This is a genomic window from Nocardioides eburneiflavus, assembly GCF_004785795.1.
Classification (GTDB): Bacteria; Actinomycetota; Actinomycetes; order Propionibacteriales; family Nocardioidaceae; genus Nocardioides; species Nocardioides eburneiflavus.
Window position 1 is genome coordinate 2036828 of record NZ_SRRO01000001.1, and the last position, 56673, is coordinate 2093500.

Here is a 56673-nt window from a genome sequence, read left to right on the forward strand (position 1 = left end):
CGTCGCCGACTTCCGACGCGCCGGGGCCTCGTTGGCCCGCGCGACGAAGGACCGGGCCAGCGTCGCCACGTCGCTGGCGGCGATCGCTCCCGACGACGGCCTCGCGGCCCTCGTCGTGGGTGCGATGCTCGGCTCGTTCGCCTTCCACTGGCGTTCCACCGGTCCCAAGGAGCAGCCGGTCGCGCGGATCGTGCTGGGCGGAGTCAGCACGGACGGCGCCGACGACGAGCTCGCCCGCGCCCTCGCGCTCGGTGGCGCCGGCTGGCGCTCGCGCGCCCTCGCCACCGTCCCGGCCAACCTCAAGACGCCGAGCTGGCTGGCCGAGCAGGCCGTCGAGGTCGGCGAGGCCGCCGGCCTGGAGGTGAAGGTCTGGGACGCCGCGCAGCTCGCGGCCGAGGGCTTCGGCGGGATCCTCGCCGTGGGCGGCGGCTCGGTCAACGAGCCGCGCCTCATCCGGATGGACTACACCCCGCGCGGTGCCACGAGGTCGTCGTCCAGGAAGCTGCCGACCGTCGTGCTCGTCGGCAAGGGCATCACCTTCGACAGCGGCGGACTCGACATCAAGCCCAGCGAGGGCATGCTGACGATGAAGCGCGACATGAGCGGAGGCGGCGCGGTCATCGCGGCCATGGCCGCACTCCGCGACGTCGACTGCCCGGTCCGCGTGGTCGGGCTGGTCCCGGCCGCGGAGAACTCGGTGAGCGGCTCGGCGATGCGTCCGGGCGACGTGATCACCCACTTCGGCGGCCGCACGTCCGAGGTCAACAACACCGACGCCGAGGGGCGTCTGGTGCTCGCCGACGCGATGGCCTACGCCGTCAGCGAGGTGGAGCCCGCCGCGCTGCTCGACATCGCCACCCTCACCGGCGCCATGAAGGTGGCGCTCGGCCAGTGGACCGGCGGCTACTTCGCCAACCACGAGGGCATGGCCGAGCAGGTCGAGGCCGCTGCGGCCGCGTCCGGCGAGAGCGCCTGGCGGATGCCGCTGGTCACCGACTACGAGGAGAAGGTCGCCTCCAAGATCGCCGACGGCGACAACGCCGCGGGCGGCGCGGGCGCGATCACCGCCGCGCTCTTCCTCCAGCACTTCGCCGGCGACGTGCCGTGGGCCCACGTCGACTTCGCCTCGGCCGCCGAGTCCCCGGCCGACCGCTTCGAGTGGACCGCCGGCCCCAGCGGCTGGGGTCCGCGCCTGCTGCTGTCCTGGCTCGGCTCCGACGACCCGCTGGCCGGGATCGCCTGATGCTCGGCCTCACCGTCCGCTGGTCCCTCGCCGACGCCCCGGACGGCGTCGAGCAGCGGCTCGCGGCGTACGTCGCCGAGACGTCCCACGCCCGGTTCACCGGCATGTCCGGCCTGCGGTTCAAGACGTGGCGACAGGTGCCGGGCGAGTGGTTCGAGGGCTGCTACGTCTTCGCCACCAGCGCGGCGCGCGAGGAGTTCCAGCGGACCTTCACCGAGGGTGCAGCCGAGTCGCCCGGGTCGCAGATCATCGGCAGCCCGCCGATCCTCGTCGAGGCGTGCGACGTCGTGGCGATCGCCGAGGGCTGGGACGGCTTCGTGGCCGCCTCCCACTTCTGATCCGTGACGGGCACGACGTGCCCGTTCGCGGTCAGGTCTCGGGGGCCCACTCCTTCTTGGCGGCCAGCAGGCCGTCGCCGACGGGGAGCAGCACCGGCACGAGCGCCTCGTGCTCGAGGATCGTGCGACCGAGGTCGCGGATCGTGACGGTCTCCTCGTCGCGCTGCGCGGGGTCGGCCACCCGGTCGTGCCACAGTGCGTTGTCGAAGGCCACGATCCCGCCCGGGCGCAGGAGCCGCAGCGCCTCCTTGAGGTAGGCGGCGTACTCGCGCTTGTCGCCGTCGCAGAACACGAGGTCGTAGTGACCGTCGGTGAGGCGCGGCAGGACGTCGAGCCCGGCGCCGGCGATCGTCCGGGCGCGGTTGCCGGGGATGCCCGCCTCGGTGAAGGTCTCCTTGGCCAGCCGCTGGTGCTCGGCCTCGATGTCGACGGTGGTGAGCACCCCGTCCGCGCGCATGCCGCGGAGCAACCAGAGCCCGGACACGCCGGTGCCGGTGCCGATCTCGACGACCGCTCGGGCGTCGAGGACCGAGGCGAGGAAGCGCAGGGCCGCTCCGACACCGGACCCCACCGGGGCCACGCCGACCTCGTCGGCGCGACTGCGGGCGGCGGCCAGGATGTCGTCCTCGGCCACGAACGACTCGGCGTAGGACCAGCTCGCGGGCTTGATCGGCGGGGTGTGGTTCGGCACGCGGCGACTCTATCGCGCGGCGCACCCTGCACGTGGCCGGGAACACACCGGCCCCCTCGCTCGTTGGGTGGTGTGATCCGGTCGGGCCTTTCTTGGCCGGAGCGCATGTGGTTCACAGGGAACTCTCAGGCGTGATGCCTAGCGTCAGGAAGGACAGCGAACCGTTGCAGCTGCGGTCGAGGAAGACGAGCCAGGGAGCTCTCGTGGGCGAGCAGGTCGGGACCACCCCCAGTCCGGGAGCGGGGTCCGACGCGGACTCGGCCGTCGTGCCGACGTGGGACGAGGTGGTCGAGCAGCACTCCGACCGCGTCTTCCGCCTGGCCTACCGCCTCACCGGCAACCGTCCCGACGCCGAGGACCTCACCCAGGAGGTCTTCGTCCGCGTCTTCCGTTCGCTCGACAGCTACACCCCCGGCACCTTCGAGGGGTGGCTGCACCGCATCACCACGAACCTGTTCCTCGACGGTGCCCGCCGCAAGCAGCGCATCCGGTTCGACCCGCTCTCCGACGAGCGCGCGTCCAGGCTCACCAGCACCTCGCCGGCGCCCGAGCTCGCCCTCGCCGACCAGACATTCGACGACGACATCGAGACCGCGCTCGCGACGCTGCCGCCCGACTTCCGCGCGGCGGTCGTCCTGTGCGACGTCGAGGGGCTGAGCTACGAGGAGATCGCGGAGATCATGGGCGCCAAGCTCGGCACCGTCCGCTCACGCATCCATCGCGGCCGCACCATGCTCCGCAAGGCCCTCGCCCACCGTGAGCCCGCTGCCGGCCGCTCGCGCTACTCCGGTCCGATCGCCCCCCAGCCGCGCGGACAGGTGTCGTGATGTCGCACCTGGGACCCCGCGTCAGCGCACTGCTCGACGGCCGGCTCGCGCCGGACGAGGAGGAGCGCTGCTGGAACCACGTCCACTCCTGCCACGCCTGCCGTGACCTCGTCGAGCAGGAGGGCTGGGTCAAGACCCAGCTCGCGCAGCTGTCCTTCGGGACCGGGCAGCCGTCGCACGACTTCAAGTCCGCCCTCCTCGGACGCTGCTCCGCGCTCCAGCCGGCCTCCGCCCCGTCGCTCGCTGCCGCCCCCTTCGCGACCTCGTCCACGCGCTCACGGCGCGGACTGGTCGCCATCGGCGGCGGCGCGGCGAGCGCGTGCGTCGTCGGCGTGCTGGCCCTCGGGGTCGCCGGGACGCCGCGCGTCGAGCCCCGTCCCCCGGTGACCGACCTGAGCCGGCCGACGACACCGGCGAGCCCGGTCGTCAACGTCGACGACCGCTCCGCGCGAGGACCGGTCTCACCCTCCCGGACGCCCCTGGCCGAGCGCCTCGTGGCGATCCGGGAGAAGATCGTCCCGTGAGCGACGAGCACCAGCCCGACGACCAGGCCCAGGACCACCACCCCGCAGACGCGCCGGACGCGCCCGCGGACGAGGCCCGTGACGAGCCTGCGCCCGAGGAGCCGACCCAGCCGCTCGCCGGCTGGCGCCTCCCGGAGTCCGCGGAGGAGCCCGCCGTCCAGCCCGAGGGGCGTGCGTACGGCGTCGGCGCCGACGAGGCGACGAGCGACCTGCTCGCCGGCCCACCGCCACCGCCGCACCGCGCCCCCTACGGCGAGCCCCAGCACCACCCGTACGGCGGCCAGGCACCCGAACAGGCTGCTCCCACGGTCCCGATGCAGCACCAGCACCCGAACCCCGGCTGGTTCGGCCCCGGCCCCTACCCGCCGCGCCCGATGTACGCCGCCCCGCCCGCCCCGTCGCGCAAGGTGGCGCTCTGGGTGTGGCCGGCCGTCGCCTGCCTCGCGCTGGTCGTCGGCATCCTCGGCGGACTCGCGGGCGGTGCGCTCCAGGACGAGCTCGCGTCCCAGCGCGGCACCAACGACAACGGCCTCGACGGCGTACGCACCCGGGCTGCCGCCCCGCTCGACGCGGAGAACGGATCGGTCGCGGCCGTGGCGCAGGCGCTGCTGCCCAGCACGGTCCAGATCGTCGCCGAGCTCGACGGGCAGGCCGGCGGGGCCACCGGGTCGGGCTTCGTGCTCGACAGCGAGGGCCACGTCGTCACCAACAACCACGTGGTGGCCTCCGCTGCCGAGGGCGAGGGGCCGATCCTGGTCATCGGCCAGTCCGGGGAGCGCCTCGAGGCCACCGTGGTCGGGCGCAGCCCGGTCTACGACCTCGCGGTGCTGCACGTCGACCGTGCCGACGGCCTCGAGCCGGCGGCCCTGGGCGCCTCGCAGGCGCTCAACGTGGGGGAGTCGGTCGTCGCCTTCGGCGCGCCCCTCGGCCTCAGCCAGACCGTGACGTCCGGCATCGTCAGCGCCCTCAACCGGCCCGTCACCACCTCCGGCGAGTCCGACGACGAGTCGTCCTACATCAACGCGGTCCAGACCGACGCCGCGATCAACCCCGGCAACTCCGGCGGCCCGCTGGTCAACCTCGCCGGCGAGGTGGTCGGCGTGAACTCCGCGATCGCCACGACCGGGGGAGCGACCCGCGAGTCGGGCAACATCGGCGTGGGCTTCGCGATCCCGATCGAGCAGGTCCGCACCACCGTCGACCAGATCCTGCGCACGGGCAAGGCGGAGTACCCCGTGATCGGCGCGCAGGTCCGCACCGGCGGCGAGCCCGACGCGGCGGGAGCGACCATCACGGAGGTCATGCCCGACACCCCGGCCTCCCGCGCCGGCCTGGAGGCCGACGACGTGATCGTGGCGGTCGACGACCAGCCGGTCAGCGACGGCATCGCGCTCATCGTGGCCATCCGTACGCACCTGCCGGGCGACACGGTGGAGATGTCGGTGGTCCGCGGTGGCGAGGAGCGGGTCGTGGAGGTCGAGCTCGACGGCAAGGTCGGATAGTCGCCCGACGACGACTCGGTGTCGGGCGGCTAGACCGTCGTGTCGCCCGGGTCGGGGCCGGCCTCGGCCTCGACGAACGGGTGCTCGTCGACGAAGGCACGGGTGTCGGCGTACATCCGCTGGATGAACTCCTCGAGCTGCACCCGCTCGACGCGCCACTGGCCGCGCCCGCCGATCTTGATCGCCGGCAGCTCGCCCCGGCGCACCAGCGCGTAGACCTGCGCGCCGGAGGTGTTGAGCACCTCGGCGACGTCGGCGAGCGTCAGGAAGCGGGGGTCGTCTGCCATGTCCCACATCGTGCCACCGACCCCCTGCTCCGTCGCCGACCGGCCGGTGCCTGTGGAGAGACAGGTGTGAAGTCCCGCGCGAGTGGCAATGATGGCGCCGTGCCTCGGAACACGTCTCGGACCCCAGCTCGCGCCTCCACCCACTCGTCCTCCCGCTCGTCCACCCGCCTCGGCGACGTCCCGCCGGCGACCCGGGCGAGCACGCCCGGCTGGCGCGACCCGAGGCTCTGGATCGGCGTCGTGCTCGTCACCGGGTCGGTCGTGGCGGGGGCGAGGATCCTGTCCGGGGCCGACGACATGACGCCGGTCTGGTCGGCGTCCGGCGACCTGGTCGCCGGGCAGACGCTGACGGCCGGGGACCTGCGGGCCACGCGGGTGCGCTTCGACGAGGACGCGGACCGCGACCGCTACCTCGAGGTCGACGACGACCTCCCGGCCACGCTCACCCTGACCCGCCCGCTGACCGCGGGTGAGCTGGTGCCGGCGGCCGCACTGGGCGAGGAACCCACCGACGACACGGTCGCTGTCTCGATCGCCGTGTCGGCCGAGCACGTGCCCACCGACCTGGTCCGCGGCTCCCGGGTGGACGTGTGGGTCCTCGCCGACCGGACCCTCGCCCAACGTCGCTCGCGCGGTGCCGAGCCCGTGCTGTCCGACATCGTGGTGCTGGACGCGCCCGTGGTGACCGACGCGTTCGCCTCGGCGACGAGCCGACAGCTCGTCCTCGCCGTGCCGGGCGCCGACGAGGAGTCCCTGGGCGCGCTCCTCGCGGCCAGCGGTGACGACCGTGTCCGTGTGGTCGGCAGGGGCTGACGCCGTGATCTGCGTGCTCCTGCTGGCGGCGGGGGAGCCCTGGGAGTCCCCGGCGTTCGCCGACCTCGAGGCGCATCCGGGCGTCGTCGTGCTCAAGCGCTGCGTCGACGTCGACGACCTGCTGGCGGCCGTCACCAGCGGGCAGGCCGACGTCGCCGTTGTCTCCCTCGACGGCCCCCGGTCTCGACGCGGCCAGCGTGGCCCACCTGCGGCGCCACGCCGTACGCCCCGTCGCCGTGACCTCCGCCCGCTCCGACGACCTCGACGTGCGCGAGCACGCCCAGCGGCTCGGCATCGCAGCCATGGTGGGGGCGGGCGAGCTGTCGTCGCTGCCGGAGGCCGTCACCACGGTCGACGACGTCGCCGACACCCGGGCACGCGACGACCAGCTCCCCGACCTGCTGGGAGGCGCCGACGCCTCCGACGCGACGCACGACGGTCGCGTGGTGGTGGTCTGGGGCCCCGCCGGTGCACCGGGGCGGACCACGGTCGCCACCAACCTCGCCTGGGAGGTCGCCCGGCGCGAGGAGGCCGTCGTACTGGCCGACCTCGACCCCTACGGTGGGGCCGTCGCCCAGCAGCTCGGGGTCCTCGACGAGGTGTCCGGGCTGCTCTCCGCGGCGCGGCTCGCCGCGGCCGGGCAGCTCGACGAACGGTTCGCCTCGGTCTGCCGGGGCGTGGGGGAGCACCTCGCCGTCGTCACCGGGCTGCCGCGCCCCGACCGGTGGCGGGAGGTCCGCGCCGCCCAGGTGGACCAGCTGCTCGAGGCAGCACGCGCCCGCGGGCACGTGCTGGTCGACACCGGTTTCAGCCTCGAGGACGACCCCGGGACCGACTTCGGCGCACGTCCCGGTCGCAACGCCCTCACCCTCGCGGCGATCGAGCAGGCCGACGAGCTGCTCGTGGTCGGGTCCGCAGACCCGGTCGGTCTCGCCCGGCTGGCCCGGGGGCTCGTGGACCTGCGCGAGCACACGGCAGGCGTCCCGGTGCGGGTCGTCGTCAACCGGATGCGGTCCTCGATCGGGTGGTCGGAGAAGGAGATCGCCGGCATGGTGGAGGGGTTCAGCCGCGTCGCCGGCCTGCACTTCCTGCCCGAGGACCGGGCCGGGCTCGACCGGGCGCTGGTCTCCGGACGGGCCCTCGCCGACCTCGGCGACTCCTCCCTCGTGCAGAGCCTCTCCGCGCTCGCCGACGCGGTGTTCCCCGCCAGCGTCAGGCCGGTGCCCCCGCGGGCGGGGTGGCGCCGCAGATCCTGAAAGTTCTGGTTTTAGTCAAGATTTCGTTAAGGTTGGGGTCCCATTTCTAGGAGACTCCCATGGTGGATCCCATGCGTCCGGCCAGCTCCGCCCTCGTGGCCCTCGTGCTGACGCTCTCGACGACCGTGTCCATGACCGCGATGACGCTGGGCCCCGCCCACGCGATGCGCCAGGGCACGACCGGTGACGACGTCATCTCCGGCACCGCGCGATCCAACCGCATCATGTCGCTGGGGGGACGCGACCGGGTCACCGGCAAGGGCGGCAACGACACGATCTACGCCGGCAAGGGCAACGACCAGGTCACCGGGGACAACGGCGACGACTGGATCACCATGCAGCCCGGCAACGACTGGGTCGCGGGCGGTGCCGGCAACGACCGGATCGACGGCGGGAAGGGCGACGACGAGATGTACGGCGGGGAGGGCAACGACAAGCTCGCCTCCAGCGCCGGGGACGACGTCGTCCACGGCGAGGCGGGGGACGACCTGCTCGGCGGCAACGACGGCGACGACCGGCTCTTCGGCGGCGAGGGCTCCGACAAGCACATCGGAGGTGCCGGCAACGACTACATCGACGGCGGGCCCGGCGACGACGGCGCCATCCAGGGCGGCCCCGGCAACGACGTCCTGATCGACGGCGCGGGCAACGACGTGGCGATCAAGGGCGACGAGGGCGACGACACCGTCTTCCTCGGACCCGGCGCCGACAAGGTCTTCACCGAGCAGGGCAACGACGTCATCTACGTGCTGCCCGACGGCTTCGAGGACAGGATCCACTGCGACGACCCGACCCAGCGCGACAACGGCAACGCCGACCGCGTGATCTTCGTGGGTTGGCGCGACCCCGCCGACGTCATCGACTACCGCGGGTCGTGCGAGATCGTCGAGGTCACGTCCGTCGCCCCCGCAGGGTGGCCGTACGGCCCCGTGACCACGCAGCGCACGCTCACGCCGCGAACAGCAGGTACAGACCTCCCACGGTGAACCCCACCATCGCGACCAGCAGCGGGAGCTGACCGGTCAGCTGGTGCCGCCTCGGCAGCAGCTTGATCGCGCGGTCGTGTGCGGCGACCACGCCGACGACGTGGCCGAGCGCCACCGCGACGACCTTGCTGACGGCGAGGAAGGTGGGGTGCATCGACAGCCAGTAGTTGACCTGCAGGTCGGCGGTGCCGAGGTAGTCGTCCCCGCGGGTGAACGGGTCGCTCAGCTGGATGATCGTCTGCTGGCCGTACTCGACGAAGTAGGTCAGGTAGTGGGCCACGATGTAGCCCACGATGATCGGCACCACCGAGTGCGCGAACAGGTCGGGCAGCGCCCGTCGCGGCGTGCCGCTGGAGACACCGGTGGCCATCGTCGCCGCCGTCAGCACGAGCGCGACGCCGCCCGAGAACGCCACGAGTGCGAGCGTGTCGGGGAGGACCCGGGGCAACGACATCTCCTGCACCACGCCCAGCCACGCGGTCGACTCGCGGAACGAGTCGAAGGCGGTGCTGCCGAAGAGCACGGCGACGACCGCCACCAGTCCAGGGCGGGCCACGAGGGTGTCGAGGTTGGCCAGCGGGCTCCGGAGCACGAGCCGCCCCTGGCGCCGCCCCCAGATCGACAGCTTCGCCACGAGCGAGGAGTAGACCTCGAACGGGTCTGCGCGGGCGAGGAACGTGGTGCCGAACAGCGCGGAGCCGACGAACATCGTGCCGAGGTAGGCCGCGCACCACAGGCGTACGGGCCCGAGGTCGGTGGAGCTGGGGTAGACGAGCTCCAGCCACACGAAGGAGAACAGCCCGGCCGCCGCCGGCCAGTAGCCCAGGCGCGCGGGGTAGGCGTACAGGCCCTCGCCCTCGGGGACACCGGAGACCTTGGCGAACAGCATGCTGATCGTGCGCGCCGGGCTGATCGCCCGGAACACCGGTCCCAGCAGCAGGGACGCGGGCACCAGGCCGACCCAGAGCAGCACGTAGAACGTGCCGAGGAACGGATTGATCAGGGTGTCCTGGCCGAAGACCGCGGCGGCGCCCACGTAGAGGAAGAACGCCATGCCCAGCACGCGCGCGGCCACGGCCAGCGCGGTCGAGGAGACCAACCGGTCCAGCCACTGCGGCGCCGGGCGCCCGCTGGTGGCGGGGTCGTAGCGCGGCTCGCGCCAGGCGACGGCCAGCACGGTGAAGGAGATGACCAGCGCGGCGACCGCGCCGGCGATGGCGAGCTCGGAGGGGATCGGCAGGTCCTTGGCGCCGCCGAGGCCGTGCGCCGAGATCGAGCCCACGCTCAGCGGACCTCGAGCTGGAGGAGGACGAGGTCGGGGTCGTGGCTCTCGACCTCGACGACGCCGGGCCGGTCGATCGTGATCTCGTGCTTGGAGGTGCCCTCGCCATAGGCGATGTCCTGCTCGGGTGTGCTGTGGACGTGGAGCTCGCCGGCCTCGTCCGCGTCGATGGTCAGCACGAGAGTCTGGTCGACCGCGAGCTCGACGCGCTCGCCGTTGGGGGTGAAGCTGTCGCCCTCGCGGGTCACCGTGATCGTCGCGAGCTCGTCCGTGGGCTCCTCCGTGGGCTCCTCAGTGGGCTCCTCGGTGGAGTCGGCCGAGGAGTCGTCGGGAGTGGCCGCGGAGGTGCTCTCCGCCGGTTCGGGGTCGTCACTGCCCCCGCACGCGGCGAGCCCCGCGGAGAGCACGAGGACCACGGAGGCCAAGGGGGCAAGACGCGCGGGACCGCGACCGGACACAGACTTTCTCCTTCAACCGCTCGATGAGTGACGGTGGCCACCGCGTGGTGTGCCACAGGCTCTGTCAGAATCCCATGCGGACCTAGTGCGAGCGACGAAGGGGCAACCAGATGAGCGAGCGGCTGCGGCCGCGGGACCTGGCCATCCTGGCCGCCGAGTCCCCCACGACGCCCATGCACAACGCCACGGTGGAGATCTTCGACCCCGGCACGTCCGGCTTCGACCACGACCGGCTCGTGCAGCTGATCGCCGACCGGATCGCCTTCGTCCCGCGCTACCGCCAGCGCCTCCAGCTCGTCCCGGGGCGGCTGGCCAACCCGGCCTGGGTGGACGACGAGAACTTCGACCTCGGCTACCACGTACGCCGCTCGGCGCTGCCGCGTCCCGGCTCGATGGACCAGCTGCGCGAGCTCGTCGCCCGCATCGCGTCCCGCCCGCTCGACCGCAGCCGTCCGCTGTGGGAGTGCTACTTCGTCGAGGGCCTCGAGCACGGCCACGTCGCCCTGCTCGCCAAGAGCCACCAGATCCTCGTCGACGGCCGCGAGACCGTCGACATCGGCCAGGTGCTGCTCGACACCTCCGCCGACCGGTCCACGCTGGGCCACGACGACGACTGGCGGCCCCGGCGCACGGCCGGCCCGGTCGCGGCCGCGCTGAACGCGGTCACCGACAGCCTCGAGCGCCCGAGCACGGTCTGGATGACCACCCGCGCCAACGCCGAGGCGCTGGGCCGGCGCGCAACCGCCTCGAGCGCCCGGGTCGCCGAGGTCGCCCACGCGCTCTCGGGTCGAGGTCCGGTGCACTCCACGCCCGTGCACCGCAAGCTCTCGCAGCAGCGCCGCTTCGTCACCGTGCACACCGAGTTGGCCGACTACCGCGCGATCCGCGAGGTCCACGGCGGCACCGTCAACGACGTCATCCTCGCCACGCTCGCCGGCGGCCTTCGGGGCTGGCTGATGACGCGGGCGGAGTCGATGGCCGGGCTGAAGGCCATCAAGGCGTTCGTGCCGATGTCGGTCATCGACGACGAGCTCGAGGCGACCTCGCTCGGCAGCCAGGTCACCGGCCACCTGGTCAACCTGCCGATCAGCGAGCCCAGCCCGGTCGTACGCCTGCACCAGGTCAGCTACGACCTCAAGGCGCACCGCGACAACGGTCGCAACGTGTCGGCCCGGCGGCTCGCCGGCATCGCGGGCTTCGCGCCGACCACGTTCCACGCCCTGGGCTCCCGGCTCGCCGCAGCCGAGCTGCGCCACGGCTTCCATCTCTCGATCACCAACGTGCCGGGACCGCAGTTCCCGCTGTACGCCGACGGCGCGCGGATGCTGGAGTCCTACCCGGTCCACCCGCTGCTGCCCGACCACCCGCTCGCCATCGGGGTGACGTCCTACGACGGCGGCGTGTTCTACGGCATCACCGCCGACCGCGACGCCGTGCCCGACGCCGACACCATCGGCCAGTGCGTCCTGGAGTCGCTCGAGGAGCTGAAGGACTCCGCGTCCGACACCCGGCCGCGCGCCCCGCGCGGTCGCAAGGGCGCAGGGACCCGGGCCAGGACCCAGAAGGCAGGCCGCAGGTGACCCGGCGCTACGTCCCGTCCACACTGCCCCGTCTGGCCGACGACTGGGAGGCCGACGGCCCGCGGCTGGTGGACGTCGACGTCGTCGTCGCTGCCGACGACGGCGAGGAGAGCGAGTACGACGCGCTGATGACAGCCGCGGACGCCTCCGCCGCGCTCGTGGCCGGGCTCCCGGACGGCCGGCGGCGCCGGGTCGTCGTGGTCGTCGAGACGGCCGACGTCGCCGTGCCCGCGACGTGGCGCGACGTGGTCGCGGTGCACGTGGACAGCGACGACGACACGGACCCCGACGAGGACCTCGCGTGGTGGGCGACGCAGGAGGTCGCCGACCTCCTCGCCTCCCCCTGACCGCTGCTTTGAGGCCCGCGGCCGTCTCTGACACGATCAGTCGCATGGACGCGATCACCTTTCCTCCGGCTCCCACCAACGAGCCGAACCTGACCTACGCCCCCGGCAGCCCGGAGCGGGAGACCCTCGTCGCCGAGCTGGCCCGGCTGGAGAAGAAGCAGCAGTCGTTCCGGGCCGTGATCGGCGGCAAGCGACGCAACGGCGGTGGCGCGGAGATCAAGGTCGTCCAGCCCCACGACCACGCGCACGTGCTCGGCACGCTGAAGAACTCGACGACCAAGGACGCCGAGGCCGCGGTCAAGGCCGCCAACGACGCCGCGCCTGCGTGGCGGGCGATGCCGTTCGACGAGCGCTGCGCGATCCTCCTCAAGGCCGCCGACCTGCTGGCCGGTCCGTGGCGCCAGACCCTCAACGCCGCGACGATGCTCGGGCAGTCCAAGACGGCGTTCCAGGCCGAGATCGACGCGGCGTGCGAGCTGATCGACTTCTGGCGGTTCAACGTCCACTACGCCAAGCAGATCCTCACCGACCAGCCGATCGCCAACAGCCCCGGCATCTGGAACCGCACCGACCACCGCCCGCTCGAGGGCTTCGTCTACGCGATCACGCCGTTCAACTTCACCGCGATCGCCGGCAACCTGCCCACCGCGCCCGCGCTGATGGGCAACACCGTGATCTGGAAGCCGTCCCCGACCCAGCAGCTGGCAGCGTCGCTGACGATGGAGCTGCTCGAGGAGGCCGGGATGCCGCCCGGCGTCATCAACATGCTGCCCGGCGACGGACTCGACGTCTCGAAGGTCGCCCTGGCGCACCGCGACCTCGCCGGCATCCACTTCACCGGGTCGACCCCGACCTTCCAGCGCCTGTGGCGCACGGTCGGGGAGAACATCTCCGGCTACCGCTCCTACCCGCGCATCGTGGGCGAGACCGGCGGCAAGGACTTCATCGTCGCCCACCCGAGCGCCGACCCCGACGTGCTGCGCGTGGCGATGATCCGCGGTGCCTTCGAGTTCCAGGGCCAGAAGTGCTCGGCCGCCTCCCGGGCCTACGTCCCGCGCTCGGTGTGGAACAAGATCAAGGACCAGCTGATCGCCGACACCGAGGCACTCGCCATGGGCGACGTGACCGACCTGACCAACTTCATGGGCGCCGTCATCGACGACCGCGCGTTCGCCAAGCACAAGGCCGCGATCGCCCGGGCCAAGCGCCAGAAGCACCTCACGGTCCTCGCCGGCGGGCAGGTCGACGACTCGGTCGGCTATTTCGTCCGTCCCACCATCGTGGAGTCGACCGACCCGACCGACCAGATGTTCTCCGACGAGTACTTCGGCCCGATCCTCGCGGTCCACGTCTACGACGACGACCGCTTCGAGAGGGTCGTCGAGCAGATGGAGTCGTTCGCCCCGTACGCCCTGACCGGCGCGATCATCGCCCAGGACCGTGCTGCCATCGCGTGGGCCCGCAAGGCCCTGCGCTTCGCGGCCGGCAACTTCTACATCAACGACAAGCCCACCGGCGCCGTCGTCGGCCAGCAGCCCTTCGGCGGTGGCCGCGCGTCGGGCACCAACGACAAGGCGGGCGCCGCGGTCAACCTGCTGCGCTGGACGTCGCCGCGCTCGATCAAGGAGACGTTCGTCCCGCCCACGGACCACCGCTACCCGCACCAGGGCTGACGGACCGCCCCGGCAGCACGTGGGGGAGGATGTGGGGTGTGAGCGCCCCCGTCCTCCCCCTCGTCACGTCGTGGCACCTGGGCGCGCTGCACCCCTTCGAGCAGGCGCTGACCCTGCTGCTCGCCTTCGGGCCGTTCGTCGTGCTCGGGCTCGTGGTGCGGCGGCGCAGGCGCGAGGACGATCGTGAGGCCCGCGAGGACGAGCGCGTCCCTCAGGGCGACTGAGCGACACGCTGGGCCTCGAGCCCGTCGAGCAGCAGGTCCAGGGTGAACTCGAACTCCGCCCGGCTGTCGCACCACCCGAGGACGTCGCCGTCGGCGGCGTGGAGCTCCGCCGCGACCATGGCCGTGACGTGGGGGAGTGCGTGCGCCATCGCTGCGAGCTCGTCGGCCGAGGCGTCCTCGTCCCCCTCGGCGCCCGGCGCGAACAGCTCCTGCACGAAGCCGAGCACCATGCTGCCCAGCGCGTGCAGCGCGCGGTGCCCCAGGTGGTAGGAGAACCCGGCCTCGATCATCGCCGCCAGCACTGCCTCGAAGTGGGCGAACACCGACGGCGGGACGGACGTCCGGGTCAGCAGCACCGCCGGACCCCACGGGTGTCGCTCCATCACCTCGCGTGCCGCCAGGCACCGCCGTCGTACGCCGTCGCGCCACTCCTCTCCGGCGGGGAGGTCCGAGGTGGCCTCCGCGACCTCGGCCATCAGACGCTCCACGAGCCCGTCGAGCAGCGCCTCCTTGCCGCGCAGGTGGTGGTAGAGCGACATCGCCTCGACCCCGAGGTCGTCGGCGAGTGCCCGCATCGTGAGGCCGTCGAGGCCGGAGGCGTCGGCCCGGGCGACAGCGGCGAGGAGCACGCGCTCGCGGCTGAGGGTCGGGGGTCTGCCGCGAGCTGCCACGTGGTCTCCGGTCTCGTCGTCGGGGCGGGTCCGACCCGGCCCAGGGTGTTGCGCCCGGCGGGCGTACGTGCTTTTCTTACCACGTAAGAAATTCTTACTGCGTAAGAAAATGGAGCGCCATGTCCACCGCCCACGCCACCGCCCAGCCTTCGAGCCGCCCGAAGGCTCCGTCCGCCCTCGACCACGCCTCGGCGCGTACGACGGGCGCGTTCTACCTGGCGCTCGCCGTGGCCGGCGGCCTCGGCTTCCTCGTCGTACGCCCGATGCTGGCCGACGCGGACCCGCTGACGACCCTCACCCAGCTGCGTGAGCGGGAGATACTGGCGCGGACCCTGATCGGGCTCGAGATGGCCCTCGTGGCCTTCCAGGTCCTTGCCGCCCTGTGGTTCTTCCGGCTGTTCCGCGCAGTGGACGCCTTCGCGGCGGGCGCGATCGCCGTCCTCGGCGTGCTCAACGCAGTGGCGATCATGGGCAGCGCGGCCGCGACCGCGACGTCGCTCGAGGCAGCACTCGGCACCGCCGGCGGGGACGCCGGGTCGCCGCAGCTGCTGCTCGCGCTCAGCGAGCACTTCTGGGGCGTGGGCAACCTGTTCTTCGGCCTGTGGCTGGTGCCGATGGGCGTGTGCGTCCTGCGCTCGGGGACGATGCCGCGCCTGCTGGGGCGGTTGCTCGTGGTCGGCGGCGCGGGCTACGTGCTCAGCGGCTTCGTCACCTACCTGTGGCCCGACGCCTCCGTCGTGCCGGAGCTCCTCGTCGTGCCCGCAACCGTCGGCGAGGTGTGGATCCTCGGCTACCTGCTCGTCCGGGGCGCCGGACGCGTCAGCGGCTGAGCCACTCCACGCCGACGCGGTGCTCGATGTCGAGCGCCTCGGAGAACAGCCCGGCGATGAGGCCCTCGATCTTCCCGCCGACGAGCGGGATGCGGACAGTGAGGTCGAGGTCGACGACCTCGGTGGTCGTCCCCCCGGACTCCACGAGCCGCATCGTGCCGACCGCCTCGCCGGGCTTGCCGGGGATGGCGAGCTCGACGTCGCAGGAGGTGGGGGAGGTCCACGTCTCGCGCTGCACGATGGTGATCTCGTCGCCGACGAACTTCCTGGCGAAGGACGGCAGGTCGTCGCCGGAGCGCACCTGCTCGATGGTCACCAGGTCGCCGTCGATGCTGGCGGAGCCCCGCAGCACCTTCTGACGCTCGAGCACCTCCTCGCGGAACGCGACGTCGTCGAGCATGGCGGCCACGGCCTCTGCCGGGGCGTCGTACGTCATCTGCTTCGCGAGCTTCGTGCTCATGGTGACCACCGCATCCTGTGTCGTCGTCGTGCATCGGCGAGGACCCGGACGGCGGTCCGGACCAGGGGCCCATCATCGCCCAGGACCGGGCCTGGCGCGCCAGCAGGACCCCGTGTCGCGGTGGTCACACATGGGTCTAGGGTCGGAGCGTGGCGACGCCTGACGACACCAAGGACCGACAGCTCGACGCAGCGACGGAGGCCCGTCCCGAGTGGGGAGACCTGCTGCGCGCCTACTACCGGCACGTGGCACCGGAGGACATGGCCGAGCGGTCCCCGGAGGACCTGCTCGGCGCCGTGGCATCGCATCGCGAGCTCGCGTCGTCGCGCCCGCAGGGCACGGCCGTCGTACGGGTCGTGACGCCCACGATCGCCGACGCCGGCTGGTCGGCATCGGGACGCTCCGTGGTCGAGGTCGTCACCGACGACATGCCCTTCCTCGTCGACTCGGTGACCATGGAGCTCAACCGCCTCGGCCACACTGTGCACGCCGTGATCCACCCGCAGTTCCACGTCGAGCGCGACATCACCGGCGAGCTCCAGCACGTCCACGCCCAGGAGCCGCAGGCCGGCTCCCGCGACGGTGCCGAGTCGTGGATGCACGTCGAGGTCGACCGCACCGACGACGACGAGGACGCCGAGATCACCGAGGGCCTGCAGCGGGTGCTGCGGGACGTGCGCGAGTCCGTCGAGGACTGGCAGAAGATGCACGCCCAGGCGCTCGCGGTGGTCGCCGAGCTCGACCAGGACCCGCCGCCGCTGCCGGCCGAGGAGCTGCGGCAGGGCCGCGACTTCCTCACCTGGCTCGCCGACGACCACTTCACGTTCCTCGGCTACCGCGAGTACCTGCTCGAGGCGGAGGTGGGCGCCCCGGAGGAGTGCGGGCTGCGTGCGGTCCCCGGCTCCGGCCTCGGCATCCTGCGCCACGACCAGGACCTGTCGGCCTCGTTCGCCAAGCTGCCGCCGCTCGTCAAGACCAAGGCCCGTGAGAAGAAGCTCCTCGTGCTGGCCAAGGCCAACTCGCGCGCCACGGTGCACCGCCCGGCCTACCTCGACTACGTCGGGGTGAAGACATTCGGGCCCGACGGCGAGGTCGTCGGCGAGCGCCGGTTCCTCGGCCTGTTCTCCAGCGCCGCCTACACCGAGTCCGTGACCCGCATCCCGGTGCTGCGGGAGAAGGTCACCGAGGTGATGCGCCACGCCGGGTTCGACCCGCGCAGCCACGCCGGCAAGGCCCTCATGGACACGCTGGAGAACTATCCCCGCGACGAGCTGTTCCACACCTCGCCCGACGAGCTCGCCCCGGTCGCGCAGGACGTGATGAGCGCCCGCGAGCGGCGCCAGCTTCGCGCGTTCGTGCGCCGCGACACCTACGGCCGCTACGTCTCGGTCCTCGTCTACCTGCCCCGCGATCGCTACAGCACCGCCGTGCGCGAGCGGTTCTCCGACATCCTGCGCGACCGGCTCGGTGGCGAGCACGTCGAGTTCACCGCCCGGGTCAACGAGTCCACGACCGCCAGCGTGCACTTCGTGGTGCACCCGCCCAAGGGCGAGCAGGTCCCCGACATCGACGTCCCCGACCTCGAGCGCCGCCTGATGGAGGCGTCCCGCTCCTGGCGCGACGACTTCATGGCCGCGGTCGTCAGCGAGTACGGCGTGGACCGCGGCTCGCAGCTGGCGCGCGCGTGGGCCGACGCCTTCCCGGAGGCCTACAAGGAGGACTTCGACCCCTCGCGCGGATCGGCCGACCTCGGCCGGATCGAGGCGATCGAGGGCGACGAGGGCATCGACCTCGCTCTCTTCGACCAGGACGAGCAGACCTACCGCCGGGGCGAGTCGCGGCTCAAGGTGTTCCGGGTCGGGGAGCCGCTGTCGTTGAGCGCGGTGCTCCCGATGCTCACGTCGATGGGTGTCGAGGTCGTCGACGAGCGCCCCTACGAGCTCGCCGGCCTGGGCCGGCCGACCTACATCTACGAGTTCGGCCTGCGGCACGGCCGGGCGCTGTCGTCCCGGGAGCGGACCCTGTTCGCCGAGGCGCTGCGGGCGGTGTGGGACGGCTACAACGAGATCGACGGCTTCAACCAGCTCGTGCTCGCCGCGGGCCTCACCTGGCGGCAGGCGACGGTGCTGCGGGCGTACGCCAAGTACGCCCGCCAGGGCGGCTCGCCGTTCGCGCTCGACTACATCGAGGAGGCGCTGCGCAGCAACGTCGACATCACCCGGCTGCTCGTCGAGCTGTTCGAGTCGCGCTTCGACCCCGGTCGCGGCGACCGCACGCTCGAGCACGATGCGGAGGCCCGCGTGGCCAAGGTCGAGGCCATCGAGGAGCGGCTCGCACGCGCCCTCGACGAGGTGGTCAGCCTCGACCACGACCGCATCCTGCGCTCCTACCGCACGCTGGTCCGGGCGACGCTGCGCACCAACTTCTTCCAGAAACGCACCTCTGACGACGAGCTGCACCCCGCGGAGCCGTATCACAACTACATCTCCTTCAAGCTCGAGCCGTCGGCGATCCCCGACCTGCCCGAGCCGCGCCCGCGCTTCGAGATCTTCGTCTACAGCCCGCGCGTCGAGGGCTCGCACCTCCGCTTCGGCGCCGTCGCGCGTGGCGGCCTGCGCTGGTCGGACCGGCGCGACGACTTCCGCACCGAGGTGCTCGGCCTGGTCAAGGCACAGATGGTCAAGAACACCGTCATCGTGCCGGTCGGCGCGAAGGGCGCCTTCTTCTGCAAGCAGCTGCCCGACCCCTCCGACCGTGACGCGTGGCTGGCCGAGGGCGTGGCCTGCTACAAGACCTTCATCTCCGGCCTGCTCGACATCACCGACAACCTCGTCGGCGGCGAGAACGTGCCTCCGCGCGACGTCGTGCGCCACGACGGCGACGACTCCTACCTCGTGGTGGCGGCCGACAAGGGCACGGCGACCTTCAGCGACATCGCCAACGGCGTGGCGAAGGACTACGGCTTCTGGCTCGGCGACGCCTTCGCCTCCGGCGGCTCGGTGGGCTACGACCACAAGGCGATGGGCATCACCGCCAAGGGCGCCTGGGTCTCGGTGCAGCGGCACTTCCGCGAGATGGGCGTCGACTGCCAGACCGAGGACTTCACCGCGGTCGGCATCGGAGACATGTCCGGCGACGTCTTCGGCAACGGCATGCTCTGCTCGGAGCACACCCGGCTGGTGGCGGCCTTCGACCACCGCGACATCTTCATCGACCCCGACCCCGACGCGGCCTCCTCGTACGCCGAGCGGCGCCGGCTCTTCGACCTGCCGAGGTCGAGCTGGAAGGACTACGACTCCTCGCTGATCTCCGAGGGCGGCGGCGTCTGGTCGCGTGCGGCCAAGTCGATCCCGGTGTCGGCGCAGGCCCGCGAGGCGCTCGGGCTGCCCGCCGACGTCACCGCGATGACGCCTGCCGAGCTGATGAAGGCGATCCTGCTCGCCCCGGTCGACCTGCTCTGGAACGGTGGCATCGGCACCTACGTGAAGTCGTCGGAGGAGACCAACGCCGACGCCGGTGACAAGGCCAACGACGCGATCCGGGTCAACGGCCAGGACCTGCGCGCCCGGTGCATCGGCGAGGGCGGCAACCTCGGCTTCACCCAGCTCGGTCGCGTGGAGTACGCCCGCCTCGGCGTCAACGGCGACGGCGGCCGGATGAACACCGACTTCATCGACAACTCCGCCGGCGTCGACACCTCGGACCACGAGGTCAACATCAAGATCCTCCTCGACCGGGTCGTCCGCTCTGGGGAGATGGACGAGGGCGCCCGCAACGAGCTGCTCGCCGAGATGACCGACGAGGTGGGCCAGCTGGTGCTGCGCGACAACTACGAACAGAACCTCGCGCTCGCCAACGCCGAGGCGCACGCCCCGTCACTGCTTCACGTCCACGAGGACTGGATGCGCGCGCTCGAGCGCCGCGGGGTGCTCAACCGCGAGCTCGAGGGCCTGCCGTCGACACGCCAGGTCAAGCGCCGCCTCGAGCGCAAGCAGGCCCTGTCGGCGCCCGAGCTGTCGGTGCTGATGGCGTGGACCAAGATCGTCCTCGCCGACGAGCTCATCGACTCCGACCTGCCCGACGACCCCTACCTGCGCGATGACCTGCTGGCCTACTTCCCCAGCCGCATGAAGCCCGACCTCGAGGCGGCCATCGAGGACCACCCGCTGCGCCGCGAGATCATCGTGACCCAGGTCGTCAACGACCTCGTCAACGGCGCCGGCATGACGTTCTGGCCGCGGCTGCAGGGTGAGACCGGGGCCAGCCCCGCCGAGCTGACCCGAGCCAACTTCGTCGCCCGCGAGATCTTCGGGTCGCTGCCGATGCGCCAGGAGATCGCGGCGCTGGACAACCAGGTGCCCGCCGAGCGCCAGACGCGGATGCGGATCGAGATGCGTACGCTCGTCGAGCGCGCGTCGCGGTGGCTGGTCACCAACCGCCGCCCTCCGCTCGACTCCCGCGCGACGGTCGACTTCTTCCGCGGTCCCGTGCAGGCCGTGATGGCCGAGCTGCCGAGCATCATGAGCGGCCGGGAGCTCGAGGACTTCAAGGCCCGCGAGAAGCGCCTGACCGACCAGGGGGTTCCCGACGACCTCGCCTCGCGGGTCGCCGTGCTGGCGTCGGCCTACGCGCTGCTCGGCATCGTCGAGACCGCCGACCGGCTCGGGCTCGACCCGGTCGAGGTGGCACGCGTCCACTTCGCGCTGGGGGAGCGGCTCGGGCTGCCGGCGCTGGTCGAGCGGATCTTCGCGCTGCCGCGCGACGACCGCTGGCAGACGATGGCCCGGGCAGCGGTGCGCGACGACCTCTACGCCGTGCACCAGCAGCTGACCGCCCAGGTGCTGGAGTCCACCAGCGCGGACGACACGGCGCCCGCCCGGGTGGCCGAGTGGGAGAACGCCGACGAGGAGCTCATCGGCCGCGCGGCCGCGACGCTGGAGGAGATCTGCCGCGAGGACACCGCGGAGCTGGCGCGCCTCTCGGTCGGCCTGCGTGTCGTCCGCGGCCTGCTGTCCTGACCTGCGCAGGTCAGAACAGCAGGACCGCGGCGACCACGCCGGCCGCGACGACGGCCCAGCGGAACACCGCGTCAGGGAGCTTGCGACCGATCCGCGCGCCGACGTAGCCGCCGACCAGCGAGCCTGCGGCGAGCAGTGCGGCGACCTCCCAGCGCGGGTCGGCGACGACCACGAAGACGAGGCCGGCGACGATGTTGCCGACCATCAGGGACAGCGTCTTGAGGCCGTTGACGACGCGCAGCTCGAGGTCGGTCCCGATGCCGAGGACGGCGACCATCATGACCCCGGCGCCGGCCCCGAAGTAGCCGCCGTACACGCCCGTGAGGGTGGCGAAGAGCGTGGTCGCGGGCGACATGTGCCGCCGCTCGGCGAGCTGCTCGCCGTGCATCTGCTCGTGGCGGGCGCGCAGCCAGCGCGCGATGCGCGGCTGGACGCCGACGAGCAGGCAGGTGAACAGGATGAGGAACGGGACGATCGCCTCGAAGACGCCCGGCGGCAGGCCGAGCAGCAGCGCTGCGCCGATGAGCCCGCCCAGCGCGCAGACCGCGACGATCACCAGCGCGATCCGGCCCGCCTCCCGCACCTCCCGGCGGTAGCCGACCACGCCGCCGAGGCCGCCGGGGATCAGGCCGAGCGTGTTCGACACGTTGGCCACGACGGGCGGCAGGCCCAGTGCGACCAGCACGGGGAAGCTGAGCAGCGAGGCCACGCCGACGGTCGAGGACAGCACGCCGGCGCCGAGCCCGGTGGCCAGCACCAGGACGGCCTCCGGCCCGCTCACACCACCTCGTCGGGGAGCATGGTGGAGGTGTGCATGGCCAAGGTTCTCATTCGCCCAGGCGTCGGTGTCAGGTGGTCCGACCCGCCGATCTCGACAATGAAATTGACGCCTTCGGGTGAACCTCTGCCATGGCCCGTACGCCCGCCTCCACGCAGGGTGTTCGCATGAGCAACGGACCTCTCTCCGACCTCCTCGTCGTCGACCTGACCCGTGCCCTCGCCGGGCCGCACGCCACCCAGATGCTGGGCGACCTCGGTGCCCGCGTGATCAAGGTGGAGGCGCCCGGCAGCGGCGACGACACCCGTGGCTGGGGCCCGCCGTTCGTCGGTGAGCCCGACGAGCGGCAGTCGACCTACTTCCTCTGCACCAACCGCAACAAGGAGTCGATCGCCCTCGACCTCAAGGACGCGTCGGACAAGGACGTGCTGGTCGGCCTCGTCGAGCGCGCCGACGTGCTGGTGGAGAACTTCCGCACCGGCGTCCTCGAGCGCCTCGGCCTCGGGATCGAGGAGCTGATGCGCCGCAACCCGCGCCTCGTCGTCCTCTCGATCACCGGCTTCGGCCACGACGGCCCCGAGGGTGGTCGCGCCGGCTACGACCAGATCGCGCAGGGCGAGGCGGGCCTGATGTCCCTCACCGGCTCCGGCCCCGACGACCCGCAGCGCGTCGGCGTACCGATCGCGGACCTGCTGTCCGGGATGTACGGCGCCTACGGCGTGCTCGCCGCGCTGCACGAGCGCGAGCGGACTGGCAGGGGCACCGTCGTGCGTACGTCGTTGCTGGCGTCGGTCGTCGGCGTGCACGCCTTCCAGGGCACCCGGTGGACCGTGGCCGGCGAGGTCGGCCGCGCCCAGGGCAACCACCACCCCTCGATCGCGCCCTACGGGCTGTTCCACTGCCGCGACGGCGCCGTGCAGATCGCGCTCGGCAGCGAGGGGCTGTGGAAGAAGTTCTGCGCGGGCTTCGGTCTCGACCCCGACGCCGAGGGCCTGGCCACCAACGGCGAGCGCGTCGGTCGGCGCGAGCAGGTGATCGAGGTCGTCGAGCAGGCCTTCGCCGACTGGGATGCCGAGCCGCTGCTGGCCCGCCTCGCCGAGATCGGGATCCCGGCCGGCAAGGTCCGGACCCTCGACGAGGTCTACGAGTGGGACCAGGTCGCCAGCCAGGGCCTGCTCGTCGACGTGGAGCACCCGACGCTGGGCGGCATCACGCTTCCCGGCCCGCCGCTGCGGTTCTTCGACGCCGAGGGCGCGGAGGTCACCCGGCGCGACCACGTCGCGCCGCCGCTGCTCGACCAGCACGCCGACGAGATCCGGGCCTGGATCGGGGGCGGGGGCGCGTGAGGCAGGGGACGGCTGCGCGGCGCTGGACCGCCCACGAGCTGCTCGACCTGGTCCTCGACGAGGGCACCTTCACCTCGTGGGACGAGCCCGTCGACCTGTCCTGGGCCGACGCGGGCTACCGCGCCGAGCTCGCGGCTGCCGCAGCGAAGGCGGGCACCGACGAGTCCGTGCTGACCGGCCGCGGCGAGGTCCGCGGCCGGCCCGTGGCGGTCGTGGTCAACGAGTTCCAGTTCCTCGCCGGCTCGATCGGTCGTGCCGCCGCCGACCGCATCACCGCCGCCGTGCGCCGCGCCACCGAGGAGGGCCTGCCCCTGCTCGCCAGCACCGCGTCGGGCGGCACGCGGATGCAGGAGGGCACGCCCGCCTTCGTGCGGATGGTCGACATCTCCCGCGCGCTCATGGACCACCGCGCCGCCGGGCTGCCCTACCTCGTGCACCTGCGCCACCCCACCACCGGCGGCGTGTACGCCTCCTGGGGCTCGCTCGGCCACGTCACCGTCGCCGAGCCGGGCGCCCTCGTCGGGTTCCTCGGGCCGAAGGTCTACGAGGGGCTCAACGGCCGGCCCTTCCGGCCCGGAGTCCAGGTCGCGGAGAACCTCGCTGCAGCCGGCGTCATCGACGGCGTCGTCGCCGCGGAGGACCTGCCGGAGATGGTCGACCAGGCCCTCGCCGTGCTGGTGGACGCGCCCGGTCCGGGCCGCCTGTCCGTCCGCGCGAAGCGCCTGCTCGGCGACCACGCCGCCTGGGACAGCGTCGAGCGCACCCGGCGTACGGATCGCGCCGGGGTGCGCGACCTGCTCGCCCACGGCGCCTCCGGCACGCTCCAGCTGCGCGGCACCGAGAAGGGCGAGCGCGACTCCACCGTCCTGGTCGCCCTGACCCGCCTCGACGACCAGCCGTGCGTGGTCATCGGCCAGGACCGGTCCCGGCAGGTGCCCGGCCATGCGATGGGCCCCGGCGCCCTGCGCGAGGCCCGCCGCGGGATGAAGATCGCCCAGGAGCTCGGGCTGCCGCTCGTCAGCGTCATCGACACCCCCGGCGCGGAGCTCTCGCCCGACGCCGAGGAGCGCGCGCTCGCCGGCGAGATCGCCCGCTGCATCGCGGCGCTCACCACGATGACGGTGCCGACGATCTCGGTGATCCTCGGCCAGGGCTGCGGGGGAGGGGCGCTGGCGTTCCTGCCCGCTCGGACCGTGATCGCCACCGAGCACGCCTGGCTCTCACCGCTCCCGCCCGAGGGGGCCAGCCTCATCGTGCACGGCGACGTCGCCCACGCTGCCGAGATGGCCTCGCGCCAGCGCGTGCGCGCGGTCGACCTGCTCGCCGACGGCGTGGTGCAGCACGTCGTGCCGGAGGTGGACGGCGAGTCGCCCCGCGACCTGGCCGTCGCGGTCGCCGCGGAGATCGGTGCCCGGCTGCGCGAGCTGACGGGGCGTACGCCAGTGGCCCACGCCTCCTGAGGATCCGGGGCAGCGGTGCCCCAGCCACATTCCGGGGGCCCGGAATGTGGGTCTGGCACCGCTCTGGGGCGTGTTGCGGGAGGGCGCGCCGAAAGCGGTGCGGCAGCCACATTCCGTACGCGTGGAAGGTGGCTCAGGCACCGCCGGGCGCCCGGGGCTCAGCTGGCCTTCTTCGCCTGCTTCTTCGCCTGCTTCTTCTCCGCGGTCTTCTTGGCAGCGGTCTTCTTGGCAGCGGTCTTCTTGGCCGGGGCCTTCTTGGCGGCGGTCTTCTTCGCGGGCTCGACCTCGCCGGCGTCCTCGCCGCGGGCTGTCTTCGCCGCGGCGACGGACTTCTGGAGCGCGGCGAGCAGGTCGACGACCTCGCCGGAGGTCTTGGTGGAGGTCTCGGTGCGCTTGATCTCGCCGCCCTCGATCTTGGACTTCACCAGGGCCTCGACGGCACCGGCGTAGTCGTCCTCGAACTCGGTCGCGTCGAAGTCGCCCGCGAGGGTCTCGACGAGCATGTGGGCCATCTTGACCTCTTGCGGCTTGGCGTCGTCGACCTCGACCTTGAAGTCGGGGGTGCGGACCTCGTCGGGCCACATCATCGTCTGGAGCACGATGACCTCACCGGCCTCGGTCTCGCGCACGCGCAGCACCGCGATGGTGGTGCGCTGGCGCAGCGCGACGGTCACCACCGCCATCCGGTCGGCGTCCTTGAGGGCCTGGCGGAGCAGGGCGTACGGCTTGGCACCCGCGCCCTCGGGCTCGAGGTAGTAGGACTTCTCGAAGAGCAGCGGGTCGATCTGCTCGCGCGGCACGAACTTCTCCACCGCGATCTCGCGCGACGACGTCGACGGCAGCTCGGCCATGTCGTCGTCGGTGAGGATGACCATCTCGCCGTCCTCGGTCTCGTAGCCCTTTGCGATGTCGGCGTAGGCCACCTCCTCGCCGTCGAGGGAGCAGACCCGCTGGTACTTGATCCGCCCGCCGTCCTTGGCGTGCACCTGCCGGAAGGACACGTCGTGGCTCTCGGTGGCCGCGTAGAGCTTCACCGGGACACTGACCAGGCCGAAGGAGACGGCACCCTTCCAGATCGCGCGCATGCTCCGACGATAGCCGTCACGTCGGACACGCGTCTCCTGCAAAGGGATGACCTGGCCACGGGTGGTGGATGCCAGACTGCTCGCGTGCGTCCGATGCTCGCTAGCAAGACCGACCGCGTGCCCACCGGCGCGCAGTGGCTGCACGAGGTGAAGTGGGACGGCGTCCGCGTCCTGGTCGATGTGCGCGACGGCGTCGTACGCATGACGAGCCGCAACGACAACGACGTGACGCCCGCCTGGCCCGAGCTCAGCGACCCGCCGCTGGGGACGCGCGACCTGCTCGTCGACGGCGAGGTCATCGCGCTCAACGACCACGGGGTCCCCGACTTCCGCGTCCTCCAGCACCGCATGCACGTGCGCAACGCGCGCGAGGTCGCGCGCCTGGTGAAGTCGGTCCCCGCGACGCTGATGGTCTTCGACCTGCTCCGCCTCGACGGCGAGGACCTCACCGGCCGCCCGCTCGAGGAGCGTCGCGCGCTGCTGGAGGAGCTCCCGCTCGGCGACTCGACGTGGCAGGTGCCGGCGGCCTACGACGACGGCGACATGCTCTTCGCCGCCACCCTCCAACAGGGCCTCGAAGGGGTGGTCAGCAAGCGGCGCACGTCGCGCTACCGGTTCGACCAGCGCAGCGAGGACTGGCGCAAGCTCGCCCACCGCCACCGCGGGTCGTTCGTGGTCGGTGGCTGGCGCCCCCAGATCGGTACGCCCGACCGGCTGGCCGCGCTGCTCGTCGGCGAGATGACGCCCGACGGCCTGCTCTACCGCGGGCGGGTCGGGAGCGGCATCGCCGGCGCCACGAGCAGCCGGCTCGCCGCCCTGCTCACACCGCTGGCGACCGACGCGTCACCCTTCGCCGACGAGGTGCCGCGCGTCGACGCAGCCGGCACGTTCTGGGTCGAGCCCCGCGTCGTCGTCGACGTCGACACCCACGGCCTCGGCTACGAGCGGCTGCGCCAACCGTCCTTCCAGGGCGTGCGCGACGACCTCTCCCCGGAAGACCTGACATGACTCCCACCAACGAGGTGCACGTCGACGTCGAGGGCCGCACGCTCTCCATCAGCAACCTCGACAAGGTCCTCTACCCGCGCACCGGCACCACCAAGGGCGAGGTGCTCAACTACTACGCCCAGGTCTCGCCGGTGCTCCTGCCGCACCTCGCGGACCGTGCGGTGACCCGGATCCGCTGGCCGCACGGGGTGGAGCGGTCGAGCTTCTTCGAGAAGAACGTGCCCGCCGGCACGCCGTCCTGGGTGCGTACGGCCGAGGTCTCCACCACCGGCTCGCGCACCGGCAAGGGCGACGGCACGCTGCGCTTCCCGATCTGCGACGACCTGGCCACCCTCACCTGGCTCGCCAACCTCGCCGCGCTCGAGCTGCACGTGCACCAGTGGACCGTCGATGCCGAGGGCGTGCCGCGCAACCCGAACCGCATCGTGATCGACCTCGACCCGGGCGAGCCGGCGGGCCTGCACGAGTGCGCCCGGGTGGCGCTGCTCGTGCGCGACGCGCTCGCCGAGCGCGACCTCACGTGCTCGCCGGTGACGAGCGGCAGCAAGGGGATGCACCTGTACGCCCCGGTGCCCGACACCGGGCGGAGGAGCCTCGACAGCGAGGGCACCACCGCGTTGGCGAAGGAGGTGGCAGAGGCGCTCCAGAAGGCGCACCCCGACCTGGTCACCGCGATCATGACGAAGGCCAAGCGGCCGGGGAAGGTGTTCCTCGACTGGTCGCAGAACTCCGGCTCCAAGACGACGATCTCGCCCTACTCGCTGCGTGGCCGCGAGCGCCCGACCGTCGCTGCCCCGCTGACGTGGGACGAGGTGGAGGCGGGCGCCGAGGACGAGCTGGCGCTCGAGCAGCTCACCATGGACCAGGTGCTCGAACGGGTGGCCGAGCTGGGCGACGTCTTCGAGGCCTGACGGAAGGCCCCGGACGCCGAGGAGCTCTCGTGTCCGAGACGGTTGAATCCTTTACCGGCTGTGACCGTCACGAGGGACTGGTGTGGGTGTGGTGACCAGATGCTCTACCCATGTCCCGCATCCTGCTGATCCCGATCGCGGTGATCCTCGCTGCCGGTGGCGTCCTCGTCGGCCCCGGTGAGGACACCCCCGCCTCGCCTGCCCAGACGAGCATCACGCCCGCGGGCGACACGGGCATTCGCCTCACCAACCGCTGACCCTCCCTCTATGCTCGACGCCATGGTGCACGACGTGCTGGTGGTTGAGGACGAGGAAGACATCGCCGTACCCCTCATGCGCACCTTGGAGCGGGAGGGCTACGAGGTCACCCGGGTCTCGGGTGGAGCGGAAGCGGTGTCGTTCGTCGTCGACGAGGGACCGGCGGTGGTGATCCTCGACCTCGGCCTGCCCGACATGGACGGCATCGACGCCTGTCGCCAGATGCGGTCCGGCGGCTACCTGGGCGGGATCATCATGGTCACCGCCCGCGCCGGTGAGCTCGACCGCGTGGTCGGCCTCGACGTCGGCGCCGACGACTACCTCGCCAAGCCGTTCGGCCTCGCCGAGCTGCTGGCGCGGGTGCGCGCCCTGCTGCGCCGCAGCGGCAACGCCCCCGCGCCCGACGACACCACCGTCACCACGTCCTCGGGCCTCAGGATCGACGCCGGCTCGCGCCGCGTCCACCTCGGCGAGCGCGAGATCGCGCTGACCGCCAAGGAGTTCGACGTCCTCGCCGTCCTCGCGTCCAACCACGACAAGGTCGTGCCGCGCGAGACCCTGATGAACCAGGTCTGGGACCAGAACTGGTACGGCTCGACCAAGACCCTCGACGTCACGATCGGCCGCCTGCGCAGCAAGCTCGAGGCCGCGGAGGCCGGCGAGAAGGTCGTGGCCATCCGCGGCGTCGGCTTCCGGCTCGAGACCGGCAGCTAGGCAGCGCCGGGCGGCTGCGGATTAGAGGCCGCCAAGCCGCCGGTGCAGCGTGTGCACCGTGGCGCCGATGGCCGCGGTGATCCCGGCCAGGAGCTGTGGCGTGCGCTCCTCCAGCGGGAAGGTCACCGCCACCGCGGCGACGGGATAGCCGTTGCCGTCCAGCACCGGCATGGCGCGCGAGGCCAGACCCGGCGTCACCTCTCCGTCCTCGCTCGCCCAGCCCGCGTGCCGGACCTCGACCAGCACTCGGCGCAGCGCGGACAGCGATGCAGGGGCCTGGTCGTCACCCGCGCCGAAGGCGTCCTTGTCCGGGTACAGCGCGCGGACCTGCTGCTGCGGCAGGGCTGCGAGCATCGCCCGCCCGGACGCAGTTGCGTGCGCGGGCAGCCGGACGCCGACGTCAGTGATGAGAAGGGGGCGGCCTGGTGCGCGCTCCTCGATGACATAGACGACGTCGCGACCCAGGAGGACGGACAGGTGCGCGCTGTTCCCGCAGCGGTCGGCCAGGTCCGCCATCGGCCGGCGCGCCAGACGCTGGAGAGGCTCCTGCCGAACGTATCCGCTGGCGAGCTCGTAGGCGGTCAGGCCCAGGCCGTACGTCCGTTGATCCGGGTAGCGGACGACGAACCCCGACGCGATCAGCGTGTCCAGCAGGTGGTAGGTCGTCGAGCGGGGGAGCGCGAGGGATCGGGAGATCGTGGCTGCGGGAACGGGGCTGGCCTGGTTGGCCAGGTACCGGAGGATCCCCAGGGCCTGCTCCGCGGCGGGCACGACTGCCATGGGCCGAGCGTAGTGGGCCCGGGCGTGGCGTCTGGGATCCCGGACACCATCTCGCTGCCGCCACCTGTCGTCGCGAACGAGGTGGCATGGAATGGAGCCACGGCGCCACCTGGCTCGAGCATGCCCCGAGACTGGAGCGGCACGATGTCGAACCTTCAGGAGCAGATATGTCGCACGGCGAAGCCCCCATCCGCATCGACGGTCGCACGCTGACCTGTGAGGACATCGTCCTGGTCGCCCGCGGTGCGTCCGTTCGCCTCGATGCGACAGCCCGCAAGCGCGCGCAGGACGCCTGGGAGCTGGCGGAGGACATCACCGCCACGCGTCAGGTCTACGGCCGCACCACCGGAGTGGGCGCCAACCGGCAGGAGGAGGTCGACGGTGACGCGGTCCTCGGGCACGGCCTGCGCCTGCTGAGGAGCCACGCGGGTGGCGTCGGTCCACTGCTGCCGGACGATCAGGTCCGGGCAGCCCTCCTGGTGCGGCTCAACCAGCTCGCAGCGGGCGGGGCCGGGACGCATCCGCGCGTCCTGGACGCGCTGGAGCAGGCGATCCGCGTGGGTGCCCTGCCGGCGGTGCACCGCTTCGGGGCGATCGGCACCGGCGACCTGACCGCGCTCGCCGAGATCGGCCTCACGCTGGCGGGTGAGCGCCCGTGGAGGTCGGGAGCGGTGCCACCGGTGCCGCTGGGCACCGGGGACGCCTTGTCATTCATGAGCAGCAACGCGGCGACGCTCGGGGAGTCCGCGCTGGCATGCGCTGAACTCCAGGTGCTGCTGCGCGCGAGCCACGCCGTGGCCGCGTTGTCCTTCCTTGCGCTCGGCGGCTCCGCCGAGGCGTACGCGTCGGCCGTGCACGAGGCTCGACCGCATCCGGGCCAGGCGCACTGTGCGGCGCAGATGCGTCGCCTGCTCGGCATCGACGATGCTCCCGCGGCGGGGCGCCGTATCCAGGACCCCTTCGGCCTGCGAGCGTTCCCGCAGGTGCAAGGCCCTGCGCTCGACTCCCTGGCCCAGCTGGACCGCATCCTCGGGGTCGAGGTCAACGCGAGGGCCGAGAACCCGCTGGTCGCCCCGGAGGCCGGCGACGTGTTCCACCACGCCCACTTCCACACGGCCTACGTGTCGGTCGCGCTGGACCAGGCGCGCGCGGCGGTCCACCACGTGGCCGAGCTGTCGACCGCTCGGCTCGGCGACCTGGTCGAGCCGGCGATGACGGACCTCCCGGCGTTCCTCTCCTCGGGGCCGGCAGGCAGCTCGGGGGTGATGATCCTCGAGTACGTCGCCCACGACGCGCTCGCACAGCTGCGCCACGCTGCCCTGCCGGTGACCCTGGGCAACGCCGTCGTGTCCCGCGGTCTCGAGGACCACGCCAGCTTCTCGACGCAGGCTGCTCGGCAGGCGACCGTTGCCGCCGACGCCTTCCGGTACGTGCTCGCGTGCGAGCTGGTGGCCGCGGCTCGAGCCCTGCGCATGCAGGACGTGCAGCTCGCGGACGTACCGGCCAGGAACGTGTTCGAGCGAGCCGCCGCGGTGCTGGACCCGTCCCTCGAGGATCGCTCGCTGACGCACGACGTCGCGCTCGCGGTCGACCTGCTCACCGAGCTCGCCGAGCTCTGAGGGCGGTCGTCCGTCTCGCGGGGACCCGGCGAATGTCTGGGATCGCAGACGGCATGCGGTCTCCCGGCATGTACACACCTCGCCGTGCCAAGTGCAATTGCGACATGGATCAGGTGTCTGCGCCAGGTCCTCCATCCACCAGCCAGCAATCGAGGTGAGCTCCGGATGATCCGGTTCGACTCAGTGACCAAGGCATACCCTGACGGCACCGTCGCGGTCGGAGGGCTGGACATCACGGCCCCCACGGGCAAGATCACCGTCCTGGTGGGACCGTCCGGCTGCGGCAAGACGACCTCGCTGCGGATGATCAACCGGATGATCGAGCCGACCGGCGGCCAGATCTCGATCGACGGGCGCGACACCGCGACGATGAACGCCTCGGAGCTGCGGCGTGGGATCGGGTACGTGATCCAGCAGGCAGGTCTGTTCCCGCACCGCACGATCGCCGCGAACATCGCCACCGTGCCGCTGCTGCTCGGCTGGGAGAAGAAGAAGGCACGGGCTCGCGCCACGGAGCTGCTGGAACGCGTCGGGCTGCCGGCCTCGTTCGCCGGTCGCTACCCGAGCCAGCTCTCCGGCGGCCAGCAGCAGCGCGTCGGGGTCGCCCGCGCGCTGGCCGCAGACCCACCGGTGATGCTGATGGACGAGCCGTTCAGCGCGGTCGACCCCGTCGTACGCGAGCAGCTGCAGGACGAGTTCCTCCGGTTGCAGGGTGAGCTGGGGAAGACGATCGTGTTCGTCACCCACGACATCGACGAGGCCGTCAAGCTGGGTGACCAGGTCGCGGTGCTCCGAGTGGGTGGCGTGCTGGCCCAGCTGGCCGACCCGGCACACCTGCTGGCGCAGCCGGTCGACGACTTCGTGGCCGACTTCGTGGGCCGCGACAGGGGCTATCGCGGCCTCGGCTTCCGCTCGGTTCCCGAGCTTCCGCTCCGTCCGGAGCCGACGGTGCGTCTCGGTGCCACCAGGGACGAGGCGAGTGCGGCAGGTGCCCTGGACGACTGGTTGCTGGTGACCGACGAGAACCGCAGACCCCTCGGGTGGGTCGAGCCGTCCAGGCTCGACGGGACTGTCGAGTCCGAGAGGCTGCATCGCGGCGGCACGGTCGCGCCGGTCAACGGAACGCTGCGCAGCGCGCTCGATGCCGCCCTGTCCTCCCCGAGCCGGCGCGGCGTGATCGTCGACGAGACGGGAGCGCTGGTGGGCACGGTGCTCGGCCACCAGGTGCTGTCCGCGATCGAGACCTCCACGCGTCCACCCGCCCCGGGCGTGGACCCGAGGAGAGGAGCGTGACATGACCTGGTTCACCGAGCACTTCTCCGAGGTGCTCACCCTCACGGGCAAGCACCTCTACCTGGCCGGGGTCCCGCTCGTCCTCGGGCTCATCATCGCGATCCCCCTGGGCTGGCTGGCCAGGCGCCACAAGGCGCTGTACCCACCGCTCATCATCGGGACCGGCCTCCTTTACACGATCCCGTCGCTGGCCCTCTTCATCCTGATGCCGGTCCTGATCGGCACCCGGATCCTGGACCCCGTCAACGTGGTGGTGGCGATGACGATCTACACGGTGGCGCTCCTCGTCCGCACGGTGGCGGACGGCCTGGGTGCCGTACCCGAGTCCGTGAACCAGTCGGCCACCGCGATGGGCTTCAACCGCCTCCGGCGACTGTTCACGGTCGAGCTCCCGCTGGCGGTCCCGGTCATCGCGGCCGGACTGCGGGTGGCGGCGGTGAGCAACGTCAGCATCGTCAGCGTCGCCGCCATCATCGGCGTGCCGCAGCTCGGGTCACTCTTCACCGACGGCTTCCGCCGCAACTTCGCCGACCCGATCGTGGTCGGCATCGTCGCCTGCGTCCTGCTGGCCCTCCTGTTCGACCTGGTGATCATCGGGATCACTCGCCTGATCACTCCGTGGCAGCGGATCGGGAAGGTCGCCTGATGAACGACATCGTCACCTGGCTGACCGACCCCGCCCACTGGTCGGGGGAGGACGGGATCCCCGCGCGCCTCCTCGAGCACCTCGTCTACTCGTCGGTGGCGGTGCTCATCGCGGCAGTCGTCGCGATCCCGCTCGGACTGTTCATCGGTCACACGGGCCGTGGCCGGTTCGTCGTCGTGAACCTGGCCGGAGCGGCGCGCGCGATCCCCAGTCTCGGGTTGCTGTTCATCGCCGTCCTGCTCCTCGGTCCCCGGCTCTCCGGCGACGCCGCGTTCCTCGTCCCCTGCCTGATCGTGCTGGTCGTGCTCGCCGTCCCCCCGATCCTCGCCGGCGCGTACGCAGGCGTCGAGGAGGTCGACCCGTCGGCCCGCGACGCGGCCAAGGGGATGGGCATGCGACCTCTCGAGGTGCTGACGGAGGTCGAGCTGCCGTGCGCGCTGCCGCTGATCTTCTCCGGCCTTCGCTCCGGGACCCTGCAGGTCGTGGCGACGGCGACGATCGCCGCCACCGCCGGCCTCGGCGGTCTCGGCCGCTTCCTGATCGACGGACTGTCCGTCCGGGACTTCCCGCAGATGGCGGGCGGTGCCGCGCTCGTCGCCCTGCTCGCACTCGCGGTCGACCTCGTGTTCGCCATCGTCCAGCGGTACGCCGTGTCGCCGGGCCTGACCGGCCGGACCCGGGTGCGCCGTGCGTCAGAGCCTGGACCACCTCCGGACCCCGCCCTCCAGACCCCCGCCTGACCCGAGAGAGAAGTGAGAAGGATGACGATTCGAACGAAGGCCCCACTGGCCCTTGCCATCGGTGCGGCCCTGCTGTCCGTGGCGGCTTGCGGAGGCGGTGGCGACCCCCTCGCCACCGGGAGCGACGAGGGAGGCGGCAGCGACACGATCGTCGTGGGTTCTGCGGACTTCACCGAGAGCGCCCTGCTGGCCGAGATATACGCCGGCGCCCTCGAGGCGCAGGGTGTCCAGGTCGAGAAGACGCTCAACATCGGAAGCCGCGAGGCCTACATCCCCGCGCTCCAGGACGGGTCGATCGACCTGATCCCGGAGTACACCGGCGTGCTGGCCCACTACTTCGACGAGGATGCGACCGCCACGGAGTCCGAGGCGGTGTACGAGGAGCTCCAGGCCGCCCTGCCGGAGTCGCTCGCGGTCCTGGACAAGGCCGAGGCAGAGGACAAGGACGCCATCGCAGTGACCAGGGAGACCGCGGAGGAGCACTCCTTGGTGTCCATCGCCGATCTCGCGGCCGTCGCCGGCGACCTCACCCTCGGCGCCGGTCCGGAGTGGAAGACGCGCGCGTCCGGGGTTCCTGGCCTCGCAGAGGTGTACGGCGCGGAGTTCGAGAGCTTCCGCGCACTCGACGCGGGCGGTCCCCTCACCGTGCAGGCGCTCAAGAACGGTCAGGTCGACGCGGCCAACCTGTTCACCACCGATCCCAACATCGCCGCCAACGACTTCGTCGTGCTCGAGGACCCGGAGAACCTCTTCGCCGCGGAGAACGTCGTCCCCCTGATCACGAGGTCGAAGCTCGACGACACGATCTCCGAGACGCTCAACGAGGTCTCGGCCAACCTGGACACGGCGACGCTCGCCGCCCTGCTCGAGCGGGTGGTCATGGACAAGGAGGATGCGGGCGACGTCGCTGCAGACTTCCTGTCGGAGCACGGCCTGGCCTGACCTGCCCAGGAGCCTGCCCCGCGGCCACCAGGTCGCGGGGCGGGTGAAGGGCCGGCGCCGCCGTCACCCACCGGTTGTCCACAACCTTGACCAGAGGCCTGTTTCCGCGTGCTTCGCGCTGGGTAGCGTGACGGTGCACGTTCTCGGGGAAGCAGGTGCACCACCATGGCCGTTGATCGCGTCGAGCGACCGTCCGTCCCTGACGCTGCCCACGGCGACCTGGTCGAGCGGCTCGACGCGCAGCTGCGCGAGCGGGTCCGCCGCGAGGGCGTCGACCCGCAGCGCGAGGCGCTCGTGGTGCGCCGGATCGCCGAGGACGTCGTACGCGACCACGACGACCTCAGCCTCACCGGGGCCGTCGCACCGATCGCCGACGACGGCGCGATGGTCGGTGAGCTGGTGGCCCGCGTCTCCGGCTTCGGCCCGCTCCAGCCCTTCCTCGACGACCCGGAGGTCGAGGAGATCTGGATCAACGACCCCAGTCGGGTCTTCATCGCCCGCCGCGGGCGCCACGAGCTGACCAACCTCCGCCTCGACGCCGCCCAGGTCAACGAGCTCGTCGAGCGGATGCTCAAGTCCAGCGGACGTCGTCTCGACATCTCCACGCCGTTCGTCGACGCGATGCTGCCCGAGGGCCACCGCCTCCATGTGGTGCTCGAGGGCATCACCCGCGGCTTCACGGCCGTCAACATCCGCAAGTTCCTGCTCCGCGCCCACCGGCTCTCCGACCTCGTCGCGCTCGGCAGCCTGACGCCGCAGGCGGCCCGGTTCCTCGAGGCCTCGGTGCGCGCGGGCCTCAACGTCCTCGTCGCCGGCGGCACGCAGGCCGGCAAGACGACGATGCTCAACTGCCTGGCGGCCGCCGTCCCGGGAGGCGAGCGGGTGGTCAGCGCCGAGGAGGTCTTCGAGCTCCGTTTCAGCCATCCCGACTGGGTGGCCATGCAGACGCGGCAGGCCGGCCTCGAGCAGACCGGGGCGATCGTGCTGCGCGACCTCGTCAAGGAGGCGCTGCGGATGCGACCGAGCCGCATCCTCGTCGGCGAGGTCCGCGCCGCCGAGTGCCTCGACCTCCTCCTCGCCCTCAACTCCGGCCTGCCGGGCATGTGCACCCTCCACGCCAACAGTGCGCGCGAGGCGCTCGTCAAGATGTGCACCCTGCCGCTGCTCGCAGGTGACAACATCTCCGCCAGGTTCGTGGTGCCCACCGTCGCGACGAGCGTCGACCTCGTGGTGCACCTCGGCCTCGGCGCCGACGGGGTGCGCCGGGTCAACGAGATCGTGTCGGTGCCGGGGCGCGTCGAGGCCGACGTGATCGAGGTCGAGCCGATCTTCGTCCGCCACGGCTCCGAGCTGCGCCGCACTGGGGGAGTGCCGGCGCGCACCGAGCGCTTCGAGCGGGTCGGGATCGACATCCACCAGGTCCTGGCCACCGATGCCCTGACCGGTGACGGGTCGGGCCGCTGATGGGGGCGCTCGTCGGGCTCGGCGTGGGCGTCGGCCTGCTGCTGATCTGGTCCGCCTTCGCCCTGCCCCGCCGGCACAGGCCCGTGGCACCGACCCCCACCGCGCTGGGTCGCCTGCTCGGACGAGCTGGGTTGTCCGACGTCACCCCCGCGAGCGTGCTGTCGCTGTGCGCGGTCCTGTTCGCGGTGGCCTTCGCGGTCGTGCAGGCCGTGTCACGCACGGTCCCCGTCGCGTTCGTGTTCGCCGCGATGGCGGCGTACCTCCCGGTCGCGGTGCTGCGGCAGCGGGCCGCTCGGCGGCTGCTCGACTTCGCAGAGGTCTGGCCCGAGGCGGTCGACAACCTCGCCAGCGCCGTACGCGCCGGGTTGTCCCTGCCCGACGCGGTCGCGGCGCTCGGCACCACCGGGCCCGAGGCACTGCGGGCCGACTTCGCCCAGTTCGCCCTCGACTATCAGGTCACCGGACGGTTCGGCGAGTGCCTCGACCGGCTCAAGGACCGGCTGGCCGACCCGGTCGGCGACCGCGTCATCGAGGGCCTCCGCCTGGCCCGCGAGGTCGGCGGCGGCGACCTCGGCCGGCTGCTCCGCAACCTGTCCGGCTTCCTGCGCGACGACGCCCGCACCCGGTCCGAGCTCGAGTCGCGCCAGGCCTGGACGGTCAACGGTGCGCAGTCACAAGTACGGTGGCCGAATGGGCAACTGACAATGCCTCGCCAGACAGTGATCTGCTGGCCGCGACGCCCGAAGATGTCGAGGGCCTGGAGCGCGGCTGGAGTCGAGGGTGGGCGCCCGTTCCGGGAGCCTCGCGAAGGCAAAGTCCCGGACATGATTCGCTGCCAAGATGAGGCATGACTACACACGCAGAGATGCTCGCTCAGGCTGAGGACGATATTCAGCGAGCGACAGAGGTCCTTGCGGACAGGGAAGCGAAACTTGACCGCGCAAAGGAACGCCTCGACGCGATAGAGGCTGCCGAAGACTTCGACGCCGACAAGGCCGATGCCGCCGAGCGAAAGATCGAGCGTCTGGAGGAGGAGGTGTCTGACGCGTCAGATGAGGTGGCCAGTGCGATCAGCGCGTACGAGCAGTACGAGCGTGACGGCCAAGACGAGGACGATGACGACGAGGACGATTGAGCGCGAAGTGGCGCCAGCGCGCCGTGGAAGGGAGTACTGCGCAGCGCTGAGACGTCCTCGGCCGGGTAGCGGCGAACCGTCTGGGCGACCACACCCACGTGTGCGGCTTGAGTGTCTTGTTTGTGCGGCAGAGAGATCGCGCGCGCATCGGCGAATCGGTTTGAGCCCGGGACGGATTGCTGTCATGACTGACAGGATGCGCTGATGCAGGCAGGCGACGTGACGCTCAAGAGCGTCTTCTCGGACAACCACCGCTATGAGATTCCGATGTTCCAGCGGCCGTATGTCTGGGCCGCAGAACGCGAGTGGGCGCCGATGTGGGACGACATCCGAGCGGCAGCGGACGGTGTCGTGCACGACATGACCCAGGACGAGTGGCCGGATGAACCCCCGCGATATTTCCTCGGCTCAATCGTCGTCAAGGCGGTGCAGCGCAACCCACAGCGGATGGACGGGTCGCTCCTGATCGACGGTCAACAGCGACTGACGACGTTGCAGATCCTGCTGGCCGCGGGGCGGCAGGTAGCCGCCGCACTGGACGCCGAGACAGCCGCGGGACGGTTCGCGGCCTGGCTGGAGAACGATCCCGCCACAGTGCATGAGAACTTCCCCGATGACCGACACAAACTTTGGCCGTTGCCGCAAGATCGGGACGAGTTTCTGTGGGCTGTCCGCGCCCCAGGGGACACCTCGCCGTGTCCGGACCCTGCTCACCAGGTGTGCAGGGCTCGGATGTGGTTCGAGGAAGCCATTGCCAAGTGGGCTGGTGTCGGCTCTGGCGCGGCGGATCGTCTCACTGCGCTACACAGTGCGCTGAACGACCGCATGCAGGTCGCCATGATCACCCTGGAGAAGACGGACAATGCGCAGGTCATCTTCGAGGCGCTGAATCACCGTGGGGTTGAACTGTCCCAGTCTGACCTCATCAAGAATCTGCTGTTCCGACTAGTTGAGGACCAAGGGCACCGCAAGGATGCCGAGAGCCTCCTGGTGGATCACTGGCTCCCGTTGGACTCGCGCCGATGGCGTGCCGACGTCACCAGTGGTCGCATCACCCGCAACCGCCTTGACGTCGTGCTTGCCTACTGGCTCACGATCCAGAAGCAGAGTGCCGTGTCCGTTGAGCATCTCTTTGAGGAGTTCAAGACTTGGATGCTGGATGGCGACTACAACGCAGCGGCGGTCATCAAGGCTGTGCGTGTGCACGCGGATCTGTATGACCGTCTGATGGAGAACCCGCCCGATCGAGGCACAGCAGAACTCGTCGACCACGTGGTGGCCACCAAGACCAACACGGCTTGGCCGCTTCTCATGAGCGTCTTCGACGACGCACGCGCAGTGCCCGTGCACGAACGAGCCATCGCGGTCGGAGCGGTCGGCTCATACCTGATGAGGCGCGGAGTGTGTGGCCTCACAACCAAGGACTACAACAACATCTTCGTGTCCGCGATGAAGGCAAGTCTTGCCTCCGAAGCGAGTCATGCCGGGACAGCCGTGCTCGAAACCTTGAGTGGACTACGGGCGGAATCCAGGTGGTGGCCCAGCGATGGGGAGTTCGTCGGAGCGCTTCTCGGCTCGAATTTCTACGGGTTGTCGAAACCACGCATTCGCGCATTCTTCGCCGGACTTGAGAACAGGCTGCGCGACAAGCAGGCGGAGGACGCGACCAGGGTCGAGGCAGACAACTCAGCCCTGAACATCGAGCATGTCCTGCCTCAGGCATGGAAGGCGCACTGGCCGCTGCCAGATTCGCCCGACCCGCAGAAGGCGCTCGAAGCACGCGAGCGAGCAATCAACGCTCTCGGGAACCTGACTCTGACGAACGGTCGGCTCAACTCGGCGATGCGCAACGCTGACTGGCCCACAAAGCGTGGCGCCCTTGCGGCAAAAAGCACGCTACTCATTACGACCTCCTCCATCCTCGCGGCCCCTGGTGCGACAGTGCTGACAGGTTGGGACGGAGAATGGGACGAGTCGGCGATCGGCCTGCGCACTATGTGGCTGTCCAGCCTTGCTCTTGCCACGTGGCCGCGCCCTGAGATCGAGGAAGGGGACGACTCACTCGAACCGTCGGACGACGACAACGACGACGAGGAGAGCGAAGACGCGGAAGAAGACCAGGCGGCGGAGTGAGTTGCGGGCCGTGACCCACGATCCTCGACGTCCTGTCGGTCGGCCGGGTCCTCAGGTCCACCACAAGACCTCTATGCGTGTCGGGTCAAACCCCGCAGCGCCACGCGGCCTTGGTGCACGGTGGATGGTGACGCGTGCTGCGACGGCCTTCACGATGGCGCTGACGAGCGAGCGGCATAGATGGCTAGGTCGATCGAAGTTCAACGGCGCCCGGCGACAAGTACAGTGGCCGAAGTCGAACGCCCGTTGGACACGAGAGAGCCCCCAACCCCTACGGGTTAAGGGCTCTCCGATGTCACGCTCGCCAGACGGCCTCTACGCGGTCAGGGTCGAACCTGGCGCTGCCCTTCGGGCCGCGTGACGGATGCACGATGACCCGCTCGATGACCGCCTGCACGACCGCACGGCGCAGGTCCAAGTCCATCTCGCTCCACGCCCTACGCAAACCGGCGGAGCCAGTCGGCAGAGCCGCGAGGACGTTCGCGCCTTCGGCGTCCGGCAGGCGCGCCCGCAGCCCTTCGAGGTTCGACTCGATGCGCTTCTTCATCGCGAGCCACTCAGCCCTGCCGATGACGCCGTCTGCATGGTCCAGTCCAACCTGCACGAGCCGAGCCTCGGCGTCAGCCATCTGGTCGCGTATCGCCGCCACCTCCGAATCGGACGGAGTGGATGCGCGAGGCGACAGGTCGGCGCCGGAGAGCGCCTCGAAGACCGCCTCGGTCACGAGCGCGTCAACCTCGGGGCACGAGATGGAGACACGTCCGCACCCTCGCCCGGGCTGGGCGATGCAGGCGTATCGGCTGGCTGTCGTTGCGGTTGCCCCCGGCTTCCGGACCCGAACCACCCGCCCCTGGGCGTCCTTGACGGTGCGGCCCTGTTCGTCCCGCATCGCGATGCGAGTCACGCGAGACTCCACCTTGTGGTTCATCGAACGGCCACACACTCCGCACTTCAGGATGCCCGCACTAAGTAGGTAGTGCCGACGCTTGGTCGTACGGCGTTCCGGGTCGTCAAGAAGGGCTCGTATGCGGTCCGTCTGGCTCCGGCTGATGATGCCCTCCCACTCACCCTCGGCGACCAATTCGCCCATTCCCCAGCCACGGCGCGGCTTGCCGTTCCAGTTCGCCCTCTCTTCGCGAGTGCGCGGAGTTCGCGGTGTCCATTCGCGCCAGCCGCAGATGCGCCCCGAGGTCAGGACCTGTCGGACCGTGGACGTACTCCACTCGCCGCCCTTCTTCGAGCGGATGCCCTCTGCGTTGAGCCAGCGAGTGAGGGAGCGGATGGACTCGCCAGCGAGCAGGCGCGCGACGAGGTCGCGGATGACGGCGGCCTCGACGGCGTTGACGGTTCCGTCGGCGTTGTAGCCGTATGCCTGCCCGAGGGAGGCGGGCTTACCTGCCTCGGCTAGTTCCTGGTGCTTGCGTCGAATGCGCTCGGCCTTCTGGTCTGACTCGTGCTCGGCGACCGCGCCAACGATGCGCGCCTGCATCTTTCCGCTGGCCGTGGAGAGGTCCAGAAGCCCCGCCATGACGCTGTGAACGACAACATTGTGACGCTCGGCTGCGGTGATGATGGTGTTGAGGTCGACGGATGAGCGGGTGAGTCGGTCGGTGTGCCACACGACGACGGCGTCGATGTGTCCCTCGCGCATCAGGTCGAGGAGGGTCTCGTAACCGGGCCGCGGCTTGCCGGTCCAGGCGCTGAGGTCGTTGTCCTCCAGGACCGTAGTAACAGTCCAGCCCTTCTTCGCAGCCAGGGCCTTGCAGTCCTCCACCTGGCGAGCGACCCCAAGACGTGCGCCGTCTCGGTCACTGGAGATGCGGGCATATATGGCGACGCGCATCACGCAGCCGCCTTGCTAGCGGTAGTCAGTGCGGCGACGAGGGTGCGGACGTCGTCAAGGACGTTCTCGTCGGTCACGTGCTCCGGAAGGCCCTGAGCGTGCCTGCTTGTGCTGGTCCATGTAGTCGTCTTCACGGCGTACAGGTGTGCGGATCGCGTCCGATGTCTCCCCACTTGGAGCGGTACCGCCGAGCCTCCATCGGTCCGTAGCGAAGTGGACACCGCTCGTCGAGGTCGGCTGGTCTTCATGCGGTACGCCAAGAGGCTGCTCCGCACACCCGGAAGGCGTCCTACCAAGCGGATCGGAAGCGGTCATGGATGCAATCGGGCAGGTCCGGCGGGCCGAGCAGGTCGCAGCGGCGATTCACTCAGCGCGCCTTGCAGGCACCGAGCCGTCGGCGGAGTGGCAGGTCGACGCCCAGGCTTACGTCGAGGGGCTGATCGACACGGCGAAGGTCGTTCGGCGCACACGTGAGCGCTACGGGCTGGATTGAGCGCGCATGAGCGTGCCCTGCTGAAGAGCCAGCCAGCGAAACAGGGAGCCCCGGACCCGGGACTCCCTGTTTCGCTGACCGACTCCCAAGTCGTCGGACTCAGTGGCCGTAACCTCGGCCGGTGCGGCGCTTCGGAGCGCCATCCCACAGGCCTGCACTCGCGTAGTCCGTCACCCTGAAGTAGGGACGGTTCGAGCACCGGATTCGCTTGGTCATCACATGGGTGCTGCGGCGCGTCTGGTCGGGCACAACCTGCTCGTACATGCCGTCAAACTCGTCACCGACCTTCGTGAAACCGACCTCGACCACCTTTACGCTGGCGGCGGTCAGCGCGACCACCTCGTAGTAGTCGATGTTGGTCTGGTCCCAGCCCCATGACGAGACGAAGATGTCGCCTACCTTGATGCCCAGCGAGGTCGGGTTGAGTGAGGTCTTCGCGCTCTTCGAAGCGACGTTCGTGCTGGTGCTCATTGTGTCTCCAGGGTTAGCGTGACTTTCGGACTACGGGTGGTCCTATGCCGTGGCGTTCGGAGCGGCGGCACACAAGAGCGGCGGTGCGATTCGTCCGTGACACGCCTCAGACCTTCTCGGCCCAGATGACCGCGTTCCTGCTGAGCCACCACTGCCCGTCCCGGCCCTTCACATATGGCCCCGTGCATGTGATCAGAGCGAGGCGCCCGCGCCCGTTCGGATCGAAGAGACGTGGTGGTAGGGCGTTCCGCGCATGCTTCGAGACACCACTGACGCGGTACGTCGTCGTTCGGCTCTTCCAGACGACCTTGACCTCCGCACCCTTGGCGAGATTCTCGGCGCCGTAGAGCGGTCCGGCATCGGCACCCTTCGGGCCGGTCGTGAGATGGCCCGCGAGGACCGTCACGCCATGCCTCGCGCCTGGCCTCGCGGAGGTGTTGAGCCACCCCACTTGGTCCGCTGCGGGTACGACGGCCCGCCCGCCGACGACCCGGGAGACCACGATGGGGATGACCGTGCGCATCGAGGGGATCGAGATGTAGTCGACGCGCGCCTTCTCGGCGGCGGCCTCCTGGACCGCGTGGGTGGGCTTCGCCCTGACGACGGGATCGGGGAAGGCGTTCAGCGGGAGTGTGTCCCCTTCCAGAAGCGACGCTCGGCTCTGGCCGTCTGTCGTCGGCATCCAGCCGCAGGCCGCCATGACCAGGAGGGTGAGAGCAACACCGAGCACCTGAACGAGTCGGAGTCGCATCACCGCGGTCTCCGGAGCCGGACGACGACACGCGCCATGTCGGCCTGGTCGCCACGCGTCGCTCGATAGATGAACCGGACGCGCTGCATCTTGGACCGCTTCGGGACGGTGAGGATGACCCGGTTGCCACGCGTAGCGCGGACCTCGACGCCACGAGGCTTCCCGAGCACCTCGATGCGGGTCTTCCCGGCGCCCTTCACGACGTCGTTGCCCAGCACGTGAAGCGTGTAGACGAGCGGACGCCGGGTGCTCTTGGGCGCGTCGAGCACGAAGCGGTCGGGGCGGGCCGCGACGGTCGTCGGCTTCGCGGGCTTGGTCTTCGAGCCGGAGACCTTGACAAGGATCTCGCCGATCGGCCCCGCGGTGCCGCTGGTGGCCGCGTCGCTCAGCACGTAGGGGACACGTATCGTTGTTCCCGCCGCCGATGCGGGCACCTGGATGGTCACGGACTGGTCGGCGTTGACGACGGCGGAGCCGCCCTTCGGGCCCCAGCCCTCCTGTACGTATACGCTCGGCCGCTCACCGTAGGAGTCGTTGGCGAGGACGTCGACGGTGACGGATTCTCCTGGGGCGACATCGGCGCGGTCCGTGCCCGCGATGGGCTTCGCGGACACATGGATCGTCACGGGCGTCTGGTCGCTGCACGAAGTGGCGGGATGGCCGTGGCACGCGGCGTAGCGGAACGTATCGGTGCCCGGCGTCGGTCCGGCGGTGTAGGTGAGGCGCGCATACCCGGCGACGGTGTCGTAACGACCGTCGCCTGCGGAGAGTGTCCCCGCGGTCGTCGCGGTGTCGCTGAGCACGACTGACGGCTTCTCCCAGCCGGGCCGCGGCTCGCTCACGAACGGCACGGCGGTGTTGACCACGAACCCCCGCGGCTTCGCCTCGTCGTTAGCGAGCACGTCGAACGCGGCCGTCTCGCCGACCGCGATCCACACCTCGTCAGGCGTTGCGACGGGCGGAGCCGGAGACGCCAGCGTGCTGACCTCCAGTCGCAGCGACGCGATTGTGTCCCCCTCGTTCTGCCAGCGGAAGAAGCGCGCCGAGTCGTCGGGGCGCATCGTGACGGCGCCGATGACCCGTACGGCGGGAGCGCCGTCCGTGAAGACCTCGACGAGCGTCGCGGCACGAAGCGTGGTGTCGGACACCTGGTTCGCGGGGGCATCCAGGAGGGCGGCGGTCGGGTCAACAGTCCACTCAGTCGCGCCACCCGCGAAGAAGACCCGGCCCACACTGACCAGCGACTGGGAGACAGCCTGCGCGGGTACGGCGGTGAGGCCGCCCATCAGGACGGCCAGCGCCAGGACGCCTACGACGCGCCGCATCACGGGAAGCCGGGGAAGCAGTGGCCCGTCTTCACGGCCTTGTCGTCGTGGTAGCCGGGGAGCATGACGCACTCCAGGGTCGCGCCCGGGTAGGTCTCGACCATCCATGCCTCGATGGCGTCCGCAACCTCGCGGGGCGACTGACCGTGCCACTGGATGTTCGCGCCGGAGAGAGCACCCGGTTGCTCGGGGGCGTAGACGTCGATCGTGCTGATCGCCCACTGCTGGGCAAACGTCTCGCCTTCGTGGACGTCAAGTTCGTAGCGACCCTCGGTGTCCTCGTCACCGACGAGCCACTTCAGGAAGTCGGCGTGCATCTCGTTGTACTGCGGGCACGCGGGCGAGGGGATCAGGTTGGTGGCAGCCTCAGGCAGCGGCGAGATGCCACCGAAGAACGCCACGTTCATGTGCTGGGTCGCGTCGCGGTCGCCGACCTGGTCGGCCCAGAGACCGTTGGCGGTCACGCTGTAGCCGTAGATGCAGCCCTCACCGGGGCCGGACGCGTCTGCTTCGGCGCTGACTTTCCGCGCGGCAGGCTCGACGACCTTCTTGGAGGCGTTGGCGATCTTCGGCGTCTCGGCGGGCGTCTCGGCGGGCGTCTCGGCGGGCGTCTCGGCGGGCGTCTCGGCGGGCGTCTCGGCCTTCTCGGCCTCGCCTTCGGCCGTGGCGATGGTGTTCTCCATCGCGGCCTTCAGGCGCCCCTTCTCGGCGGCGTCCAGGAGGGCGTCAGTGGACGGGGTGGAGACTGCGCCAGCCGAGGACCAGGCGGGTGCCTGGGCGGCCGGGTACTCCGGCGCGAGGGCCCAGCCGGTCGCGACGGCGGAGCCCACGAGGGCGGTGCTCAGGACGGTGGAGAGGACGGGGTGGAGGCTCATGGGGCTTCTCGATTCGGTCGGGGTGTGCCGTGTAGGTGTGCGGCTGTGAGGCGCAGCGCTCACCCATGTGGACCTGAATGTCGTCCTCGACACGCACATGCCTCACGGCGAGACCTGAGAGGCGCCACCATCAGCGCCTCCCAGGTCTTTGAGCACTCCCACGTACTCCTGTGCCGTCACCCTGCGACCCGGCGGCGCAGCGCCACGGAGCCACCCAGCCCCAGGAGGGCCAGGAGGGCGGCGATGGGCACCCACGGCACCGAGGAGTCATCCTCCTGGGCGACGGGCATGTCGCGGTCCGCGCCGGTGACGATCAAGACCTCGGGCTTGACCTTGACGGTCACGGTCGCGGCATCGTCCTTCCCAGTGGCGTCTGTCAGGCGGTACCGAACCTTGTACGACGTCCCAGCGAGCCGCTCGCCAGCGACCAGGACGATGCGCCCCTGCGAGTCGACCTTCGCCTTGATGCCGCCGGGGATCGAGCCCTTGATGAGGCGCACCGTGGCGTCTCCATGGAAGACGTCGTTGCGGAGCACCGGCACCGCGACGGGCGTCCCCCAGACGGACTTCGCAGCGTCGTCCTCAGCGTTCGGCGGAACCACGGCGGGCGGCTCAGGCGTCGGCGGGTCAACGTCCGGGACCGGCACGTCGACGATGCTGACCGTCAGCGTCCCCTCGTCGTGGAGGGTGGCCGGGTCGCCCGACGAGCCGTCCCAGAGGTTGTACCTGTACGTGAGCGTGGCCGGGCCGTCGTAGCCTGCCTCGACGCGGACCGTCACGAGCCCGTTCGTGGAGCGCGTGATGCCCACCCCGGACGGCACCTCGAACGGCTCCACCAGGTACATGTGTGCCGCCTCGCTGTAGACCACGTCGTTGTCGACGAGGTTGAGCGACCCGGACTGGCCCTCGGTGACCGTGAGGACATCATCGACCGCCGTCGGAGGGGTCGGCTCGACGACAGGAGGCTCAGCGGGGGCACCGACCTCCACTGTCACCGTCGCCTTGGAGGTCAGTGTCGGCTCGATCAGGTTGTACTCGAACTGGACGGTCCGGCCCGCGTAGTCCTCGGGTGCGGTCACCGTGACCGTCCGATCGGAGTTCACCGTTGCTGTCACGTCTCCGGGCAACGAGGCTTCGACAACCTCCACTCGCGCGCGAGCCGGAACGTCGTTGACCAAGTCGTTGTCGAGCACTGGAATCGTCACCGGAGTGTTCGGGTCGGTGCTGTCGAAGTCTGGCTGCGCGTTGAGCCGCGGCACCACGTGGATCGTCACGTCGGCCGCGCGGCAAAGCCCGTTCGCCACGGCGTCCGGGTAGTCGGGGCACACCGTGTAGGTCACCACGTCCGTACCGGGGGTGCTTCCCGCGGCGTACGCGTAGGACTCACCTGCGCGATCCACCTGGGACGGCAAGTACGACTCAGGTGCCCGCAGGGCGCCGTTGTTGATGACCTCGCCGTCGAAGCCGGTGATGACCGGCGTGCCGGGCTCGCGATACAGAGGGCGCGACCCGTTGACCGACGAGAAGGCGCCGTGCTCCTCGCCGGAGAAACCTGTGATCGCAGGCGCTCCGCCGCGGCCCTGATAGGTCGTGCCGACGAGGATGCCTTCACCGTGCACGTTCGGGTCGGATGCGATGTGTCCCCAATCTTGCGGGCCAACAAAGTCGTTGGCCATGAGCGGAACGCTCACGCTGCCGTTCGCGGCGACCCAGTACTCGCCCTCACCAGCGACCGTTGAGACATCGACTGGGTCGCGGTAGTAGACGGGCAGCGAGAGCCGGACGAGGTCGTTGCCGTCAGCGTCGACGAAGCGCATGTCGATGCTCTCGCTCAGGTCGTCGCCGGTCCCGTTGCCGGGTGCGGTGGTCGGGAAGTCGCCGGAGTGCGTCCAGGTGCCGTCACCGTTGTCGACCACGTGGCCACTAACAGGACCGCGTGGGAGGCCAGTGCCCTGAACGGACACGTCCGCGACGGTGGCGCCAGCGGGAAGTATCCGCCCGTACCTGGCCTCGAACTCGGCGGCTGGGTCGAAGTCGAATGACATCGGGCCGCCCTGCCAGTACATGCGCCCCTCGCCGGTGGTCTGTGGAACATCACTGGTGGTCAGAGTGACGGCCGCGGTGTCGGTGCCGTTCGCGTCCTCGACGGTGTACTCGACGCTCGCTGTACGGACCCACGGACCGTCCTCGGGTGCGTGACCGAAGTCGACGTTGAGCCGCTGGCTCACCCGATACTCGACCGACTCATCCCACCGGCTGGCGCGCGTGCGCTCCGGCTCGCCGAGCGATACGGCGGGGTCGTCGATGTCGATCACCTCGCCGGTCACCCGGTGGGTCGCGGTCGCGTTGACCACGGAGACGTCGGTGATGCGAGCATCCGTTGAAGCGGGGTTCGCGAGCGAGTCGTTGGCGATCAGGTCGACCCACCACGCCGGGGCGCCGCTGAAGACGATGGAGATGTCGTCAGCAGCAACAGGCGGGGCAGGGTCGAGACTCCGCTGCACAGTGAACTCGCCGTTCGAGAGACCGCCCTCGTGATGCGCCATCTGGTAGTCGAACTCCACGTAGTCGTGGGCGGGCGCGTCGCTCAGGTCGACCTCGACGGTGCCGTCCGGCGCCCACGTGAACGGAACGCTGTCCGGGCCTGTCACGGAGATGACCTCGACGTCGTGTCCCTCGGCAAGCGTGTCGTTGGCAAGGACACTTCCTCCGGCCGTGGTGCCATCCCGGGACACGAACAGGTCGTGACGCGCGATGCCCGCGCTGACGTAGTCGAGGCGCTGGATGAAGGTGGCACCGCCCGAGTTGTCGCGCTGCCCTTCGGAATCCACGACGGCGTACGAGAACCCGACCTCGCGCATCCGGAACCGTGGTGGCGCGTAGGGGAAGGCGCCGAAGTCGACGGTGATCTCGCCGTCAGGGGACCATGTGAACTCCACGGGATCGCCCTTGGTCTGCGTCACCGAGGTGACCTGAAGAGTGCGACCAGGATCGGTCGCGTCGTTCGCGAGAAGGTTCGCGCGGAGCGTCATCGCGTCGCCGTACGCGACGTGGGCCTCGACCCAGTCGTGGATGGCCTGTGTTGGGGCGGCCTGCGCAGGCGAGATGTACATGCCGGTGCCGGTAAGGGCGACGGCGAGGCCGAAGGTAGCGCAGCGCGTCATCGCGCGGCTCAGCGTGCCGGTGCGGATAGGGGTGCGGCTCATGGGGTCTCGATTCCTCAGGGTTCTTGCCTGAGGGGTGTCCGGCGCCGAGCCCGAGCGACGGGGTTGAAGGGCACGAGTTCCCGCACTCGGCGAGGAGCGGGACGAGACCGTGGTGGTCTCGTCCCGCTCCTGGGTGGCTCAGTTGAAGTTCGGGTCCATGTGGTCGGTACCGTTCTGGACCTCCGCCGAGTCAGGCACTCCGTCGCTGTCGCTGTCGATGCCGTCCCAGTGGTCGCCGTCGGTCACACCCATGTGATCGCTGACCCAGGGGTAATCCTTGACCCACGAGTGAGGGTCGGTTGGGTCGAGGTCGTTGCCAATCTCGTCCCAGTCGCCAACGCCGTCACCGTCGGTGTCGGGGTCGTTCCAGTCCAGGTCGCCCGCCCGGCCGGGGAAGCCGTTGGACTTGCTCTCCGCCACCTCCATGAAGTCCCACATGCCGTCGGCGTCGGTGTCGACGGAGTGGAAGACCTGGTAGTCGTTGACGCCCATGGGGTTCGTGACGTCGGAGCCCATCAGGCGCCACGAGTACGCGTCGTCCGGGTCGAATCCCTCGGCGGTCTCCAGGTCGTTGGTGAGGCCGTCGCCGTCGCGGTCGTCCGGGTCGACCGGGTTGGTCGGTACTTCGACCGGGATCTCGATGGGTACGTACGCGGAGTCGCAACCGCCAGTGCGCTCGGATTCGATGACGCCACCAGCGAGCGAGTCGTACACGGCCCGGGCACCGCTGGTCGAGTGCTCAACACAGAGAGTGAAGTCCTCGCCTGACGAACCGACGGCAAGCATCTGGGCCGAGTTTTTGGGCGTGAGGATGGTGTCGAAGGCGGAGGCGTTCACAGGGCCGACGGCTGGATACCCCGTGCCGTCAATGCGGGCGGCCTCCAGTGCCCTTGCGAGCGTCTGAACGTCGCTGACGGCGCCTTGCTCGTACGTGCGCTGGCGGTACTGGCCGATGGCCGAGACAGCGATGATCGCGATGAGGGCGAAGATAGCGATGCCGATGAGGACGTCGAGGATGAGTGAGCCCTGCTCGTCGGAGGGCTGGACGGAGAGCCGGGCGTGGAGCCGGGCGAGGATGTACTGCATGGAATCTCCCGCTGGGGTAACGGGCCGCAGAGTTGCGGCTCGCTCCGTGGGGTGTGCGGGGACACGGCCCAGCGCTATGGGCTCCCCGACATGCGAGACGGGGCACACCGTTTCGGGTACGCCGCGTCTCGGCTCGGAGTTCTCCCGTCGATCGACGCTTCGGGACAGCGATCAGATGCCGCGTTGGCGCAGCGCCTCGAAGAAATCAGTGAACCAGGCGCCGAGACGAGCGGCATACGTCTCGCGAGTGAGGTGGTCGCCCACGCCGGTCCACAGGAGGGTCAGGCCCGTGAGAGGCGTCCAGACTCCACCCGAGGGAGGTGCCGTCAGCGTGACGCCGTCCAGAACACCGGCGTCAGCAGGCAGTGACGGTGCGGGTTCAACGCCGGGCACGTCGAGGGCGTCCAGGTCGGCTGGGCGGAGGTGGACGGAGTGCCCGAAGCCGTATCGACTGTCGAGGCCCGCGAGGCCCACTCGACTCAGTTCGATCTCTAGAGCGGTGGGCTCAGAGGCCAGCCAGGCCTCGTGCGCGGCCGCATCTGCCTCAGCCCTGGAGATCGCGGCGCCGAGGTCGTCTCGCGGGTCCAGTGCCTCGCCCGCGGCGATCGCGCGGCGGACCTCCGCGGCCACGGCCTTCGACAGGTCGCGGGTGCCGCCCTGCGATGCTGGGATGCTCGACAGGCAGCGTCGGTACTTCGGGGAGTTCTTCGGTCCTCGGCACATCTCTGGTCCTCCTGGGTGGTGGAGGGCGGGTGCCCCTCTTGGACCAGGGGTAGCCGGGGACACGGCCAGGCGCTTGACCCGTTAGAGGACTCCGCGTTGGTAATCGGTGTTGAACAGCGCGTGGGCGAGGGCGTGCGCCGCGTCCGTGACGGACAGGTCGCAGCCGTGGTCGTCGACCCACTGCATCGCCATTGAGTCCAGGACGGTCCCGCGGCGGGCCAGCGCGTCCGTGGCGCTGTCGCACTCGGCGACCAGGCGGGCCGCGTCCTCGGCGAGCGGCCAGCAGAGCATCTCGCCAGCGGTGAGCGTCATGGCCTCACGCACCGAACGCCGAGAGGATGGCGCGAGCGGCCTCGTCAGAGAGCCGGTCGGCCTCGTGCCGGTTCGAGGTGCGGGCGGCGACTGCCTCGCACGCGTCGGCGTAGGCAACCAGAGCGAGACCGCGGTCGTAGTGGAGGGAGTAACCGCTGGGGGAGTGGACCTCGTACTGGTCGACGTTGCCGTCGAGGTTGACGAACGCGTTCAGGCGGATGCCGTGGTCGTACATCGCTCGAATGGATGCCTGCGTCCCGGTCAAGGTGATCGTCATCTGTGACTCCTGAGAGAGGTGTTGGTACAGATGACGGGGCGTGCGGCGTCCTTGACACGGGGCAGGGTCCTCGGTTCTCGGAGAACTCGATCGCGGAAACGAGGAGCACCGCCAGTGCACGCACACAATTCAGTGGTGCGAAAAGTGTGTGCGCCAGGGGGTCAGGAATCTCCAAAACAAGATCCGAGGATCCGAGGATCGGAGCAAAAGGGCCTCTGAACTGCGAAAACGTCCCTCGGATTTTCCCTCGGGTTTCTTGGCCCCTCGGATCTTCACTTCTCCGAGGATGGCCTCTGGGACCCTCCTGGCGCCCGTTCTGTGCGTTGGCCAGCGAACCGGGACGTCGTGCGCCCGTCTCGATCTCCGAGGATCCACAACCCGAAGGCCCCTCCCTCGCAATGAGGAAGGGGCCTTCGCGCGGGACGCTGCCGGTCAGTCGGTCGGCTTGTCGGGGAACAGGTCTTCGCGCTTGACCCAGTAGCACGACACCGACTTACCGCCCCACCAGAGGTCCTGCGGCTTGCCGCCCTCGGACGCCTCGCGCAGAGCCGGGAGGACCTTCGTGCGCTTGATGCCGACAGCCTCGGCGACCGCCGCGGCGATGAGGCACACGTACGCCTGGCCGTCGCGCTCGTGGTCGGCACCCATGGTCCGGGCGGACCCGTAGTTGCCCTTGGTGCCAAGACCGGTCACGTCCCAGTCACCGGTGGCGATGGCCTCACGGATGAGGCTGAGCAGCGCGGCCTTGTCAAGGCGGCCAACGTCGCCGGTCAGGTGGTCGTTGTAGTGCTTGACCATGGCGGCCAGCACGACCTCGAACGCCTTGGCCTTCAGGCCCTCGGCCTCGTCGACGGTGATGGCGTCGGTCGCGAGCGCAGCCTCGACCAGCAGTTCCCAGCCGACGAGTCGACCGGCCGCGACGAGCGGGACACGGTTGAGGTCCTTGGGGATCTCGGGGGCTCGCTTCCACAGCAGGTCCTTGTGCGCCTCGCGCCGCTTGCCGAGGCCCGCGACCCACGCGTCGAAACCGCCGACCCTGTCGATTTGACCGGCGACCCAGCGCAGGTACGAGGCGTGACCGAGGCGCAGCGTGCCGGACTCACCCAGCGTCTTCCAGTCGCCGAACCGGTCGGTGCCGTCGGCCTTGGTCCAGCCGTTCGGACCGATGGCCACGGTAAGCACGCGCATGCGGGAGGAGAATCGGAGTTCGGCGCCCGGGAAGGTCTCGCCGCTGCCGGAGAAGGCGACCTGCGACGGGTCGGGGTCACCGTTGACCCAGCCTCGGGTGCCTTCGCGCTTGGTCTGGCGACCGTTGGACTCGTCTTCCGAGCCACCCGCACGACGCGCGAGCATGTCGAGGATGGCGACCTGCTCGTTGTATGAGGCCTGGTTGTTCTCGTCCTCGGCGAAGTCGTCGGGAATGGCGGTGGCGTTGTGCAAGCCCTGGGCGATGTCGGAGCCGTTGCGGATGTTCTTGCCGAGGAGCGTCTCCATCTTGTACTCGGGGCCGAACATCTTGGCGACGGCGCGCTGGCGAGCGGACTTGCCCCAGTTGGACTTGCCGAGCAGGAAGGTCATGCCCTCGGGGATGTGGCCGGACCCGGCCCACATGATGTTGCCCGCGGTGACGATCCACCAGGTGGGGTCGGCGAACAGGTCGCCTGCCAGGACGGTCTCGCGGAGCGCCTTGCGCTGGGCCTCGTCGTCGGCCGACTCCAGGTCGGAGAGGTCGAACCGCTGCGCGTTGGGGTCGTCGAGCAGTGCCTTGGAGTCGCTGCGGGTGTAGCCGTCGGCGGTGATGCCACCGACTGCCTCAACGTACAAGGCGCACCCCTCGGCGGTAGTCGTCCAGCCGGTCTCCTGGGACATGGTGGTGATGCCGATGCCACGCTTCTCGGCGTCGTTTTTCATGGCCGCCACGATCTGGGCGGCGTTGCCATCGGAGTTGACCCACACGCCGAGCGGGTAGCCCGCCTGGGTGAGCCAGTCGTCAATGCGGTTGAGGTGCTCGGTCGGCCACTCCTCGACCCGCAGCAGGCCGATGGGCGTCTGCACCGCGATGTCCGACACCGAGATCTTGCGGGCCTTCTTGTCGAGGCGCGAGGTCGCGACGTACATGCGCTCGATGTAGGGGGCGAAGGCGGCGATGGTGACGGTTCCGTCCGGCACGTAGGGGTCACGCATGCTGATAGAGCACTCGTCGCGGTTGATGTCGGGGGTCCGCACGACTCCGGCGGTGGTGAGCAGGCCCTTCCCGGCAGGCCGCTTGGCGGACAGCGGCTTGCTGGCCGTCTTGGACTTCATGAGGTTGTTGAGCGCGCGGCGAGCCTCGACGTCGTCGATGGTGCCGTCGCCGCGACGGAAGGTCCCGGCGACCCAGTCGTCGACACCTTGCGTGCCCGACGTGGGCAGGCTCGGGAAGCGGGGGCGGGTGCCGGTGGCGCCGTCGACCACGGTGCTGATGCGGGCCCCGGCGTCGTAGACGTAGGGGTTGGTGAGCACGTCCTTGTCGAACAAGACGAACACCTCCTGGGCCTTGGCGCAGGCGGCGTGGAGTTCGGGGGCGGCGATGCCCGCCGCGCTCCAGCCCCAGCAGCCGGGGACGCCGATGACCAGGACCTCGTCCTGGTCGCGGTAGAGCCACGACACGACGAGCGTCTGGCCGGTGCCCTCAGTGATGATCACCCGCTTGTATTCGCTAGCCTCGAAGCGAGCACGCATCGACTTCGTGATGATGAGTCGCTCGCCAGTGGTGTCGCCCGAGTTGCCGACGTACTTGCGCGTGCGGCCGTTCTCGTCCTTAGTCGGGTTGTCCGGCTTGCACTGGTCCCAGCCCGGGCCGCCGGTGATGGAGGCGTACGTGAATCGAATGCCGCCGCCGGTCTCGGCGAAGCCGCGCAGGCCCTCGGGCCACTCGGCCGGACGGTTCGCGATGGAGCGGGCGTCGACCTCGTAGGCAGCCCATTCCAGGGGGATGCCGCGGGAGTCGAACCAGTCGAGGTGCTGGGTCTCGATGCCCTCAGGCATCTCCTCGCCGTCGACGACTTCGGAGTCGGTGGTGTCAAGGTCATTGACCTTCGCGGCGCTGCGAGAGACGGGCTGGGTGGGGTGCAGTTCAAGCACCTTGCCGGTGACGGACTCCGCGTCGCCGGTGTCCTTGGTGACGGTCGGCTTCTCGACGGGCTGGATGGCTGCAAGCCAGGACGGGGTACCCATCACGCGTCACCCCTCTCGGCGCCAGCGAGCGCGAGGCATGCGCCGATGCTCTGCGCTTCACCGTTGAGCAGGGGGCGCAGCCACATGGGGTCGGCCAGGAGGGCGAGCACCAGACCGCGGGCCGCCTCCCGCGCTTCAGTGCGGTCGGTGTGACCGTCGGCATTTGCCTCTTCGGTGTAGACGGCGACCTCGTCAGGACGAGAGGAGATGAGAGTCCAGCCGTCGTGGTGGTCGTAGTGTCGCCACGTGACGATGGGCTCGACGATGTGGTCGTAGTGGGTGCCTGAGCGTCGGCGGGTCGAAATCTCGACCGTCACGGTCACGGCGTGGCGCTCGCTGGCCTGGCCGTTGGCCCAGATGCCGTCGACCGCGAATCGGGCCGTGACGTACTCGGGGCGGCTCGGGCCGTTCGTGGCGGGCCGCTGGTAGGTGTGGTCAACGGTGGCTACCACGTAGTCGTGCGGTGCGAGCGAGTGCTCGGCGGTGCCCTGGTCCAGGGCGGGGAGGACGTGCATGATTGCTCCAGTTGGTGAGGTGTGGAATGGCACCGCACCCAGGCGCTCGTCGTCCTGGCTGACCCTGCGGGCGGGTCGTCATCTCTTGGTCCTCTGGCGCCCGGCTTGTCGACCGGGGTATCTGAAGGTGTCCGTGTCTGGACCGTCCATGACACGGCGCTGGTCCTATGCCGCGTCCCTCAAACCGGCGGTCCGCGTGACTGGTTACGCACGCTCGGCAGCCGGGGAGTGGCCATTCGAGCGACGATGCGCCGAAGAGGACTCCGGGCTTCCGTCCTGACGGCGAGCCGCTACCGTCGACCCGCGAGGCAGACGTGCTGTTCGTATCCCAGCGGCGCGAGCGGGCAGCAACACAGGCGGGCGTCCACTCGAACGCCTGTTCTATTCTGTGTGCGTGCCACGTCAACCCCCGTTTCATGTCTGGGTGGACTTGACCGGCGTGTGGTCCGTGCCGGTGCCGGGCATCCTTCTGGCGTGGCGGCACACGGATCGGCGCGGCTGGGAGGCGTTAATCGTCCGTGTGGAGTCGTACTCGACGGGCACCGGATCCGAGGTCCTGATGTCGCAGTCGTGGGTGACAGCAGCCCTGATCCGCCCGGCGGACGGGGGAAACTGACCTCGGCGGCTCCGGAATAGGGCTAGCGCAATCCGCTCGGCGGCTTGGGCGAGGTGATTCGTGAGTCATCAGGCTGGGCGCCGGGACGGCGCTGAACTCAAGGTGAGCGGCCGCATCTCCGGTGTGTCCGACCGAACGCGTCACCGCCGCACGGGAGGATGGCGCTCATGCTTCGGTGGTTGTTGTGCGGTGAGGCCGCGCTCCTGTGCAAGGTCGTTGACGACGTCGACAGGCAGAGGCGGTGACATCGGTCTACGCCGTCGCGGACGTCAACTGGCTGCTCTCTGCACTGACCCAGGCCTCGGCGGCGATGATTGCGATCGTCGGCGGTCTACTCGTCACTCGATACGTGGCTTTGCACGCAGAGCAGGCCTCGGCCCAACGTCGCGTGGATGATCTGAAGCGACGCTTCGAGACAGCGAAGAGCCAGCACGCCGCTGCCCGAGCGTCGTTCCAGTCCGGCGAGGTCAACGATCTTCTGGAAGACCATGCCGTCTTCACGGCGGCATTCGAGGCGACCACCCACGGTCGGCAGTTGGATGTGGAGACGGTCCTCGATGCTGTCGAGGAGGACGGAGAGGGGTTGGACCGCGAACTGCTTTCTCGGCAGGTTGCTGCGCTCGACCAGGAGATGAGCGCTGCCGTCGGCGCGATCGCTCCGCTGGTTCCAGTGCGCAAGCGGCATCCGGACTGGGACGAGTTTCGTCGAGAGAACGACGTCACCGCATCGAAGCCGGACCTATGGCGCTGGGTCTATGACGAGGTATGCCACGTGGCGATCCTGGCGGCCCGTGAGGCGGAGGAGAAGGCGAGGAAGGGTGCGCTCGCAGGAATGTCCTCATACCTAGATCCGTACATCCGGATGCCCGGGCCGGGCATCGACGTGGAGACGCGTCGGGCGAATCGGGAGTGGCGACTCACTGCTGTCGATCGCGCTACCGCCGCGATGGAGCAACTCAGCCAGGAACAGAGGCTCGCGCAGGAGAATCTTGATGCGGCGCGACAGCCGGAGGGCTTCTCGTTGGCGATCCGGGTGCTCATCGCGCTGGCGGTCCTCGGAATGGTCGTCCCGGTGGTCGTCATGACGTTCGGCGAGATGTACCTGCACTGGGGATGGCGTGTAGTCGTGTCCACCCTCTTCCTCGCTGGAGTGGGGCTGCTGCTGCGGTTCTTGCTCGTCTACGCCGACTTCCTTCGTGAGGGTGGTCGCACGTCGTTGCCGAAGAATCTGCTGGGACTGCTGAAGCCATGACCGAGACCGCTGTAATCGTCGACGGTTTGACCGCGGCCGGTGTCGCCCTTGCGGTAATGGGTGCCCTCCTCGACCTGATCGTTCGACGCGAGTGGACGTTCGGGCTGAAAAATCCCAACCATGACTTCGCGGGGCGTTTCGCAAGCCTCCTTACTTGGCTCGGAATGACACTGGCTGTCTTCGGCAGCGCACTGTCGCTGGGGGCTGATGGTGCGAAGTGGCTCATCATGGTGGGTGTCATTGTCGTCGTGGGTGGCCTCTGTGCGCTTGGCGTTCTGGCTCTGGGGTCCTCGAAGACTGCGGCTTCCACTGCGGGCCAGACCGACGCCTCGGACGTGCCGTAGTACAGGTCAGTAGGAGTGGTACTCGGCGATGAGGTTGGTGGCGGCT

54 protein-coding genes (2 of these 54 only partly in view) are annotated in these 56673 nt (G+C 70.3%); 32 read left to right on the forward strand and 22 right to left on the reverse strand.

Annotated elements, in window-relative coordinates:
• Both EXE59_RS09545 and EXE59_RS09550 read left to right on the forward strand, forming a co-directional pair.
• Positions 1-1243: the 3' portion of a leucyl aminopeptidase family protein gene (locus EXE59_RS09545; protein ID WP_246056670.1), read on the forward strand. The gene continues 299 nt to the left of window position 1, outside the view; 1243 of the gene's 1542 nt are visible here — the last part of the coding sequence; the start codon falls outside the window, past its left edge; it ends in the stop codon at positions 1241-1243.
• Positions 1243-1581: a hypothetical protein gene (locus tag EXE59_RS09550; RefSeq protein ID WP_135838695.1), complete on the forward strand. Its 339-nt coding sequence runs from the start codon at positions 1243-1245 to the stop codon at positions 1579-1581. The genes EXE59_RS09545 and EXE59_RS09550 overlap by 1 nt, the downstream gene beginning before the upstream one ends.
• Before the next feature lie 31 nt (positions 1582-1612).
• Here the strand turns inward: EXE59_RS09550 and EXE59_RS09555 are convergent, their stop codons facing one another.
• Entirely contained in the window at positions 1613-2272 is a 660-nt protein-coding gene (locus EXE59_RS09555; RefSeq protein ID WP_246056673.1) for an O-methyltransferase, read from the reverse strand.
• Positions 2273-2538: 266 nt separating this feature from the next.
• On the opposite strand from EXE59_RS09555, the gene sigE reads away from it, so the two are divergent.
• Genes sigE through EXE59_RS09570 form a run of 3 tightly spaced genes read left to right on the forward strand, consistent with a single transcriptional unit; the run spans position 2539 to position 5125 of the window.
• Positions 2539-3099, forward strand: coding sequence for an RNA polymerase sigma factor SigE (gene sigE / locus EXE59_RS09560; protein ID WP_246057055.1), 561 nt, complete (start codon positions 2539-2541; stop codon positions 3097-3099).
• A complete protein-coding gene (locus EXE59_RS09565) occupies positions 3099-3623 on the forward strand; it encodes an anti-sigma factor (protein ID WP_135838697.1) in 525 nt (174 codons plus the stop codon). The genes sigE and EXE59_RS09565 overlap by 1 nt, the downstream gene beginning before the upstream one ends.
• Positions 3620-5125, forward strand: coding sequence for a S1C family serine protease (locus tag EXE59_RS09570; RefSeq protein ID WP_135838698.1), 1506 nt, complete (start codon positions 3620-3622; stop codon positions 5123-5125). The genes EXE59_RS09565 and EXE59_RS09570 overlap by 4 nt, the downstream gene beginning before the upstream one ends.
• A gap of 29 nt (positions 5126-5154) precedes the next feature.
• On the opposite strand, the gene EXE59_RS09575 is transcribed toward EXE59_RS09570, so the two are convergent.
• Positions 5155-5412 (reverse strand): helix-turn-helix domain-containing protein, encoded by a 258-nt coding sequence (locus EXE59_RS09575; RefSeq protein WP_135838699.1) that lies wholly within the window; start codon positions 5410-5412, stop codon positions 5155-5157.
• A 99-nt stretch (positions 5413-5511) separates the two neighbouring features.
• On the opposite strand from EXE59_RS09575, the gene EXE59_RS09580 reads away from it, so the two are divergent.
• From EXE59_RS09580 to EXE59_RS09590, 3 genes are all read left to right on the forward strand, one after another.
• Positions 5512-6225 carry a CpaB family protein gene (locus tag EXE59_RS09580; RefSeq protein WP_135838700.1) on the forward strand — a complete coding sequence of 238 codons (714 nt, stop codon included), beginning with the start codon at positions 5512-5514 and terminating at the stop codon, positions 6223-6225.
• Positions 6226-6422: 197 nt separating this feature from the next.
• Positions 6423-7481 (forward strand): CpaE/TadZ family protein, encoded by a 1059-nt coding sequence (locus EXE59_RS23730; RefSeq protein WP_168218469.1) that lies wholly within the window; start codon positions 6423-6425, stop codon positions 7479-7481.
• Between the two features lie 59 nt (positions 7482-7540).
• Entirely contained in the window at positions 7541-8467 is a 927-nt protein-coding gene (locus EXE59_RS09590; protein WP_135838701.1) for a calcium-binding protein, read from the forward strand.
• On the opposite strand, the gene EXE59_RS09595 is transcribed toward EXE59_RS09590, so the two are convergent.
• Together EXE59_RS09595 and EXE59_RS09600 are read right to left on the reverse strand one after the other, a co-directional pair.
• Entirely contained in the window at positions 8430-9749 is a 1320-nt protein-coding gene (locus EXE59_RS09595) for a hypothetical protein (protein WP_342777202.1), read from the reverse strand. The genes EXE59_RS09590 and EXE59_RS09595 overlap by 38 nt on opposite strands.
• A gap of 2 nt (positions 9750-9751) precedes the next feature.
• Entirely contained in the window at positions 9752-10174 is a 423-nt protein-coding gene (locus EXE59_RS09600) for a hypothetical protein (protein ID WP_135838703.1), read from the reverse strand.
• A 143-nt stretch (positions 10175-10317) separates the two neighbouring features.
• Between EXE59_RS09600 and EXE59_RS09605 the strand changes: the two genes are divergently transcribed.
• Genes EXE59_RS09605 through EXE59_RS09620 form a run of 4 tightly spaced genes read left to right on the forward strand, consistent with a single transcriptional unit; the run spans position 10318 to position 14031 of the window.
• Positions 10318-11787, forward strand: a complete 1470-nt coding sequence (locus EXE59_RS09605; protein WP_135838704.1) for a wax ester/triacylglycerol synthase family O-acyltransferase — start codon at positions 10318-10320, stop codon at positions 11785-11787.
• Complete coding sequence (locus EXE59_RS09610) at positions 11784-12134, forward strand: DUF6912 family protein (RefSeq protein ID WP_135838705.1); 351 nt, start codon at positions 11784-11786, stop codon at positions 12132-12134. The genes EXE59_RS09605 and EXE59_RS09610 overlap by 4 nt, the downstream gene beginning before the upstream one ends.
• 44 nt (positions 12135-12178) lie before the next feature.
• Positions 12179-13807, forward strand: coding sequence for an L-glutamate gamma-semialdehyde dehydrogenase (gene pruA / locus EXE59_RS09615; protein ID WP_135838706.1), 1629 nt, complete (start codon positions 12179-12181; stop codon positions 13805-13807).
• Positions 13808-13845: 38 nt separating this feature from the next.
• Positions 13846-14031, forward strand: coding sequence for a hypothetical protein (locus EXE59_RS09620; protein WP_135838707.1), 186 nt, complete (start codon positions 13846-13848; stop codon positions 14029-14031).
• Here EXE59_RS09620 and EXE59_RS09625 read toward each other — a convergent pair.
• Positions 14019-14660, reverse strand: coding sequence for a TetR/AcrR family transcriptional regulator C-terminal domain-containing protein (locus EXE59_RS09625; RefSeq protein ID WP_210428945.1), 642 nt, complete (start codon positions 14658-14660; stop codon positions 14019-14021). The two genes, EXE59_RS09620 and EXE59_RS09625, sit on opposite strands and share 13 nt — an antisense overlap.
• A gap of 161 nt (positions 14661-14821) precedes the next feature.
• Here EXE59_RS09625 and EXE59_RS09630 point away from each other — a divergent pair, with 161 nt between their 5' ends.
• On the forward strand, positions 14822-15532 hold the full coding sequence (locus tag EXE59_RS09630; protein WP_135838708.1) for a DUF4386 domain-containing protein: 711 nt from the start codon (positions 14822-14824) through the stop codon (positions 15530-15532).
• Here the strand turns inward: EXE59_RS09630 and EXE59_RS09635 are convergent.
• Positions 15522-15992, reverse strand: a complete 471-nt coding sequence (locus EXE59_RS09635; protein WP_135838709.1) for a DUF2505 domain-containing protein — start codon at positions 15990-15992, stop codon at positions 15522-15524. The two genes, EXE59_RS09630 and EXE59_RS09635, sit on opposite strands and share 11 nt — an antisense overlap.
• A 149-nt stretch (positions 15993-16141) precedes the next feature.
• Between EXE59_RS09635 and EXE59_RS09640 the strand changes: the two genes are divergently transcribed.
• Entirely contained in the window at positions 16142-21010 is a 4869-nt protein-coding gene (locus EXE59_RS09640; protein ID WP_246056675.1) for an NAD-glutamate dehydrogenase, read from the forward strand.
• 10 nt (positions 21011-21020) lie between these two features.
• Here EXE59_RS09640 and EXE59_RS09645 read toward each other — a convergent pair whose 3' ends face one another.
• Positions 21021-21791, reverse strand: a complete 771-nt coding sequence (locus EXE59_RS09645; RefSeq protein ID WP_135838710.1) for a sulfite exporter TauE/SafE family protein — start codon at positions 21789-21791, stop codon at positions 21021-21023.
• 164 nt (positions 21792-21955) lie between these two features.
• On the opposite strand from EXE59_RS09645, the gene EXE59_RS09650 reads away from it, so the two are divergent.
• Both EXE59_RS09650 and EXE59_RS09655 read left to right on the forward strand, forming a co-directional pair.
• A complete protein-coding gene (locus EXE59_RS09650; protein WP_135838711.1) occupies positions 21956-23134 on the forward strand; it encodes a CaiB/BaiF CoA transferase family protein in 1179 nt (392 codons plus the stop codon).
• Positions 23131-24594, forward strand: a complete 1464-nt coding sequence (locus EXE59_RS09655) for a carboxyl transferase domain-containing protein (RefSeq protein ID WP_135838712.1) — start codon at positions 23131-23133, stop codon at positions 24592-24594. Before EXE59_RS09650 ends, EXE59_RS09655 begins: the two co-directional genes overlap by 4 nt.
• Positions 24595-24752: 158 nt before the next feature.
• Here the strand turns inward: EXE59_RS09655 and ku are convergent, their stop codons facing one another.
• The gene (gene ku, locus EXE59_RS09660; RefSeq protein ID WP_135838713.1) at positions 24753-25679 is read right to left on the reverse strand and encodes a non-homologous end joining protein Ku; all 927 of its coding nucleotides are present in this window, start codon (positions 25677-25679) and stop codon (positions 24753-24755) included.
• Between the two features lie 93 nt (positions 25680-25772).
• Here ku and ligD (EXE59_RS09665) point away from each other — a divergent pair, with 93 nt between their 5' ends.
• The 4 genes from ligD (EXE59_RS09665) (at position 25773) to EXE59_RS09675 (ending at position 28570) form a co-directional block, all read left to right on the forward strand.
• Positions 25773-26687 (forward strand): non-homologous end-joining DNA ligase, encoded by a 915-nt coding sequence (gene ligD / locus EXE59_RS09665; protein ID WP_135841224.1) that lies wholly within the window; start codon positions 25773-25775, stop codon positions 26685-26687.
• On the forward strand, positions 26684-27598 hold the full coding sequence (gene ligD / locus EXE59_RS09670; RefSeq protein WP_135838714.1) for a non-homologous end-joining DNA ligase: 915 nt from the start codon (positions 26684-26686) through the stop codon (positions 27596-27598). Before ligD (EXE59_RS09665) ends, ligD (EXE59_RS09670) begins: the two co-directional genes overlap by 4 nt.
• A 110-nt stretch (positions 27599-27708) precedes the next feature.
• The gene (locus EXE59_RS23735; protein WP_168218470.1) at positions 27709-27855 is read left to right on the forward strand and encodes a hypothetical protein; all 147 of its coding nucleotides are present in this window, start codon (positions 27709-27711) and stop codon (positions 27853-27855) included.
• 10 nt (positions 27856-27865) lie between these two features.
• Complete coding sequence (locus EXE59_RS09675) at positions 27866-28570, forward strand: response regulator transcription factor (RefSeq protein ID WP_246056677.1); 705 nt, start codon at positions 27866-27868, stop codon at positions 28568-28570.
• A 21-nt stretch (positions 28571-28591) separates the two neighbouring features.
• Here EXE59_RS09675 and EXE59_RS09680 read toward each other — a convergent pair whose 3' ends face one another.
• Positions 28592-29350: an IclR family transcriptional regulator gene (locus EXE59_RS09680; protein ID WP_135838715.1), complete on the reverse strand. Its 759-nt coding sequence runs from the start codon at positions 29348-29350 to the stop codon at positions 28592-28594.
• A gap of 167 nt (positions 29351-29517) precedes the next feature.
• Here EXE59_RS09680 and EXE59_RS09685 point away from each other — a divergent pair, with 167 nt between their 5' ends.
• The 9 genes from EXE59_RS09685 (at position 29518) to EXE59_RS09725 (ending at position 39322) form a co-directional block, all read left to right on the forward strand.
• A complete protein-coding gene (locus tag EXE59_RS09685; RefSeq protein ID WP_135838716.1) occupies positions 29518-30969 on the forward strand; it encodes an aromatic amino acid ammonia-lyase in 1452 nt (483 codons plus the stop codon).
• 165 nt (positions 30970-31134) lie between these two features.
• On the forward strand, positions 31135-32262 hold the full coding sequence (locus EXE59_RS09690; RefSeq protein ID WP_135838717.1) for an ABC transporter ATP-binding protein: 1128 nt from the start codon (positions 31135-31137) through the stop codon (positions 32260-32262).
• Position 32263: 1 nt separating this feature from the next.
• Positions 32264-32908 (forward strand): ABC transporter permease, encoded by a 645-nt coding sequence (locus tag EXE59_RS09695; protein ID WP_135838718.1) that lies wholly within the window; start codon positions 32264-32266, stop codon positions 32906-32908.
• Positions 32908-33648 (forward strand): ABC transporter permease, encoded by a 741-nt coding sequence (locus EXE59_RS09700; RefSeq protein WP_135838719.1) that lies wholly within the window; start codon positions 32908-32910, stop codon positions 33646-33648. Before EXE59_RS09695 ends, EXE59_RS09700 begins: the two co-directional genes overlap by 1 nt.
• Positions 33649-33669: 21 nt before the next feature.
• The gene (locus EXE59_RS09705; RefSeq protein ID WP_135838720.1) at positions 33670-34590 is read left to right on the forward strand and encodes an ABC transporter substrate-binding protein; all 921 of its coding nucleotides are present in this window, start codon (positions 33670-33672) and stop codon (positions 34588-34590) included.
• 165 nt (positions 34591-34755) lie between these two features.
• Positions 34756-36054, forward strand: coding sequence for a TadA family conjugal transfer-associated ATPase (locus EXE59_RS09710; RefSeq protein WP_135838721.1), 1299 nt, complete (start codon positions 34756-34758; stop codon positions 36052-36054).
• Complete coding sequence (locus tag EXE59_RS09715) at positions 36054-36905, forward strand: type II secretion system F family protein (protein WP_135838722.1); 852 nt, start codon at positions 36054-36056, stop codon at positions 36903-36905. Before EXE59_RS09710 ends, EXE59_RS09715 begins: the two co-directional genes overlap by 1 nt.
• 14 nt (positions 36906-36919) lie before the next feature.
• Complete coding sequence (locus EXE59_RS09720; protein ID WP_135838723.1) at positions 36920-37189, forward strand: hypothetical protein; 270 nt, start codon at positions 36920-36922, stop codon at positions 37187-37189.
• A 204-nt stretch (positions 37190-37393) separates the two neighbouring features.
• A complete protein-coding gene (locus EXE59_RS09725) occupies positions 37394-39322 on the forward strand; it encodes a DUF262 domain-containing protein (protein ID WP_135838724.1) in 1929 nt (642 codons plus the stop codon).
• 295 nt (positions 39323-39617) lie between these two features.
• Here the strand turns inward: EXE59_RS09725 and EXE59_RS09730 are convergent, their stop codons facing one another.
• Complete coding sequence (locus tag EXE59_RS09730; RefSeq protein ID WP_246057057.1) at positions 39618-41165, reverse strand: recombinase family protein; 1548 nt, start codon at positions 41163-41165, stop codon at positions 39618-39620.
• Positions 41166-41478: 313 nt separating this feature from the next.
• Between EXE59_RS09730 and EXE59_RS09735 the strand changes: the two genes are divergently transcribed.
• A complete protein-coding gene (locus EXE59_RS09735) occupies positions 41479-41658 on the forward strand; it encodes an antitoxin VbhA family protein (RefSeq protein WP_135838726.1) in 180 nt (59 codons plus the stop codon).
• 99 nt (positions 41659-41757) lie between these two features.
• On the opposite strand, the gene EXE59_RS09740 is transcribed toward EXE59_RS09735, so the two are convergent.
• From EXE59_RS09740 to EXE59_RS09790, 11 genes are all read right to left on the reverse strand, one after another.
• A complete protein-coding gene (locus EXE59_RS09740; RefSeq protein ID WP_135838727.1) occupies positions 41758-42129 on the reverse strand; it encodes a hypothetical protein in 372 nt (123 codons plus the stop codon).
• A gap of 106 nt (positions 42130-42235) precedes the next feature.
• Positions 42236-42880, reverse strand: coding sequence for a class F sortase (locus EXE59_RS09745; RefSeq protein WP_135838728.1), 645 nt, complete (start codon positions 42878-42880; stop codon positions 42236-42238).
• Positions 42880-44205, reverse strand: coding sequence for an Ig-like domain-containing protein (locus EXE59_RS09750; RefSeq protein WP_135838729.1), 1326 nt, complete (start codon positions 44203-44205; stop codon positions 42880-42882). The genes EXE59_RS09745 and EXE59_RS09750 overlap by 1 nt, the downstream gene beginning before the upstream one ends.
• Entirely contained in the window at positions 44205-45080 is an 876-nt protein-coding gene (locus EXE59_RS09755; RefSeq protein WP_135838730.1) for a hypothetical protein, read from the reverse strand. The genes EXE59_RS09750 and EXE59_RS09755 overlap by 1 nt, the downstream gene beginning before the upstream one ends.
• 176 nt (positions 45081-45256) lie before the next feature.
• A complete protein-coding gene (locus EXE59_RS09760; RefSeq protein WP_135838731.1) occupies positions 45257-48286 on the reverse strand; it encodes an Ig-like domain-containing protein in 3030 nt (1009 codons plus the stop codon).
• A gap of 138 nt (positions 48287-48424) precedes the next feature.
• The gene (locus EXE59_RS09765) at positions 48425-49372 is read right to left on the reverse strand and encodes a hypothetical protein (protein WP_135838732.1); all 948 of its coding nucleotides are present in this window, start codon (positions 49370-49372) and stop codon (positions 48425-48427) included.
• A gap of 171 nt (positions 49373-49543) precedes the next feature.
• A complete protein-coding gene (locus tag EXE59_RS09770) occupies positions 49544-50095 on the reverse strand; it encodes a hypothetical protein (protein WP_135838733.1) in 552 nt (183 codons plus the stop codon).
• A gap of 81 nt (positions 50096-50176) precedes the next feature.
• Positions 50177-50407 carry a hypothetical protein gene (locus EXE59_RS09775; RefSeq protein WP_135838734.1) on the reverse strand — a complete coding sequence of 77 codons (231 nt, stop codon included), beginning with the start codon at positions 50405-50407 and terminating at the stop codon, positions 50177-50179.
• A gap of 4 nt (positions 50408-50411) precedes the next feature.
• A complete protein-coding gene (locus EXE59_RS09780) occupies positions 50412-50684 on the reverse strand; it encodes a hypothetical protein (protein ID WP_135838735.1) in 273 nt (90 codons plus the stop codon).
• A gap of 432 nt (positions 50685-51116) precedes the next feature.
• Positions 51117-53900, reverse strand: a complete 2784-nt coding sequence (locus tag EXE59_RS09785) for a hypothetical protein (protein ID WP_168218471.1) — start codon at positions 53898-53900, stop codon at positions 51117-51119.
• Entirely contained in the window at positions 53900-54415 is a 516-nt protein-coding gene (locus tag EXE59_RS09790) for a hypothetical protein (protein WP_135838737.1), read from the reverse strand. The genes EXE59_RS09785 and EXE59_RS09790 overlap by 1 nt, the downstream gene beginning before the upstream one ends.
• Before the next feature lie 857 nt (positions 54416-55272).
• Here EXE59_RS09790 and EXE59_RS09795 point away from each other — a divergent pair.
• Entirely contained in the window at positions 55273-56283 is a 1011-nt protein-coding gene (locus EXE59_RS09795) for a hypothetical protein (protein ID WP_135838738.1), read from the forward strand.
• On the forward strand, positions 56280-56627 hold the full coding sequence (locus EXE59_RS09800; protein ID WP_135838739.1) for a hypothetical protein: 348 nt from the start codon (positions 56280-56282) through the stop codon (positions 56625-56627). The genes EXE59_RS09795 and EXE59_RS09800 overlap by 4 nt, the downstream gene beginning before the upstream one ends.
• A 6-nt stretch (positions 56628-56633) precedes the next feature.
• Here EXE59_RS09800 and EXE59_RS09805 read toward each other — a convergent pair whose 3' ends face one another.
• Positions 56634-56673, reverse strand: partial view of a hypothetical protein gene (locus EXE59_RS09805; protein ID WP_135838740.1) — the end only. It continues 614 nt past the right edge of the window; the window shows 40 of its 654 coding nt (coding positions 615-654); its start codon lies beyond the right edge, outside the window; it ends in the stop codon at positions 56634-56636.

Coding starts and splice junctions, on each gene's coding strand:
- EXE59_RS09550 (WP_135838695.1), top strand. CDS start 1,243: ATGCTCGGCCTCACCGTCCGCTGGTCCCTCGCCGACGCCCCGGACGGC.
- EXE59_RS09565 (WP_135838697.1), top strand. CDS start 3,099: ATGTCGCACCTGGGACCCCGCGTCAGCGCACTGCTCGACGGCCGGCTC.
- EXE59_RS09575 (WP_135838699.1), bottom strand. CDS start 5,412: ATGGCAGACGACCCCCGCTTCCTGACGCTCGCCGACGTCGCCGAGGTG.
- EXE59_RS09590 (WP_135838701.1), top strand. CDS start 7,541: ATGGTGGATCCCATGCGTCCGGCCAGCTCCGCCCTCGTGGCCCTCGTG.
- EXE59_RS09605 (WP_135838704.1), top strand. CDS start 10,318: ATGAGCGAGCGGCTGCGGCCGCGGGACCTGGCCATCCTGGCCGCCGAG.
- pruA (WP_135838706.1), top strand. CDS start 12,179: ATGGACGCGATCACCTTTCCTCCGGCTCCCACCAACGAGCCGAACCTG.
- EXE59_RS09630 (WP_135838708.1), top strand. CDS start 14,822: ATGTCCACCGCCCACGCCACCGCCCAGCCTTCGAGCCGCCCGAAGGCT.
- EXE59_RS09635 (WP_135838709.1), bottom strand. CDS start 15,992: ATGAGCACGAAGCTCGCGAAGCAGATGACGTACGACGCCCCGGCAGAG.
- EXE59_RS09650 (WP_135838711.1), top strand. CDS start 21,956: ATGAGCAACGGACCTCTCTCCGACCTCCTCGTCGTCGACCTGACCCGT.
- ku (WP_135838713.1), bottom strand. CDS start 25,679: ATGCGCGCGATCTGGAAGGGTGCCGTCTCCTTCGGCCTGGTCAGTGTC.
- ligD (WP_135841224.1), top strand. CDS start 25,773: ATGCTCGCTAGCAAGACCGACCGCGTGCCCACCGGCGCGCAGTGGCTG.
- ligD (WP_135838714.1), top strand. CDS start 26,684: ATGACTCCCACCAACGAGGTGCACGTCGACGTCGAGGGCCGCACGCTC.
- EXE59_RS23735 (WP_168218470.1), top strand. CDS start 27,709: ATGTCCCGCATCCTGCTGATCCCGATCGCGGTGATCCTCGCTGCCGGT.
- EXE59_RS09675 (WP_246056677.1), top strand. CDS start 27,866: ATGCTCGACGCCATGGTGCACGACGTGCTGGTGGTTGAGGACGAGGAA.
- EXE59_RS09680 (WP_135838715.1), bottom strand. CDS start 29,350: ATGGCAGTCGTGCCCGCCGCGGAGCAGGCCCTGGGGATCCTCCGGTAC.
- EXE59_RS09685 (WP_135838716.1), top strand. CDS start 29,518: ATGTCGCACGGCGAAGCCCCCATCCGCATCGACGGTCGCACGCTGACC.
- EXE59_RS09690 (WP_135838717.1), top strand. CDS start 31,135: ATGATCCGGTTCGACTCAGTGACCAAGGCATACCCTGACGGCACCGTC.
- EXE59_RS09695 (WP_135838718.1), top strand. CDS start 32,264: ATGACCTGGTTCACCGAGCACTTCTCCGAGGTGCTCACCCTCACGGGC.
- EXE59_RS09700 (WP_135838719.1), top strand. CDS start 32,908: ATGAACGACATCGTCACCTGGCTGACCGACCCCGCCCACTGGTCGGGG.
- EXE59_RS09705 (WP_135838720.1), top strand. CDS start 33,670: ATGACGATTCGAACGAAGGCCCCACTGGCCCTTGCCATCGGTGCGGCC.
- EXE59_RS09710 (WP_135838721.1), top strand. CDS start 34,756: ATGGCCGTTGATCGCGTCGAGCGACCGTCCGTCCCTGACGCTGCCCAC.
- EXE59_RS09715 (WP_135838722.1), top strand. CDS start 36,054: ATGGGGGCGCTCGTCGGGCTCGGCGTGGGCGTCGGCCTGCTGCTGATC.
- EXE59_RS09720 (WP_135838723.1), top strand. CDS start 36,920: ATGCTCGCTCAGGCTGAGGACGATATTCAGCGAGCGACAGAGGTCCTT.
- EXE59_RS09725 (WP_135838724.1), top strand. CDS start 37,394: ATGCAGGCAGGCGACGTGACGCTCAAGAGCGTCTTCTCGGACAACCAC.
- EXE59_RS09730 (WP_246057057.1), bottom strand. CDS start 41,165: ATGCGCGTCGCCATATATGCCCGCATCTCCAGTGACCGAGACGGCGCA.
- EXE59_RS09735 (WP_135838726.1), top strand. CDS start 41,479: ATGGATGCAATCGGGCAGGTCCGGCGGGCCGAGCAGGTCGCAGCGGCG.
- EXE59_RS09740 (WP_135838727.1), bottom strand. CDS start 42,129: ATGAGCACCAGCACGAACGTCGCTTCGAAGAGCGCGAAGACCTCACTC.
- EXE59_RS09745 (WP_135838728.1), bottom strand. CDS start 42,880: ATGCGACTCCGACTCGTTCAGGTGCTCGGTGTTGCTCTCACCCTCCTG.
- EXE59_RS09750 (WP_135838729.1), bottom strand. CDS start 44,205: ATGCGGCGCGTCGTAGGCGTCCTGGCGCTGGCCGTCCTGATGGGCGGC.
- EXE59_RS09755 (WP_135838730.1), bottom strand. CDS start 45,080: ATGAGCCTCCACCCCGTCCTCTCCACCGTCCTGAGCACCGCCCTCGTG.
- EXE59_RS09760 (WP_135838731.1), bottom strand. CDS start 48,286: ATGAGCCGCACCCCTATCCGCACCGGCACGCTGAGCCGCGCGATGACG.
- EXE59_RS09765 (WP_135838732.1), bottom strand. CDS start 49,372: ATGCAGTACATCCTCGCCCGGCTCCACGCCCGGCTCTCCGTCCAGCCC.
- EXE59_RS09770 (WP_135838733.1), bottom strand. CDS start 50,095: ATGTGCCGAGGACCGAAGAACTCCCCGAAGTACCGACGCTGCCTGTCG.
- EXE59_RS09775 (WP_135838734.1), bottom strand. CDS start 50,407: ATGACGCTCACCGCTGGCGAGATGCTCTGCTGGCCGCTCGCCGAGGAC.
- EXE59_RS09780 (WP_135838735.1), bottom strand. CDS start 50,684: ATGACGATCACCTTGACCGGGACGCAGGCATCCATTCGAGCGATGTAC.
- EXE59_RS09785 (WP_168218471.1), bottom strand. CDS start 53,900: ATGGGTACCCCGTCCTGGCTTGCAGCCATCCAGCCCGTCGAGAAGCCG.
- EXE59_RS09790 (WP_135838737.1), bottom strand. CDS start 54,415: ATGCACGTCCTCCCCGCCCTGGACCAGGGCACCGCCGAGCACTCGCTC.
- EXE59_RS09800 (WP_135838739.1), top strand. CDS start 56,280: ATGACCGAGACCGCTGTAATCGTCGACGGTTTGACCGCGGCCGGTGTC.